Source organism: Sporosarcina pasadenensis, from assembly GCF_047228845.1.
Taxonomy (GTDB): Bacteria; Bacillota; Bacilli; order Bacillales_A; family Planococcaceae; genus Sporosarcina.
Map to the genome: position 1 here is coordinate 576,713 of NZ_JBFEGM010000001.1, position 57,521 is coordinate 634,233.

Genomic DNA, 57,521 nt, shown 5'->3' on the forward strand with positions numbered 1-57,521 from the left:
TCTGATTCTGATCCTTGACAGGCAATTCATTGCCACGCGCCACTTCAATCTGCCATTCCACTAGATCATAGCCGGTCACTTCTTCAGTGACTGGATGCTCCACTTGAAGACGGGTATTCATTTCTAGGAAATAAAAATCATCGTTTTCCGATAAGATGAATTCCACAGTTCCTGCATTACGATATTGAACAGCTTTTCCAGCAGCAACCGCCGCCTCATAAAGCCGTTCTCCCAGCTCTTCATTCAATGAAGGGGATGGAGATTCTTCAATCACTTTTTGGTTCCGCCTTTGAACGGAACAATTACGCTCGAATAGATGGACGATATTCCCTTTGTCATCCCCGAAAATCTGCACTTCGATATGCCGTGCATTTTCGACGAACTTCTCTAGAAATACGACATCATCTCCAAAATAGGCTTTCGCTCTGCTTTTGACGGATTGAAAATGCTGACTGAGCGCTTGCTCACTTTCGCATCGCACCATTCCGATGCCCCCACCGCCGGCACTCGCTTTCAGCATGATTGGATACCCAATCAATTCTGCAGCCTGTTTCGCTTCTTCCAAAGAGCCGACCCCTTGATCCGTTCCTGGAACAACCGGTACACCGGCATCTTTCATCTTCAATCTTGAAGCAATTTTATCGCCCATCAATTCGATCGTTTCCGCATCGGGACCGATAAACATCAAACCTGCGTCCCTCACCTTTCGTGCGAAAGCGGCATTTTCGGACAAAAGTCCATAGCCAGGATGAATTGCGTCCGCTCCAACTTTCGAGGCGATGCCAATAATTTCATCCGCTTTCAAATAGGACTGCACTACAGGACCCGGTCCGATACTATACGCTTCATCCGCATATTTCACGAACGGCATATGCTCATCGGCCTCCGAATGGACGGCAACCGTCTTTATGCCAAGCCGCTTGCATGTTTTCATGATTCTCAATGCAATTTCCCCACGATTCGCAATAAGTATCTTGTTCATATTCGTATCCCCCTTAGCTGTCTTGTTTGAACTTCTCCCCAATACTAGTTTATACGATGAATGAAACCGTTTTCAACTATTTGTCTGAATTTCTATGAAAATCAAACCTTCTTACTTTTTCCGCAGGAACTTATCCACAGCTTCGTGGTGGGCGTCGCTTTCCCATAGTTTTGCGCATTGGGCGGCTTCTTCCAGCATGTGGATCCCTAGCCCGCTTTGCTCCCATTTTAAGATTGCCAGCCTCTTATAAGCCCGGTGTACGGACGGGTGTATTTTCTTCATGTCTGAAATGAATTGCTCCAAGCCGGCTTGTGGATCCCCTACGTAAATATCCGTCGCCCACCCGATTGCTTGCAACTGTTCCGCAGTATGTACTTTCGCTTCTGATAATAATTTCATCATTGCATCATGATTGTGCATCTTGACAAGCAACTGCGATGCGCCACCCCATCCACTTGTTATGGCGAGCGTTCCTTGGATGAATCCCGCCTTCGCCTTTGATGATACAAGTCGGTAATCACATGCAGTGGCGATCTCACATCCCCCACCAACTGCTGCTCCATTGACGAGTCCGATGACTGGCACGGGCAAGACCGACAATCTATATAACAAGCCAGCCATCTTGCTCAGCATTGGGTATGCTTCATCCGCTGTGCGGAATCCATGGAATTCCGACAGGTCGCCTCCTGAACAAAATGCACGGTCCCCAGCACCTGTAATGACTGCAAACGCTAAGCTTTCATCTGATTCGACTAGTGACAAGAACTCTTCAAGACCTTCCATAACTGCATAGTTGACCGCATTTCTCATTTCGGGTCGATTGATTGTGAATGTAGCTATTCCATCATTGATTTCTATTTTATACGACAAGAAAACCCCTCCTTTTTAGATAAAAAAAGACCACCGGAGCCATGGCCTCACGGTGGTCTTTAAGCAGGGGAACTTATTCTCCTACTACGTCTTTTCCTTTGTAATGACCGCAAGATTTGCAAACGCGGTGCGCAAGTTTCATTTCGCCGCAATTTTCACAAGTTGTCATGCCTGGAACTTGTAGTTTGAAATGCGTACGACGAAGTCTTTTAGCTGTTTTTGAAGTTCTTCTTTTTGGTACTGCCATTTGTGGGCACCTCCTTATAATCGCCTATTCCTTGTCCGAGTTGAAAAAATCAGCTAATCCAGCTAAGCGCGGATCAACTTTCTTATCCTTATCTTCACGGAGCCGTTCCTCGTATTCTTCGTTGGAAGCAAAAGACCAGCCTTTCCCCTCTGCACTTTTCAGCTTTTCAGCTTTATCGCTAAAAACCTGTAAAGGCACTTCAAGAAGAACCAACTCTTCAAAAATCGGGGTCGGATCGATGATTTCGCCGATTACCGGGTGGATCATGTCATCCGTAGCAAGTGTCGCTTCATCCCAACTGAACTGCTCGTCCGTTTCCACTGAAAATGGAAATTCGACATCATCCCATGTTCGAGAACAAGGCAATGTCATCATACCTTCAAGGTGGAAATGGCATGTCAGTTTTTTCGAACCGATTATACAGCTTCCCGTTACATGGACAGGCTTAATATCCCGGATTTCCGGATTCCGTTTTTTAACGGAGTCAAGGTTGACCGCCTCGTCAAGCGGCAATGCTCCTTGCCTGTATTTCTGTAATTGATGAATGGACCATTTCACGTCTATATCACCTCAAGACAACACTGTTGATTATATAATGGATAAAAAGGGATGTCAAGATATTTTCTTGTCACCTAAATCGCAGCATCGTATAATGTCAATTAGATTATATCGAAAGGGTGGGCATATTGAAAGCTACAGGTATCGTCGTTGAATATAATCCATTACATAATGGACATGTCTACCATGCACAGCAGGCAAGAAAGGCCACTGATGCGGATGTTATTATCGCAGTCATGAGCGGCAATTTCTTGCAAAGAGGCGAACCCGCTTTTGTCGATAAATGGACGCGCACGAAGATGGCGCTAGCATCCGGCGTGGACATCGTCTTTGAGTTGCCATACCGCTTCGCGACAGCAAATGCCCCCTTATTTGCGCAAGGGGCAATCGAGCTGCTTGATGCAGCTGGATGCAGCGCATTCTGTTTCGGAAGCGAAGACGGCAATATAGAGCCTTTCCAAAACAGTATACGGCTCATCACAAGTCGTACCGATGAATACGAAGCGGCAGTGAAAAATGCGGTCTCAGAAGGCATGAGCTACCCGATGGCGTTGAATAGTGCATACAAAACAATCCAAGCGGGACAGCCTGCGCTTCCTCTTGCTGACTTGTCCAAGCCGAATAACATCTTGGGATTCCATTATATGCAGGCTTCGCATTCAATCGGTTCAACGATGGAAGCCGTGACGATCAAACGGATGGGGGCCGGCTACCACGATGAAACGTTGGATAATGAAAAAATCGCAAGCGCTACAGGCATCCGAAAATCCTTCTTCAGATCGGAAACACTCGATGATGTTTCAGATTTCATTCCTGCTGCTACTAGAAATTTACTTATTGAATGGCAATCGGATAGAAAGGGATTCGGCAGTTGGGAGAGCTTTTACCCATTTCTTCGATTCGTCATTTTACGTGATGGACCTTCCCAGCTACGAGACATTGCCGATGTTTCGGAAGGAATCGAGAACCTCATTTTCCGTGCTGCACAATCACATGATTCATTCCAAACATTCATGGATGCAGTGAAATCCAAACGCTATACATGGACACGGATACAAAGGATGCTTACACATATACTGACAGGTTTCACGGGAGAAACCAGAGCTGAAATGGAGAAACCCGCTTATTTGCGTTTACTCGGGATGACAAACGATGGACGCTCGTTTTTGAGCGGAAGGAAAAAGAGCCTCAACTTGCCGCTCATAAGCAAAGTCGCTTCTTTTTCCGACCCTTCACTGAAGATGGACATTGTCGCATCTGATATTTATGCACTAGCGCTCGGGAATGGTACGAGTGATTCCAAAATCGGCTTGGATTATCAAATAGCGCCGATCTTGGAAAATCACTTTTCATCCAAATCATTCAAATAATCCAGAGCATCATCTATGTTGGCAACGGGTACGATTTTCATTTTCGTACCTATTTTTTCTGCCGTTTTTACAGCTTCCTCATAGTTCGTCATAATTCCTGGATTCTTCATTCGAACTTCATCCGGCAAATAATCGTTTGGAGCGAAAAAGATTTCAACACCTTCACGATCAGCCGCCATAACTTTGAAATCTGCGCCGCCAATCCGACCGACAGTTCCATCGGACAGCATTTCCCCGGTCCCCGCAATGTTATATCCTTTCGTCAAGTCCTCGTCCATCAGCTGATTCATTATTTCCAATGTGAACATAAGCCCAGCGGAAGGACCGCCGATATCGGCAGTATGGATATCCACTTTGGGATCGGTTGCAAGTTCGCGATCCTCTTGGAATTGTACACCTAAACCGATTCGACCTTCAGATTTTGGTATTTCACTTAAAATGATTTCAACATCGTGCATCTTCCCATCCCGTTCGACGGAGACTGTAACTTTATCGCCTTCGCCTTTCCCGGAAATCGACGATGCAAATTGCCCAACTTTCTTAAGTTGCACTCCATCAACGGATCGGATTTTATCACCTGTCTCAAGCTTTCCATCCGAAGCTCCGCCTTTTAAGACAGATACGACGAAGACACCGTCATACGTCACGTTGACTGGAATTCCAGCTTTGCTGAATGCCACAGTGATCGCGTTGAACTGGGAATCAGACATGAGTTTCTTTTGACGGATATTATATTCCTTGTCATTCTCCCCTTCCCTTCTGACCTTGTTGATTGGAAGCCATTTCATACGATCGGAAAACTTTGAAACGATGTAAGAAAAAGGAGTCGCCTTTCCAATGGAAATGGTCATGAGATTGAAGGTCCCAACATCATCCTGATCCCCTCCCTCGACTTCTACAATCGGCGCCAAGTCATACGCCCCACCTGGTTTCGATATGTATGCATCGAGAGGATAAATGAATAAAAACAATAAAAAAAGCACAGCGACCGCATACAATCCAATCTTTTTCACCCTCATACCCACACACCTCCATTAATAGCCTGTACAGATGGGACATATATTACTCAGTAATTAGTAATTCGAAATTTCTAAGGCCAGCTGGTAACTAGTGTACCATCGAAAATATCCATAATAAAGCAATAACAACAGCGTTCTACACTTCACTTCTCGGAAGGAGGCATATGATTGAACACCGTCTCAGATACTATGCAACGAAACAATCTATGATCAGCATTGGAATTATATGGGCACTGATCATCCTCTTCATCTTACAGCCCGGTATTGCCCATGACGGAGCCGAAGCCGGTGCACAATTATTTGTACACGCCTTACTTCCTTATTTGCTTCCGTATATCATCTTGACGCAATGGCTATTAAAGGTTCCGGTGGAGAATCCTTCAAAAAAGAATTGGAAACGTTATATGAAGGCGTACGTTCTCGGGTCATTTGGAGGTTTTCCAGTCGGTGCGGTCACCGTAACGGAAATGGTCAAGAACGGGGAGTTGTCCCGGAGGGAAAGCGGCTATCTGCTTGCCGCCTGCCATGCGCCCGGTCCTATGTTCATATTAGGGTTCGTAGGCACTGAATTATTCGGCGATACTACATCTGGTTGGAAGCTTTTAGCCGCAATCCATATTGCCAATATCCTCTTTTTATTATTTACGCTGATAGCTATAAAGGGGAATCAGCAAGAACTGGATACATCTCAACCGCTAGTGCAAAAAAATCGTTCCAGCTCCCCTTTATTGGAGTCGCTTAGGGACAGCTCTACGGTCATCATTCTTGTCGCAACTACGGTAATCTTTTTTTCTTCCCTTGGAAATGTATTGACAACTGCTATATCCAAGGCATTCACCGTTGATTTAGGAATTACTAAAACAGTATTGCTAGCGCTATTTGAAATGACGTCCGGCGTCCAATCCGCTACAGATCATTTTTTCACTCACCCAGTATTCCCTTTTTTAGTTGCTGCAATCATTTCACTGAACGGCCTAAGCATCCACATGCAAGTATTCGTCATTGCGAAAACAACCGATACTCCCCTTTCCCCATATTTGCTCAGTAGAGTATGGAGTGTCATCACCGTACCGATCTTTTTGTATTTCCTATTATGAAAAATGGTTATGACAAACATCTTGTCATAACCATTTCATATTTATATTTATCATCTAAACTTTTCTTGCAATGCTTTCTCGACTACGGAAGGAACAAGAGCGGATATATCTCCTCCGTAACGCGCAACCTCTTTGACGATGCTAGAACTTAGAAATGAATATTGATTTTTCGTCATTACGAAGAACGTTTCTATGCTTTCATCCAACATCCGGTTCATGGATGTAATTTGCATTTCATATTCAAAGTCGGAAATAGCACGCAACCCCCGAACAATGACCGAAGCCCTAGCACTACGGGCATAATCGATTAGTAGACCTGATGAAGAGTCTATGATGACATTCGGAAATTTCGATGTGACAGCTCGTATCAATTCAATCCGTTCTTCCACTGTGAACAAAGGATTTTTGGAAGAATTGTTCATGACAGCCACTCTCACTTCGGGAAAGACTTTAGCCGCCCGCTCGATAATGTCGAGATGTCCGTTTGTAATAGGATCGAAGCTTCCCGGCACAACTGCTATTTTTGTCATAGATGCTACCTCATTTCATATAGATGGATATCGCGCTGTTTCCATAAATCGGGGTCTTGGTCTTTACATAATCACCATAAGCATCAGGAAGCGTCAATTGCTTTTCGTGCTCACAAACGATGATCGCCTCGTCGGACAACATGCCCGCTTTCACTATAGCGTCAGCCAAGTCGTAAAATTTCGTTTCGGCATAAGGCGGGTCGATGAAAAGCAAATCTATCGTTATATCGGACGGCAATGCCCGAACAGCGTTCCTTGCATCGTTTCTAATAATATGTACTTGATCGGCGAAGCGGCATTTTTCAACATTTGCACGAATGACTGAGCAGGCTTTTGGGTTTTTCTCAAAAATGTATGCTTCATCCGCTCCCCTGGACAATGATTCGATGGAAAGGGAACCACTGCCGCCAAACAGCTCTACAGCGATTCCTCCGTCAAAATATGGGCCAATCATGTTGAAGATGGATTCTTTCACCTTGTCAGAAGTCGGCCTCGTCAACTTGCCAGGTATTGATTTTAATGGTGTTCCTTTTCTTGATCCGGATACGACCCTCATTTCAGTTCCTCTCCTATCAACGACTTCACGGTTATCGTATCTTCATTTTTTTGTATAGATAGATGGAAAAGACGCCTCAGTGCATCTTCTTCAAAATAGTACTCATTATTAATGAGTACGTAAGGCTTCTCCCGTAATTCATATCTTTTTTCATTTAATACATAGAATGAGTCCCGCAACGAAAATCTGAAGTTCTCCGTTGCACTCTCAATATAAATTGAACTCTCATTCACGGAAACCGAATAGCCGTTCCTCGTCAACACCTTATTTGCGGGATATAACGTCTGCTTATCCATGATGACTACTTGAATATCTTCTTGGATTTCACCGTTCATCGTAATCGTACGTGTATCCTCCAACACGAAAGGATAGTCCCCCTCTTCGTTCTTTTCTACGAAGGAGGTTTTCCATCCACAAACTTCACCGATCAATTTATCCAGCTCTGCTGCATCGATGCGCTCACCTTGCTTCTCAGCTAAGCGGGATTTCAGCATTTCATATTGTTTCGCGGTCAATGAACTTTGAAGCGATTCATATACAGCTTTGGCTTTGTTCGTCCCGGACGGCGTATCGGTTGAGATCGAAGCGATGAGGCCGGAAACCAGCTTATCCTTTTCCGAAATGGAATACAATGAGCGGACCCCTCTATCTAACACTTCGTCAAGCAGCTCCGCGGTCTCCTTTTGTGTAATTAACATACGGGATGCTTGGAGCGGTTTCCCCTTTGGATCCGTCATAACGGAAATATGTTGAGAGTTCAATTTCAGTAAAGCGCTATTCAATTGCTCTGCAAGTTCAGCATCGACCGACTCCCCGTATATCGATATCCGATCTCCCCGAAATGCTTGCGGCAATTTCTTTCGTTGCCAATAAAGATCCGACACTTTGCCATTACCTTTGAACATCGAATAATTTATCATGTCCATTTCTTTAGCTCCGACTAACGCTAATCCACTGACCCACATTCCGCCGACTCCGCTCTCATCTGTTACATGTAAAATAGTAGAATCGGGTTTCGCATTTCTCAATGCAGCAAACGGTTCCTTAAAAAGCTTTCTACTTTCAAGCTTTTCGGATTTTGGAATTTCATAGGAGATAGATTGTCTGCTCTGCTCCCCTTCCAAAATCGCTGTAATATTTTCATTAATTCTCGTACAGGAAGATTCCGTTGCCAGAAAACAAGCACGATTCCGACTCTCAGCCGGCAATATAATTTCGTGCCGCTCCCCATCCAAGTTGTGAAAATGATGCCTGACAAAAAGAGTATCTGCCCTATTGATCACTTCAATCTCCTGGATATACCGGGATTCCTTACCCAGCGTCCCGCTTGCATCCGCCATTTGACTATAGTGTATATAGAGTAAAGCGGAATTCATGATGACTAAAAGGCCGACAATGCGGAGTATGATCTTCAATAGCTGCACCTCATTGCAAGGGATGTTATGTGTGCTTTAAAATATTCAATGATATAGTTAAGTATATTTATTGGAGAAAGGTAGTGTCATGAATGTTACAGCAGTATTTTATTGAATTAGGTGAAGGATATGGCGACATCTACGAGCTCATGGAACTGATGGAAACGAATCAACACCGTATCCATAGGACCTTCATCTTTTCTTCAAACATCAAAGGCGGACAAGCGATCTCCCTTGCAGTTGCATTCCAACCAGCCCGAAACAGCAATTTCATGCCGATATACATATGCAGGGAAGGCATAACCCAAACCGGTGAATCCAAGCCAAAGAGAAGGCTTCTCTTTGAAGAAGCTTCGATTGCATGTGGTCAGGAACCGATTTACATCGGATTGAAGCATTCAACTGAATTTGCCGATACGAAATTGTTCTATCAGTATATAACAGGAATCCTCCGTCTTAATCATCTTGTCCCGCCATTGCAATAAACGTGACGTTCATGGTTACAGGCCAATTTTATAATCGTATTCCTTCGCTTTGTCTGGTTTAGCGTTCTCATATTCCGTCTTGACAAATGGCCGATACGACGGCAACACCTTTTTAACGGACGGAAGTCGTTCAAGTTTACGAATTGTATCTTCAACGTCCACTTGATCACAATAAATGACAACATATTTCATTTTTCTAGAAATGTAATGCACATGGCCATACTTTCGCAACGATTTTGCCTGTTTCAAATGATGGAGATATACAATTATCCCTTGTCGATCAATCATGATTTTCCCCTCTTTTCCTACCCCATACAATACCATAGGAGAGAAATGGCCTGCAACCGAACGTTGCTGACATCTTCCGTTTTTTCCCCTATAATGAAGGAAGACATGTTTACGATTAACGAGGAGGATATGAAAATGGGAAGAAAAACGAAAGTGGCGCTTACTGTCGGAGCAGCCAGCGTAGCAGCATGGGCTGCATCCAAAGTAGTTGCCAAGCCCCAACCCCGCCCCCAGAAGGAAGCACTTGAATTCAAAGATCCGGTCGTCCTTTCTCTTCGCGGAGGAATGAAATACGCTCCGGAGCATACGATGGCAGCGTTCTCAAAAGCAGCAGAACTTGGAGTCCATGGATTTGCCGTCGACATCCGATTGACAAAAGACGAGGAAATCGTTCTCTTCCATGATGAAATTGCAGATCGGACGACCGATTTTTCCGGAAAGATTTCCGAATACACGATAGATGAATTGAAAAAAGCAGATGCTGGCTATATGTTTCAGGATGAGGAGGGGAACTTCCCTTTCCGTAATAAAGGCGAGAAAATTGTCAGTTTACGAGAATTATTAACTGCCTACCCTCATATGCTGATCGCTATTAATCTAAAGGACTCGCCGGATACATATGAAGGCAGCCTAATGCCGTCCAAGTTATGGCGTCTATTGGAGGAAACCGGGGCGGAGGAGCGTGTAATCGTCATGAGCGCATTTGATGAACAAACAGACCGCTTCAATCTATACGCCCAAAACAAAGTGGCTACGGGAGCCGGAAATGACGAAGTGAAAAAAGCGTATGCTTCTTTTTCAAGTAAATTCGGTCATCTGTACAACCCTCGTGCTGACCTATTCTGCATTGCTGAAAAGATAGGTCCATTTCCGATGAATATGGAAAGTTTCATAAGTTTCCTATCCAATCTGAATATCTCTGTTTACTATAATCAGGTCACTGACCGTGATGCATTTGTAAAGCTTTTGAATGCCGGGGCTGCGGGCTTTGTCACTGATGAGCCGGAAATGGCGATGGAAGTCATCCAAGAAAATTCATAAAAAAGGTTCTAAATCAAATGTTGGGGTGATGTGATCTGCACGTCACCCTTTCATTTAGGTTTCGCTATGAATAATGTTGATTTGCGCTCCAGGCAGACGCTTTCCGCGGGCACGGCTTCAGCCGCTTCCCTCGCTGCGCTCAGTCCAGGGTCTTCAGCTCGTGCTGTTCCCGCAGGAGTCGCTGCCTGACGCTCCAATCAACGAATCTCTTTTAAATCAAAAGCGCAGTAAAATAAAACATTAACCTAAATGTACTCCGATTTCTTCATATTGAATGTTTAATAATATCTTCGCTCTAAAGTGATCAAAACGCCTAAAACCATAGGCATTGCGCTTCATCACTTTTGTTTTGTTATTAATCCCCTCAAGGAAACCGTTGGAATAATTGAAGCCAAAACTATTCAAGATCTCAACTTGCCAGTTTTTGAACGTTTGAATAGCTTTTATAAACGCCGGAATACCCGCTTTCTCTACCTTACGGTAAAAGGCTTCCAGTCGGCTTTTCACTTCCGCCATATCCTCCGCGTTCTTTGCCCAGTCGAACCACTCACAGTAAGCCTCTTTAAGTTCGTATGCCCTCTTTAATTCATCAGACATGCCTAGATATCGATCTAAATACCAACGGTGATTTTCCGTTAATTTGTCGGAGCGCTTATATAACACATGCCGCATTCTTTTACATTTCTTACGGTCATAGGCATGCCATTCCTTCTGCACTTTCCGCCGAACCTCATCGAGCGCCCAGTAGATATAACGACAATAATGGAATCGGTCTGCGACAATAACGGGGCGTCCTAAAATCTTTTTCACAGCTGCCTTAAAGCTCGGATTCATATCCATGACCACCAATTCAACGTCAGTCCCGTGCTGGCGGAGATAATCTTGAATCGTTTCTTTTCTCCGATTTGGCAAGACATCCAGGGGTTTCTTTGTTTCTGCATCCGCTATGATCAGCTGGTACTTGCCGGCATCCGTATCGCCTTTGTATTCATCGATCGCAATGGATTTTGGCAATCGGACACCTTGGCTCATCTGCTCTTTCGACACTTCCTTGAAACGGCGGATCACCGTCGAGCTGGAGGTGCCTAGTACTTCTCCTGCTTCTTTGAAGGTTTTTGCTTTGATTGACCGGACACGGACAACTTTCCACTCTTTCGTGTAACGTTGATATTTATCCACGAAGGGAGAGGTCTCTGAGAAGCGCTTCCCGCATGAACAGGCATATCGGCGACGTTTATAGAAAAGAACCGTTAAGCGTTCAAACCATTTGAGGTGCTTGATTTTCTGAATGCGGTAATCATGAATCCTGGTTGTCATCGCCCTGCATGCAGGGCATTGGTGAGGCTTTCTTGGCAACGAAACATGAAGTGCAGTCCGCTCTCCAACCTCTTCTATTTTTTCGATGTTTACATCTTTTAATCCTGGAATATTCATGGTAGAATTCATGTGCACGTATCACCTTTCATTTACTTGTTTCTCGACAATTCAAGTATAAAAGAAACGGTGATTACGTGCATTTTTTTGTTGAATTTGTGTGGATACCCCAACAAATATTATAGAACCATAAAAAAAACGGTTGCCTGTTCAATAACTGGCAACCGTTTTGTTATGATATTGATGTATAATCTATCTAGTCACGCTGAGCAGGAGCAGCTCCCACCTGTACCGCATCCGCCACCGCAAGATGAATCTACAAAGAAACTATCCCCGGTAGGCACTTTGATGGAATCGGATACAGCTTTCGCAATGGTTGCACTAACCTCATTCAACAGTCTTTGCACATCGTTCTCCGCAAGACGCAATGCGGCGACATGCTCATTCATATCCAATTCCCTCTTTAGTATTCGTATATCTTTCATGACTGTCTTATAGTCAGGATGGTATCTGCCGAAACGTTGCACTTCTTCGTAACGCTCCTTCATATTGGTAAAATCATAGATCGCTTCAGCCAACGATTTGTCGGAATAAACGGCATGATTCGCTCTTCTGTACTCATGGATGATTTCGGAAGAGAGCAACATATCGGAGAGTATTTCTGATTGCTCAATGATTGACATCCATTCATCTGTCATCATCATAGGGCTTTCCCTCCATTCCAACTAATCATACCAAATAAAGTGCATCCTGTGCATGTATTCTGACCTGTTTTATTTTTTCTTTGTACGCAATGCAACCTCAGCGACTTCATAATCAGAAAATGTGAGGAGCTCCTGCCCGATCTGCTGTGTTTTCTCATGCCCCTTTCCTGCAATCAAAACGACATCTCCATTCTTCGCATAACAGATCGCTTTTTCGATTGCTGCCCTTCGATCCAGCTCCACATTTATTTTTCCGCTTTCACAATTTATGCCCATCAGGATTTCTTCAATAATCGTAGATGGCTCTTCATTTCTCGGGTTATCTGAAGTGATATATACTTTAGATGAATAAGTTGCAGCGACCTTCCCCATTTGCGGCCGCTTCCCTCTATCCCGATCACCGCCACATCCGAAAACCGTGATCAATTCGCCCGTCGATTCTTCCGTTAATGAAGCCAATACCGTTTGAAGCGCGTCAGGAGTATGAGCATAGTCGATAAAGACCGTTACATCTCCTCCATCCAACCGTTGCAGTCTTCCTTCCGGCAGCTTAAGCCTACTACAAAGCTGCAGTATTTTTAGATAATTATAACCGAGCAAGTGCATAACAGTAACAGCTGCAAGAGCGTTCAATCTATTATGTTTCCCAGGCAAAAAGATTGGATATAAATCGTAAGGTATCATCTTTCCAGCAACCATTAGTTCATTAAAAAAGTGGATTGGTCTTTCAGAACATTTGACAAGTTCCACACATTCCCTATCAGCCGCGTTGACAATTAGATCCCTCGCCATTGTCGTCAGTCTCTTTTTTGCTGCAATATAAGCTTCCTTGCTGCCATGCTCTTCATAATGATCGACTCCAATATTCAAAAAGACCCCAACATCAATTTTGCAATGGTCCAACCTTGATGTGGAAAGTCCGAGCGAAGAGGCTTCCATCACCATGTATTTCATCCCTGCATCTACGCAGTCCCTCAGCAAGGGATGAAGGAACTCTGCGGGTAAAGTGGTCATTTCCGGAATATCGAGATTGACTTTCCTCCCATTCATGAAAAGACCGGTCGTCCCGATGACTGCAGCCGGTTCACCGAGCATCGCCAATAACTGGCCAATGAAATGCGTGACAGTCGTTTTTCCGTTTGTGCCTGTCACCGCGATGATTGTCATTGATTCAGATGGATGACCCGCGAGCTTGGCGCTGGCATGGGATATAAATTTCCTTCCATCCGGAACAGTAATGAGCGTCATTTCTTTCGTCGCATTATTATCCAAACCGGTATTGCGATCGACGACGATAGCAACAGCCCCTCTTTCAATCGCTTCTTGGACATGCAAAATTCCATCGTCACGGGCACCTTTTCTCGCAACGAATATGAATCCGTCCTTCACATTTCTAGACCTCTCCGTTATACCATGAATTGGCACGCCGACACTTCCCGAAACCGTACAGGGCCAGTCTTTCAAGATCTCAGATAGTAACAGAAGCCCCCTCCCCTTCCCGAACAATTTTCATGGATACCGAATATATTGAGAGCGAACCATACTTTATCGTATGAAGGAAATGGAACGAACGACACGAAGAAAGTTGGGAGCTTGAATGATAGTTCAGAAATTTGGCGGAGTGGCCATGAAAGACAAACAATCTAGAAAAATATGCATCGGTCACATAAAATCCGGAATTGAAAAACATCAAAATGTCGTCGTGGTCGTTTCAGCAATAGGCAGAGGAGAAGATCCATACTCCACAGACAGGCTATTAAAGCTAACTGATGCATTTATCCACTCTAAAGCTGCAAGTGACCTTGCCGCATCATGCGGTGAACTTATCGCATCAGCTATACTTTCCGCCGAGCTTGAGGAGGCAGGAGTCCCGAATAGAATCCTGCATGGAATTCAAGCAGGCATATGGACTTCCGGCGATTTTGGGGATGGGACGATAAGCGACATCGATCCGACGATGATCGTAGACAGTTTAAGAGAATCTGGTTGTGTTATTGTTCCAGGCTTCCAAGGAATCAACGAATTTGGTCAAGTGATGACAATCGGCAGAGGAGGCAGCGACTTGACCGCCATAGCACTAGGTGGAGCTCTTCGCGCATCGCATGTAGAGTTTTTCAAGGACGTTCCAGGTGTCATGACAAGTGATCCACGTACCGGTGCAGACGCTAAGAAAATGGATGTCATGAACATACTTCAACTGTTGCCTCTATTGGAAACAGATCGCCCCGTCATTCAGCAGCGCGCAGCTATTTACGCAATGAAAAAAGCGATACCTCTATATGTAAGAGGCATCACTTCTGATGAGGAAGGAACTTGGATTCTACCTTGACTTATTTACGTAAAAAATTCGAGTTCGGGTTTTCCTTCTTGTCTGATTTAATCAGCACTTGTGTATAATACTTTCCATATGCCCCTGTACCAATATCGGTCACATCCGAATCCAGCAAGACACTACGATGAGCGGGAGAATTCAGCCAACCATGGACTGCTTCAATAGCATCCACGTAATTGGCGGCGATATTCTCCCCTGCTTTTTTATGTTCAATTCCTAAGCTTTTCAATCGCTGCGACAAATTCCCTGCCGATGGCGACTCATGCGAAAAGTAATTTTCAATCGCCATATCCTTGCTATGGTTTTGGGCTAGCAATGATAACCAGTAGTCATTTTCAAGCGGATTCAACCCATGATGTTCCCGATACATGTTCGTCAGTTCGATAATTTGCCTTTCCATCGAACGATCGACTTCCATTTGCACCGATGAAGATGGCCGATTGGACACGACTAAATCCCCTGCGAATTCCATGTCATACGGCTGATGGATGACAAGCGTTTTCGGATTAATGAAACGGACGCCTTCAATTACCTCATCCTCGGCATCGACATACACTTGCGCATACAAATCTTCATACTTAAGCAAAATCCTATCCTTTAAGTCCTGACTATTCAAAGTAAATGTATAAATATTTTCATCCAATATCACATTAACTTCAGACTCGATAATCGAAAAGCGGAACACTTCATTAATGTTCTGACCAATGGGGATAGGTGTTACATCCGCCTTCTGATCAGCACTGAAAACCTGATTGACAATACCGTCTTCAACACCCGCCATTAATTGAATATCCTCCAAGTACACCCACCACTCATAACCATATGCGGATGGTTCAATCCTGTCGGGTTCCCCCATCAACTCAACTAGTCGATCGGAAGACTTTCCGACAAGAGTGGAAAGCCCTGTCTCAGGCCGTTTAGGACCAGCTGTAAGTTCAACGACTTCCTTATTCGGAGCCGGAATTGCCGTGCCATGTTTGACCGGCGATTCAAGAGGTTCATTTTCCTGGACCCTGCTCCCCATGAAATAAAACAACGCGAGAAGGACACACAGTAATAATGCTATTTTCCATAGTACTTTCAAGTCTTCTCGCCCACCTTCCAATACATGTTGTATTTAATGAAGCCTTGTTAGAACACAACATAATAAGTTGACCATATATAAAAATGGCTGAGTAATAGAAAATCTTTAATTCTTGATAAATAGTATTAATTTGAGTATAAGTCAACGATTGCGAATTTCAAGCATGAAAGTCTTTCTTCAGTCATTATTTCTCGGTATAATTTGATGTTGCTAAACTGCTGAGCATATTCGTCGAAGCTTTCATGACACAATGTTGTCATTGCAACTACCACTGATTTGTTCTATGATAATTAAGTATAGGCTTACGACTGGATGAATATGAAGGAGGACTTTGAACGATGTATATCGAAAATACAGGTATTGAGGGCATTGTCGCAGAATTGTCACTACTTGACGAAATCATGCTGAAACACGATCTCGTACGAGCTGGACAATGGGACTACGAGCGTGTTACATATGACAAGAAATACGTCATCAAGGAAGGCACTTATTACTTACGCGTATTCGGTTTCACACCGGACGGAGACGTTGATACTCGGGATGCAATCATGCATCTTAAAAAACCGGTAATCGGCAAACATTATTATCCACACGGTGTTGAATACGGCGAGGACGAGCACTTCCCTGCAGGACTCGTGAAAGATTGTGAAGCAACACTTAAAGCTGTCTTGGAAGATTTGAAACCATATATTCTAACAAAATAAGCATTTTTACATTAAAGCCGCGGAACTTACTGTTCTTCGGCTTTTTTTCTATTCATTCCTCTGAATTTTGGGTATAATGAGAGCAATGAACAATTTGGAGGAATGACCGTTGTCTCGATGGCTTACAAAAAGGAATATCATGCTTTTCACTTTACTTATTATTTCCATTTTGGTTTTTGTTTTTATTCTCCCCATTTCCATACCAATCATTTTAGCCCTCTTGACAGCTCTTCTATTTGAGCCGCTCGTAAAATTAACGGAGACGAAATTTAAATGGAAACGTAAAATGGCAGTCATATCCGTCTTCATTTTCATTTTGGCGTTGCTAGCGATCACCATTTATTACACAGTCACCTCATTGATTGGTAGACTCATTCAATTTACGAAGGCCGCACCCGATTATTTAAATAAGCTTTCAGGAGTATGGATCGATTTTCAAAGTAAACTTTTTGTATATACATCAGGTTTGCCTGACGATGTTGTAAAGTCGGCACAAGACGGCTTCAATGACATTTTGGATTCGTTCCGAAAGTCGCTTTTGGAATTATTCAATTCTGAAAAGATTGTCGCTCTTGCAGCCGAAATTCCAAACTTCCTAGTAAGCCTAATCGTTTATATGATCGCACTTTTCCTCTTCATGCTTGAATTGCCTGAATTGAAGAAGATGGTGTTCCGGCATTTCACGGATGAAACCGCAAAGAAGGTTCGCTATATGACAGTTAAATTGAACTCTGTCATATTCGGTTTCATGAAAGCCCAATTGCTTGTCAGCTTTATCATTCTGGCAGCGTCATTCATCGGATTACTCATCATTGCACCTAAATATGCATTGGTCATGTCAATCGTCATCTGGGTCATTGATGTTATCCCAATTTTAGGCTCCATTATCATTCTGGCACCTTGGTCGCTATACCAGTTCGTTAGTGGAGATATCGGTATGGGGACAAAATTGGCCGTTTTGGCAGCAATCCTTCTGATTATCCGAAGAACTGTTGAACCGAAAGTGATGGGCAACCAGATTGGCTTATCTCCCCTCCCGACGCTTATCGGGATGTTCATCGGGCTGAAGCTATTCGGCGTGCTCGGTTTCTTTATTGGGCCGATGATTGTTATTCTATTCAATACAGCACGCGAAGCCGGCATCATTAAGTTAAACTTTAAATTGTAATTGTAATAAGTAAAACGCGCTCCCTCTCACGGAAGCGCGCTTTTTATATTCCTAATATGGCCTTGATCATCGAAGTGGTTTCTCCGCTCTCGTAAAAGATATACAGCAATAAATAGACAGCTACGCCTGTAATTGCCGTAAAGAACCAGACAATGCTCGTGACAGGTCCGATTCTACGATGCTTGTCCAGCTTGTTGTTAACTCCCCACTTGATTGTCAGAATGCCTAAGACAGCACCAGTTGTTGAGAGCATAATATGAAAAATAAGAAAGACCGTGTAATAGATCTTCAGGTTTTGCGGACCACCAAACGCCGTATTTCCAACGAAAATCGTTCGGGATGCGTAGATGATGAAAAATAGGACTGCCGCAACAGCTGCAGCTATCATCGTCTTCTTATGGGCTTCAATCTTGCGCTCCCGAATCAATTTCCAACCGATAGCGACTAGAATTGCCGATAAGACAATAAAAAATGTGCTCAAAGTCGGTAAAAAAGGAACATTCATCTGATAATACCCCTTTAAATCAAAAATGGATTAGCCATGTACTTTCAAGCTTTGTCTTTCTAATAAGTCTCTTTGAGTTATCTCATCTGCATTCATCTGCTCTTCCCGGTACCATTTAATGAAAATCTTACCGATAACAATGATGTAAATAAGCTCCTGGATAACCTTCATAATAATTCCGCCCAGCTGTTGGTCATACAATGTCGGCATATTCGTAAACAATTCCGGACCTGATATGGAAAGTCCCGCTAGCGTTCCTGCAGGGACACATAAAGCCATCGCCTGCATCCATGCCTCACCACTGCTATACGTTTCATAGACGGGCACGTCCACAAAGATAATCAACGAACAGGCAGGTGTGATAAGAATTGCACTCAGAATAACATAACCAATTTTCTTCAATCCATGGAGTTGCGGATGATCTTCCAACGTGTTCAATATCGGCCACCATAGGAATAATGCGGAAATGAACAAAACGATTGTGAAAATGGCATGTAGAAACACGTTCATTTTAATATAATCCAAAACCATTGGATAGTGATTTAATGAGAACATGACCGTAAACACCATGAGGCTGATGACTGGTTTCGTGAAGAGCCTAACAATTTTATCAATAATCTTCACGCTAAGTACTGTCTTCCAAATGAAATGAGGAATTCCGACAATCAAAAATGGAGCAACTGCCAATAGTAGAAGCGCCATTTGTGTCATATGGACAGAGAATAAAATGTGTCCAAGAAGGTCAAGCGGCGAACCTTTCAATATATACAGCAAAATCATCGCTGTCAGGAAGTATTTGATCTCCCTTCCGGTTACAGGTTCTGTCCCCTCAAACAAATGTCGCCACTTCTTGGTTAAGAGAAAATATAATACAACGATTAGTACGATTGATAAGAAAAAATATGGACTCCATAATGCACGAAATCCAAATATGCTTAAAGGCATCATTGCCATCGCTCCTTTAAATATGTCTTTCCCTATTATAAAACGAACACGGCGCGAACACAATGAACGAACAATGAACAATATACAAAAGCGAAGGACGCCTGCCTAGAGGCGACAGGCATAAGGAGAAGATGCGGCGTGGCGTAATTTGCCACAGAGCAACTTCGACTTATGACCCCGAGCCAATCGAACTGCGAAGGGTTCGATTTGCCGTATTTCTACGGTTTTTGCAGAAATTAAGGCATCCATCCAGTGTCCGTAGCTGGACGATATCAAAAGCGAAATAGAAAAAGCCTGTGGAAGAATCCACAGGCTTTACTAATTAATTACCACCAAACGATTGTAACGAATGTCAAAGGAATTAGGAAGCCTAAAAGAGCTCCAGTAAACATGAACATTTGAGGTATGCCATGTCCTTTTTCATTCATATGCATGAAATAATACAGTTGTAAACCGACTTGGACAGCTGCAAATAGCATTACAACCGGAATGAGGAAATACTTCGAGAATCCTGCAACGCCTGCTTCATGCGCAACAACCATGGAGAATGAAATAAGTGTCAGGAAGATCATAAGCGAAAACATCATTACCTGATCTCGCATGGATTTTTTTGCACGTCGTTGTGCGAGCTGTTGCTCAGCAGGTGTACGTTTGTAAACTTGGATGTCTGCCATCTTAACCTATCACTCCCATCAAGTAGACTACAGTGAAGATGAATACCCAGACGACGTCAATGAAGTGCCAGTACAATGAGAACGTGTAGTACTTCGTTGCGTTATATAGGTTCAGACCGCGTTTCGCATTACGGAAAATCAACAATGTAATCCACACAAGGCCTACAGCAACGTGGAAACCGTGTGTTCCGACAAGCGTATAGAACGCAGAACTGAAGGCACTGTTATTATATGTGAAGCCAAGTTGCACATAGTGCGAGAACTCATACACTTCAAGCATTAGGAAGCCAAGTCCTAGAAATGCTGTGATGGCAAGCCAAAGTTGCATTTTCTTGAAGTTGTAGTTACGCAGATGGTACATGGCGAACACACTCGTCAATGAAGATGTCAAAAGCAACATCGTCATGACAAAAACTAGCGGTAATTCATAAAGCTCTTGAGTCGAGAATCCAAAACCGCTTGGACCCGAGTTTTTCAACGCAACATATGTCGCGAAAAGCGTCGCGAACAGAATTGTCTCTCCTCCAAGGAAGAGCCAGAAGCCGACAAACTTGTTTTTCGCTTCAAGCGTCGCCTTTTCTGGATTATCGGGCCAAGTTTCAGGGGTGAATTTTTTGTTCAAATCCATTAGTTTTGACCCCCTTTACGTTTCAAATCACGGAGAATCTCATCTTTTTTGATGTAATATCCTGTGTCATCTTTCAATGAACGAGCTGCCATCGCAACAAATGTCCACAATAGACCAAAGACCAGCAAAGGCAGACCCCACGATTCTTCAGTTCGGAACATTGCACCGAATCCAGCGATGAATAGACCGAATGACATTAGAAGTGGAATGATGGAACCGTTCGGCATATGAATGTCTTTAATCGGTTCAGCTTCCGTAATACCCGATTTGTTGCCTTCCATTTTCTCGATCCATACTGTATCAAGACCACGGACAAGCGGAGTCGCAGGGAAGTTGTAATAGATCGGCGGAGATTCGATCGCCCATTCGAGCGTACGTCCGTCTCCCCACGGGTCATTTGCGACTTTTACATTCTTGATGGATGTAATGATGATGTTGTAAACGAGTACAATAACACCAATCGCCATCAATAACGCTCCAATCGTACTAATTAGGTTGGCCAAGTTCCACCCTTGATCATCCATATAAGTAAATACTCGGCGTGGCATTCCCCAGAATCCGAGCCAGTGCTGGATAAGGAACGTCATATGGAAACCGATGAAGAAGAACCAGAATGTTACTTTACCAAGTGTTTCATTAAGCATTGTACCGAACATTTTTGGCCACCAATAATGTGTTGCAGCCAATATTCCAAGTACAACCCCACCAACGATTACGTAGTGGAAGTGAGCTACGATGAAATAGGAATCGTGCAATTGATAGTCAAGCGGTGCAGCACCTTGCATGACACCCGTTACTCCACCCATTACGAATGAAGGGATGAAGCCGAGCGCGTATAGCATAGGCGTTGTAATCCTGATGCTTCCGCCCCACATTGTCAATAGCCAGTTAAAGATCTTAACCCCTGTCGGAACAGCAATCGCCATTGTTGCAACAGCGAAAATTGCGTTCGCAGTCGGTCCAAGACCAACTGTAAACATATGGTGAGCCCAAACCATGAATCCAAGGAAACCGATCAAGACAGTCGCGAAGACCATTGACGGATATCCGAAGAGGCGCTTCCGTGAGAATGTTGAGAAGATCTCAGAGAAAATACCGAAAGCAGGCAAAATTAGAATGTAAACTTCAGGGTGACCGAAAATCCAGAAAATATGCTCCCAGATGATTGTGTTACCACCCATCGTATGGTCAAAGAAGTTACCACCGAACATACGGTCAAATGTCAAGAAGAATAGACCGACAGTTAACGGAGGGAAAGCGAATAGAATCATTGCAGATGCAACAAATGTTGTCCATGTGAACAATGGCATCCGCATATACGTCATACCTGGTGCACGCATGTTGATGATTGTGACAAGGAAGTTGATCCCCGCCATCAACGTACCGCCCCCTGCAATCTGAAGACCGATTGCATAGAAGTCAATACCGTGCCCTTCCGAAGCGATGGAGAGTGACGCATATGATGTCCATCCAGCATCCGGTACTTGACCGAAGAACCAAGAGACGTTCAGGAAAAGTCCTCCGAAGAAGAACATCCAAAACCCTAATGAGTTGATGAATGGGAACGCGACGTCACGAGCACCGATTTGCAAAGGTACTATCGCGTTCATAAATCCAAATAATATAGGCATGGCCGCTAGGAAAATCATCGTCGTTCCGTGCATCGTGATCAAATCATTGAAAAGTCCTGCACTGACGAAATCGTTGTTCGGCTTATAAAGCTGCCAACGAATTAACATTGCTTCAATACCGCCGAGCACGAAGAAGAATCCGCCACCAAGGAAGTAAAGGATTCCGATCTTCTTATGGTCGACTGTTGTCAGCCAGTCCCATAGCGTTGCGCCAAAACCCTTTTTTTGAGCAACTGAACTCACTATGTTTACCTCCTCTTCAAAATCACAAAAAGATTATTTTTCAACTGATAATCCCATTAAATATTCAGCCAATGCATCCAATTCCTGATCGGAAAGCTGATCGGCGAAACCAGGCATCTTATTACCAGGTTTGTATTTCTGTGGATACTTGATCCATTCAATCAAATCTTCTTTTGTATGATCCATGAATCCTGCAACGCGGTTACGATCTCCGAATGTTGCAAGGTTCGGTCCGACTGCCCCGGTTTCACCTACACCTGAAGTTGCGTGGCATCCGATACAGCTTTGCTGGAATACTTCCTCACCAGCTGGGTTTGCAACTACTTGATTGTCACCAGATGCTTGCATCGCTGTTACCCATTTATCGAATTCTGCACGAGGCATTGTTTTCACTTTGAAGTCCATCAAAGCATGTGAAGGACCGCAAAGCTCAGCACATTTACCATAGAATACTCCGTCTTTCAAATTCTTGGAGTCTTTTTCAAATACCAAATAGAATTTGTTGACGTTCTCTACGTTCGTATCAAGTTTTCCACCAACAGCCGGAATCCAGAAGGAGTGTTTCACATCTGCGGCAATAAGGTTGAAGTAAACCTTTTCATCCATCGGAACAACTAATTCTTGAGCAGTTACAATACCGAGATCAGGATATTCAAACTCCCACCAGTATAGTTTTGCTGTAACGTCAATGACTAGATTTTCAGCATTTCCATCTTCGTCTACTGCACCCATAGCCGAAACATCCCCGAGTTTATAAGTGTAGTAAACAGTCGGGACAGCTAGTAGCAAGACTAATAGAATCGGGATGATCGTCCATACTAGCTCAAGCTTATGACTGCCCTCAACCTGTTCAGGAATATGGTCTTCACCCAATTTGGAACGTCTGAAACGCACTAACGCGATTAAGTAGATTACTACTACGACGAAAATGACGAGCAACATTATTCCTGAAGACAATAATAGCAAGTTGAATTGGTCTTGACCGACTTGTCCGGCAGGCAGAAGCGTCGAAAGTTCTTCTTGTCCACATCCTGCTAGGAAAACAGTCAGTACAGCCAATAGAGAAAAGAGACGCCATTTTTTGAGTCCTTTCATCATCGCTAACTAATACCTCTCTTTCTAAAAAATGATTTTCTTCAACGAGGACTGTTGACCTCTCTATAATGAATTCCTGTCAAAAAGAAAGAATTCCATCAGTTAGATGAATATCGAGAATATGATCATTGCGACAAAAAGGATCGTCATGTAATTCAAGGAGAAAATGAACATGGATGTCGCCCATTTCAGATCTTCTTTCGCTTTGAATCCTTTTATCGACAAGTATAACCATCCGATATTCAGGGCTGTTGCCAGCACTATGAATCCGATTCCAAGCTCCGGAAGAAGGAACGGCAATGGGAACAAAAGAAGGACCCAGCCTAAAATCGATTTTTTTGTTCTATTAAACCCTTTTACTACTGGAAGCATCGGAATGCCGGCTGCCCGGTATTCTTCAGTCCTACGCATCGCCAACGCATAAAAATGCGGTGGTTGCCATGCAAACATGATTAAGAACAGCGCCCATGCACCCATGCCGAGTGATGGTTCGACCGCCGCCCAACCGATCATTGGCGGTATGGCTCCAGAGATGCTGCCTACAACCGTATTGCTGACATGTTTTCTTTTCGACCACATTGAATAGAGTACAACATAGCTGAACACACCTGCAAGTCCCCATAGTCCTGCCGCCGGTGACGCTGCAAACAACATCACTTCGCCCAAGGCAATGAAAGTTAACGCCAGTGCCAAGACAGCCGGTGCTTTAAATCTGCCGGTGACCGTTGGACGTGACTTTGTTCTTGTCATGATAGGATCGATATCTCTATCAATGAGATTGTTCAAAGCCGCTGAGCCCGCGATGATCAACCCGGTACCGAATAGTCCATACAACAGCAAATCCAAGTTGGTAATAAAGCTTTTGCCTGTGAATTGGAATCCGAGAAACAGACCGGTGAATGTTGTAATCATGTTCGAATTCACTATGCCGATTTTAATAAGTGCTAGAAAATCCTTCAATATGGAAGTCGATCCGATATCCGGTTTAACGGATGAAGAAATCGCTCGACCGTTTGACATATGTACCCTCCTTTCAAGGACGTCGGCAAGGACCGCTATACTTTACTATATCGAATATCGGTAATGATTTCTATAAATAACTCGAATTTCCGTCGATATGTAAAGTATATTGTCTTATTTGAATTGTATCGCCTTATCTATAGTAAATCATTTCCGTATGCCTTTTGTGAAGTTAAAGGGTCTTTTTTATGAACAATTTGTGAAAACGCTTGGCACAAAGCCGATTTCGGCCATTATGCGTTGTTTTTTCGTCTTTTTTTCGCTATCATCAACAAACGGGGCCTTTTTTCATAATGGTCATCATTTCTTAAAGAAGGTGTCTTGTTTGCGATATAATAAGTATTTGAAATGGTTTGGGGTCGCCTCCACAATCGGCATGCTTTTAATCCTATTAGGCGGCGCTCTCGTTACGAAGACAGATAGTGGGATGGGATGCGGAAGGCATTGGCCGGGTTGTAATGGTCAATTGATTCCGGATGAGATTACACCAGAAGTCCTAATTGAATTTTCACACCGTCTCGTTACAGGCGCAGTCGGTATTTTAATCGTCGTACTGGCGGTTTGGTCCTGGAAAGCGATCGGGCATAAGAGGGAAACGAAGCTGCTATCCTTTTTAGCATTGTTTTTCCTGATTTTGCAGGCGTTGATCGGGGCAGCACAAGTTCTTTGGGGACAAGGCGACTTTATCCTTGCACTCCACTTCGGCATCTCCCTTATTTCTTTTGCGTCGGTATTGCTTCTCACATTACTAGTATTTGAAGTCGACCAGAAATTCGATGCCGACAAGCTTTCAATAGGCAAGACGCTCAGGTTCCATACAATTGGCGTCACAATCTACTCTTACATAGTAGTTTACACGGGGGCACTCGTCCGTCATACAGAATCCGAATTAAGCTGTACGGATTGGCCAATGTGTAAGAATGGAGACTTCTCTCTCCCATCGGACTTTTGGGAATGGGTGCAGATGAGTCATCGGACAGCTGCTGCATTGATATTCATATGGCTTGGGATTATTGCGATTCATGCAATCCGTCATTATAAGAATCAACGGGTCATCTACTGGGGATGGATCATCGCATTCGGTCTAGTTACATTGCAAGTTTTAGCGGGTGGAGCGGTCATTCTGACACGTTTGAATCTCTATTTAGCTTTGGCACATTCATTGTTTGTAATTCTTCTGTTTGGACTATTAACTTATATGGTGCTTCTCGTCTCAAGAAGCAGGCATCAGAAATAATAGAAGCACCCGCGTGGATTTCCACAGCAGGTGCTTTATTTATTTGGTGAATTAGACTGTTGATTTCCGCTACAGGCGGACGCTTTCCGGGGGGCGGGCGGTGAGCCGCTTCCTTCGCTTCGCTTCGTCCAGGGTCTCACCTGTCCCGCTAATCCCCCAGGAGTCGCCGCCTTTCACTCCAATCAACTATGCTACCTATAATCGAAAAAGAAATAATAGATAGCCCTTTTCATTAATGTTCAAGTTCGAGAAGTAGGTCGCCTGTTGAGATGGCGTCGCCTGAAGATACGTGGATTTCTTTGACGACTCCATTGAATGGTGCTTGGATCGTCGTCTCCATCTTCATTGCCTCCGTGATGAGCAAATGCTCCCCTCTTCGTACTTTCGCTCCTTTAGAAACAGCAACTTTCAACACCGTTCCCGGCATTGTCGCTGCAATATGCGAGTCGTTTGAAGGATCCGCTTTTTGCTTGCGGGCTACATCCGATTCAACATTTATATCTTGAATAATTACTTCCCTCGGCTGTCCATTCAGCTCGAAGTATATGATGCGCGTACCATCTGTCTGAGGTTCGCCAATGGAAACGAGCTTGATGATGAGCGTCTTCCCTCTTTCAATCTCCACTTCGATTTCCTGGCCCAACCTCATACCAAACAGGAATTCCGGTGTATTGATGACTGAAATATTGCCAAACTCTTTTTTCATTGTTGCATATTCTTCGAACACTTTCGGATACAACGCATATGCAAGTGCGTCTTTCATCGTCGACGGGTGCCCGAGAAGTTCTTCCGTCTTGTCGAGAAGGGCTTTAAAATCCACTTCCTCCAGAAGCTCGCCTGGACGGACAGTTATCGGCGTTCTCCCCTTCAAGACGACCTCTTGCAATTCTTTCGGGAATCCTCCGTATGGTTGGCCAATGTAGCCCTCGAAAAACTCAATGACGGATTCAGGGAAATCGATGGATTGTCCGCGTGTAATGACTGTTTCCTCATTTAATTCATTTTGCACCATGAACAATGCCATATCTCCGACGACTTTGGAAGATGGAGTCACTTTCACAACGTCTCCGAAGAGCATATTAACTCTGGAGTACATGTCTTTCACTTCTTCCCATCTCTCACCAAGCCCTACAGCTTTAGCTTGTTGTTGCAAGTTGGAATATTGGCCACCCGGCATCTCATGTACATACACTTCGGAATGCGGGCTCACCATGCCACTTTCAAAGTTTTGGTAATACTTCCTGACATCTTCCCAATAATACGATAGCGATTCCATCGCACCGACGTCCGCCTTCACTTGGCGTTTTCCATATTGCAATGCGTAATAGAGCGAGCTCGCTGAAGGTTGTGAAGTAAGGCCAGCCATCGAGCCAAGCGCCGTGTCGACGATGTCAACTCCAGCTTCAATTGCTTTCGCATACATATAAATGCCATTTCCGCTCGTGTCATGGGAATGAAGATGAATAGGTATATCAACAGTCGCCTTCAATTCGGAAATGAGTCGATAAGCGGCTTCAGGCTTCAAGAGTCCAGCCATGTCCTTCAAAGCAAGAATATGCGCTCCTGCAGCTTCAAGCTCCTTTGCCATCTCCTTGTAGTATTCCACTGTATACTTTGCTCTGGAATCATCGAGGATGTCCCCTGTATAACAAAGTGCAGCTTCTGCCACTTTTCCTGATTGACGGGTTGCATCAATCGCTACTTCCATCCCTTTGATCCAATTCAGGCTGTCGAATATACGGAACACATCAATGCCTGATTCGGCTGAAGTTTTTACGAATTCACGAATGACATTATCGGGATAATTCGAATAGCCGACCGCATTGGCACCACGGAACAACATTTGGAATAACACATTCGGGATCTGCTCCCGGAGCTTCATAAGCCTCTCCCACGGGTCTTCCTTCAAGAAGCGGTATGCGACGTCGAAAGTCGCTCCCCCCCACATCTCAAATGAGAACAGATCTGGCATGAGCCTCGCTGACTCAGCAGCGATATTCGTCATGTCGGACGTGCGGAGACGTGTTGCAAGCAATGACTGATGCGCATCCCTGAACGTCGTATCCGTAAGAAGGACATCATCCTGCTCCTTTATCCATTGGATCAACCCTTCAGGTCCTCTTTCATCTAGAATTTGCTTTGTACCCGGCGCAGGTGGTGCAAGCAAATCGACTTCAGGTTTTTTTACAGAATGAAACAATGGTTTCTGCTGTTTCCCGATGCCAGGAAATCCATTGACGGTCACATTGCCTAAATAATTTAAGATCTTCGTCCCACGGTCTTTCCTTATAGGGAACTCGAATAATTCAGGAGTCGAGTCGATGAAGCTTGTATCATAATTGCCTGTAAGGAAGTTTTCATGACGGACAACGTTTTCAAGGAACGGAATATTTGTTTTGATTCCCCTAATACGGAATTCCTGAAGATTGCGGTCCATTTTTGCAGCCGCATCCCTGAAAGATGTACCCCATGTCGACACCTTAACGAGCAGGGAATCGTAATAAGGAGTAATGACAGCCCCTTGGAAGCCGTTCCCCGCGTCAAGACGGACGCCGAAGCCTCCTCCCGATCGGTAAACCATCAGCTTGCCCGTATCCGGCATGAAGTCATTCAATGGATCTTCCGTTGTCACCCTCGATTGGATTGCATAACCAAAGAGCGGTATGTTTTCTTGGGAAGGGATGGCTGCTTCCCCTTCGTGAAGATTTCCTCCATTTGCAATATGGATTTGAGAATGGACGATATCGATCCCCGTCACCATTTCAGTAATTGTATGTTCCACTTGAATACGCGGATTCACTTCGATGAAATAGAAATTTCCATCCGCAACGAGGAATTCAACAGTCCCTGCATTGATATATGAAATGTTTTTTGCCAATTTGACAGCGCTTTCGCAAATGTCACGACGAAGCTTATCATCCAAGGAAATGGATGGGGCGATTTCTACGACTTTCTGGTGACGACGTTGAATTGAGCAATCGCGTTCATACAAGTGAACGACATTACCGTATGTATCACCTAAAATTTGGACTTCAATATGTTTTGGCTTATTGATGTACTTTTCAACATATACTTCGTCTGAACCAAAAGCGGATTTCGCTTCTGATCTAGCTCGTTCATATGCTTCAAGCACCTCGTCTGCGGAATTGACAATCCGCATTCCCCTGCCGCCTCCGCCTAGTGACGCTTTAATAATGATCGGATAACCGTACTGCTCACCGAATGAAGCAACATCCGATGCGGAAGCGACCGGTCCATCTGTACCTGGGATGACTGGAATTCCTGCTTTTATAGCTTGTTCCCTCGCCTTTACCTTATCTCCGAACATTTCGAGATGCTTGGATGTCGGTCCAATGAAAATAATACCCTCTTCTTTTAGTCTGCGAGCAAACTCTTCATTCTCGGCAAGGAAGCCGTAGCCAGGGTGTACAGCGTTCGCACCTGATGATTTTGCAATCTTAATGATTCCTTCGATATCCAAATAGGCGTCGATCGGCTTCTTGCCTTCTCCGACTAAATAGGATTCATCTGCTTTGTAACGGTGGAAAGAACCCCTATCTTCTGCGGAATAAATCCCGACAGTCGGTATCTCCAATTCGGTGCACGCTCTAAAAATACGAATAGCGATTTCACCACGGTTTGCTACTAGGATTTTTTTAATCTGACCCATTTCCACCATGTAAGCACTTCCTTTTCTATTTGTTCTTTTGATATTTTACGAACATTGATACATTCATCAATATTCCTAAAGACAAAGATAACAGAATCATCGATGTTCCGCCATAACTAATAAAAGGCAACGGAACTCCTGTAAGCGGAATAAGTCCTGTCAATCCACCAATATTAACGAAAGTTTGAATGCCGATAACACTTCCGATCCCCGCCGCCAACATTCTCGCCTGGGGATCCTTTGTCCGCATCGCGATATATAGGGCGCGCAATACGATGAATCCTAGCCCGCCGAGAACAATTACGGTGCCGAAAATACCGGTTTCTTCAGAAATGACAGCCATGATGACATCTGTTTGAGGTTCAGGCAAATAGCCCATTTTTTGAATAGAATTGCCTAAGCCTAACCCTTTCATTCCTCCTGCACCAATGGCAATATAACCATTTGCAATTTGGTATCCGGAGCCTTGTGCATAGTCGAAAGGATTCAAGAACGATAAGATCCGGCCTTTCCTCCCGTCAGTCATAATTGTATCCCAAGCAAAATAAAGGATGGTTGCAACTGGAATCATTGCCATGACGACAATTCCGCTCAACTTCGCAAACGTTTTGAATTTTATCCCGCTTGCGGCGATCACACAAAATGCAGCCATAATAATGATGAATGACGTTCCTATGTCAGTTTCCATCATTATCGAAAAAATAGCCATAATAAGGATTACAATGGGCGGACCTATCGATTTATTAATGGAATCAATTGTCCCCGCTTCATACTTTTTCGCAAAAACACTAGCGAAATAGACGATAATGACAAGCTTCGCAACTTCGGAAGGCTGGATGCTTCCCAAGCCCGGTAGCTTGATCCAACTTTGCGCACCCACATGTCCTCCCGATCCGACAAAATGGACGAGTACTAACAATATGAACATAGCAGCAATTGAAAACTTCATCAATTTCGTCCTCTTGTAATTTTGAAACGGAAAGAAAGAAGCTAGCAGAAAGACTGGAAACGAAAGTGCTAGATTCACTAATTGTTTATTATAAAAATAATCTGGTGGATAATCATATCGATTGACTGCCCAAACCATACTCGCACTGTAAATCATTACAAGTCCGAAGAGGCACAGTACCAGGTATGCAGTGAAAAGCGGATAATCAAAGTTCCGCAACATTTTTTTAAAGTATTTTCCCATCAGACTTCCCTCAACTTTTTTTAAATAAAAAACTCAAACCTGTGATGAGTTTGAGTCTTTAAATTATTTATTTGTATATAGATCATGCAAGACATTCATCTCTTTTTCAAGCAACGAAAGGATTTCCTTCCCTTTCTCACGTTCAATCAAACCAAGTTTGACAGCGAAGTCAATCTCTCTAGACAAGCCGTACATTTGCGTATCCAACACTTCCTCGTAAAGCGGGCACTGAGGCATCGTCAAATGATCCATCTGTACTTTTATGAGTTGTGCAATTTTATCCGCATCAGCTTGAAGCTGTTTCAATGCTTTTTCCTGATAGGTTTCCTGTAATTCAATATCCATGAGGACGCCCCCATTCACCTATTATCCTTGCGTGGTGATTATGAATAAATTGTATCTTTCAAGAGGGTAAATTGCAAGTGTTTCCCTTCTGAACACACGGTAAAAATTCAATGGCTTTCCACATCCAATTGGAAGCGTTATACTATGTACTATATGGAAACGCTCATTTTGGTTGTAGGAGGCTATTCACTTGGAAACAATCATTACAATAAAAGGCAATGTAAAGCATACGATCACCCTCGATCCGACAGTTTGGATCTTTGATGACCGCAAATTAGACTTGAACACTTTCTTTACGGAAGAACACATCGAAAAAGATGTAGATGAAGAGTATAAGAGAGATATGGGGAAGCATTGGTCCCGTGAAATCATGGAAGGAGCCACTTTCCCACCAACGTTGAAGACGGAAAAGAAGTTCGACAGACAAAAGATGGTGACAGGAACATTCGGTATCTCTCTCGACCACTTCGTCAAAAATGCAGAACCTGTTGAAGATGCAAAAACGATTACATTTTTGACTATGGATGGATTGAAAGAGACGTTCCCTATCTCTAATATCGGCAATTTCCTATTTAAATTCAGCCAGGACGGTAAGCCGTTGACGGAAGACGGACCAGCCCATCTATTATTCAAAGATGGCTCGAATATCGAACAGCCATTACGAAAAGTCATCGGCATCGTTATCGACTGACAAGAAAAGCGATACCTAATTTAAAGGAGTTGAGTTCATGAGAGTCAAATGTGTTCTTTGCGATGAAATCGGGCAGCTCGTGGATGATACCCCTCTCGCAAAGAAGTTGAGGAATCATCCAATCAATACGTATATGTGTGAAATTTGCAGCGAGCGGATTACGGAGCAAACTAACGTAAGGCTTTCCACCGGAAAATTCATTTTCCACCGAAGCTCCCATACCGCTGAAGAGAATTTTTAATAAAGCAGGGACTGTAGTTGATAGTCATAGAAAAACGACTTTCAGCTACAAGTCCCTTTTAAATAATTGATTTTCGCTTCAGGCGGACGCTTTCCGCGGGCGTCGCTTCAGCCTCCTCACTCCGCTTACGCTTCGCTGCGGGGTCTTCTGCTGACGCTTTTCCCGCAGGAGTCGCCGCCCTCCGCTACAATCAACCTGGCTAATTGAAGTAAAAATTTATTGTAACGAGAATGAATTTGAAATATTTAAAGTCCATTAAGAGCCAAGTCTTTTAGTTGATTCTCTGTTACTTCAGAAACTTACTACAACGACATGAAAATTCTGCGTTAGCCTAATAGGCGCAGAAAAAAAGATTTCTACTGTCCTTTTCTCTTCGCAATTTCTAAATATTTACAGGGAATCTTGGTTTGGAGAAGCGTCCGCTCGACTCCTGCGGGAAAGCGAGACAGGCGAGACCCTGCAGACGCGAAGCGGCGAAGCGGCTCGGCGCTCGCCCGCGGAAAGCGAGCGGTAAGCTTCGGAAAACCTTGTTAATGCTAATTTATTGGCAAAACAAAAGAAAAACTCCACCGTCAAACGGTGGAGTTTTCTTTATGTTCATTCATCCTGCGGACCCTATAAATGATCAAAATGAGCGCCGCAACAATCAATCCTTCTACAATCGGAAGGAATATGGCGAAAAATGTTAAGATAATGCATCCCAAAAAGAGGAAGCTATATACGACTACATTTTGCCAAAACTTAATTTTCCTAGCGAACCCTAGCTTGTAAACGATGGCTGAAAGTATGAAAACAACCGCAAACAACAAAATTCCAGTTACGGACGATGATGTCATCTCGTAAATCATTCGAACAACTGGAGACATGGCTTCAATCGTTTCTGCATCCCCGATAGTACCATTCATGTAGCACATTCCCTTCTCAACAAAGCGATTGTACGCATTCTATTTTACTGCCTACTATTATAGATCACTCACCAAGTTTTTTCTTCTTTTCAGCACGTTCCCGTTCATTTTTATCGAGGATCTTCTTCCGTAGACGAATCGACTGCGGAGTCACTTCACAATACTCATCGTCGCCGACATACTGTAAAGCCTCTTCCAATGAAAGAATCCGCGGCTTTTTCGTCGTCACAGTCTGGTCCTTGGTTGCAGATCGGACGTTAGTCGCATGTTTGACTTTCGTTAAGTTAATCGTTAAGTCCGTATCACGGTTGTTTTCACCGACTACCATACCGGCGTAAATTTCCGTGCCCGCCTCGACAAACATGACTCCTCGGTCTTCCAACTGCATTATACTATAACCGGTCACTGTACCTGTCTCCATTGACACAAGTACACCATGACGCCGGCCGCCGACTCTGCCTGACGCTACAGGCTTGTAGGAATCAAACGTATGGTTGATGATTCCGTATCCTCTAGTAAGCGAAAGGAATTCTGTAGAATAACCGATCAAACCACGTGCAGGCACAAGGAAAATCAAACGGACTTGTCCATTGCCGTTATTGATCATATCTTGCATTTCACCTTTACGCTCGCCGATCGATTCAATGATTGCACCGGTATATTCTTCCGGTATATCAATTTGTACGCGTTCGACAGGCTCTGAACGTACACCGTCAATCGTTTTGATAATAACTGCAGGTTTCGATACTTGAAGTTCGAATCCTTCACGACGCATATTCTCAATCAAGATGGAAAGATGAAGCTCCCCACGTCCCGATACGACCCATGCATCCGGTGAATCTGTCGGCTCTACACGTAATGAAACGTCAGTCTGCAATTGCTGTTCAAGCCGCTCTTCAACTTTTCTCGCTGTCACCCATTTGCCTTCTTTTCCGGCAAAAGGACTATTATTGACTAGAAATGTCATTTGCAGTGTCGGCTCATCGATATGAATTGCCGGCAACGCCTCAGGATGATCAATCGGGCAAACTGTTTCACCGACATCAATGTCTTCCATTCCAGAAACAGCTATCAAGTCTCCTGCATAAGCTTCTTGGATTTCAATTCTCTTCAACCCAAGGAATCCATACATCTTCGTCACACGGAAATTTTTTGTTGATCCGTCACGTTTTATGACCGTTACTTGCTGGCCTACTTTCATCGTTCCTCTAAACACGCGTCCAATACCAATACGACCTACATAATCACTGTAATCGAGTAGTGATACTTGGAACTGTAAAGGTTCTTCGCGGTTATCGACAGGGGCAGGAATTTGTTCAACAATCGCGTCGTATAGAACACGCAATGTGTCTTCCTGTTCTGCAGGGTCCGGTGAAAGACTTGCTGTTCCATTGAAACCAGAAGCATAGACAACCGGGAATTCAAGTTGTTCATCATTTGCATCCAATTCAATGAATAATTCGAGCACTTCGTCGACAACTTCTTCTGGACGCGCAAAATCACGGTCGATTTTATTTACAACAACAATCGGTTTCAAGTTTGTTTCCAATGCTTTTTTCAATACAAATCGGGTTTGCGGCATACATCCCTCATAGGAGTCGACGACTAACACGACACCATCAACCATTTTAAGGATCCGCTCAACTTCCCCTCCGAAATCAGCATGTCCAGGTGTATCAAGAATATTGATTTTCGTGTCTTTATATTCAATTGCTGTATTTTTTGCCAGGATGGTAATACCACGTTCACGTTCAATGTCACCCGAGTCCATGGCACGTTCTTCTACATGTTCATTTGACCGGAAAATTCCGGATTGCTTTAAAAGCTGATCGACTAACGTCGTTTTTCCGTGGTCTACGTGGGCAATGATCGCTATATTACGTAAATCATTACGATGATTTGTCATGTTTTCACTCCGTTATCTATTATCAGATGATTAACTGTGTTATTATAGCACATAAGAACAGTATTAAAAAACATTTTATTTCGGGAGATGTTTCAGATTGAAGGATATTAAATGGGTTTTCGTATTGTATTCCCTTGCTGCTGTTGCTGCAATGAGCGGTATCGGGATCGCTGTCGGCATGCGTAGTATTCCCGTTGCCATCATCGCTATCCTTGCTCTTGTTTTTATCATGGGAAATGGTTTTAAGACAAAGAAGAAAATGCGTGAACAAGGCCTTCTTTAATGAACTTATGAAAGGGACTGCATTGATGCAGCCCCTTTTTTATTTGAGTTTGATATAGTTCCGCAAAATTTCGTCATGCAGACCGGGCCTTGCTACGATAAAGGTGTCCTGTCCAAGCAAGTGAGGTTGTTCACCTTTTAAATTAGTGGTGACTGCGCCCACTTCCTGGGCAATGACCATTCCACCTGCAATGTCCCACGGGGATAATCGCAAGGATAAATATGCATCAATCCGACCGGATGAGACGTAGGCGAGCTCCATTGCTGCAGAACCGTATGACCTCGTGCCCCTACAATTACGCACCATCTCCACAATCGGTCCATTTTCAATTTTTCGATTCGGCGCAACCCAGCTGGCATTTACGCCGATGATCGCCTCCGCAAGCGGTGTGTTCTCGAGCACCGGAAGTCTTTCATCGTTGAAGTACGCACCCTCATCTTTTACTGCGTGATAGAAATCGTCATTCATCACATCATATATATATCCGAGCATGCCGATACCATCAACATAAATTCCAAGGGAAATCGCGAAATTCCTTTTTTGGTGAACGAAATTCATCGTGCCATCAATCGGATCGAGCATCCAAATGATCCCTTCAAGCGAATTAATTTCGTCACCGAAGCCCTCTTCACCGAAAATCCGGTGATTAGGGAAGTCTCTATTGATCCGGCTAATGAAAAAACGTTCGATTTCCCAATCGATATTCGTCACGAGATCGTTCGCTTCAGCTTTCGAGTCAACGTCAATCGTACTAAAAAAAGAAATCCTAATTTTATGGCCTGCTTCTTTTATTAAAGATTTTGCATACCGATCAATTGCTCCCCAATTCATTTCAACACCTCATCATTTACATGCATGTCATATGATTATAGCATACTGCCAATGTCCTAACAAAAAGGCGCCTATGCACTGTCTCCCCCGGATTGAAGAGTTTCAGTGAAGGCGCCTAAGTCGGTTCAACGTCTTTCGTTTAAGCGAAAGCATTGAAAGTCTCCAGCTCACCGTGAATTTCAGTGAGTCTCGATTTGCTTTTCTCAACTTGTTTGGAGTCATTTTCTTGTACGGCATCGTACAATGTAGCTAGTTCATAGTCCAACTCGAGATGCAGCAGCTTTACATATTCCTTTTCAATTTCAGCTTTGCGGATAATATGGACGACTTGTTTCATTACTAACACCCCTTTGACTGTAATTTTCTTCAACGATGCATTTACTTACTTCTAACTTATGCTGTTCAGGTTGCTTTGGTTAGTTATAAGCCTTCTTGTATAAGATTGTTCCCCATTTTCTGCTACTATAAACGTGGAGAATAAAATGGGGGTATTAAAAATGACGCAAGGTTTTTGGACGATTGATGATTTTAATGTTTTTTCAATTGAGGGATTAGAACATAGGATGAGCGCGCTTCAAACGAAGATTCAACCAAAGTTCGGGATGATTGGCGAACAAGTTTCTACGTATTTGTCTGCCCATGGGACGGGTGAGTTTTTCCCGCATGTAGCAAAACATGCAAGAAGGACGGTCAATCCGCCAAACGATAGTTGGGTCGCTTTCGCTCCTGCGAAGCGCGGATATAAGGCGTTGCCTCATTTCCAAATCGGATTATGGGGGACGCATCTCTTCATCATTTTGGCTGTCATTTACGAAAATCCCGATAAGAAGGGCATCGCGGAAAGACTTGGGGAAAATGTGCCTGTGATCACTTCCCTACCTGAAGATTTTGTTGTATCCGGCGACCATATGAAGCCAGAGGCATTTCAGGTGAGTGAAATCGGGGCTGACGGAGTCGAGGATTTATTGGAAAGGTTAAAGTCCGTTAAAAAAGCGGAGTTCATCATTGGCAGACACGTTTCACGAGATAGAGCTTCGGAACTTTCTGAAAAGGAGTTCTTTGACCTAGCGGAAGAAACGATCGATCAACTCTTTCCTATTTACGATATCATCATCGGCACACACGAAAAATGAAGGGACGCATAATTATGCGCCCCCCTTTTTCATTTGCCCGTAATAGAATCTCCGTCGCTGCCTTCCTTTGCCTTTTTAACAACACGGTAACTATTAAAGCCGCTCACCTCTTCGAACTCCTTGAAGATCGTTTTCTCTTCCGCCATGGAAGGGACGACTTTTTTGAAAGCCTTGTAGGCCTCCATTAACTTGTCCCTCGCGATTTGTGCTTCATAAGCTTGTTCCACCGCTTGAAAAAATGATACAACGTCAATAATTTCTTCGGTCGTCCAATGATGACTGAGAGGATAATTATATTCCACTTTCTTCCGCACCTTTCCTTATGCCCATTTTCTTCTGATCTCTTCAGCTTGTTTTACCATGCGACCGAACAACTCCCCAACAGTCGGGATATCTCCGATCATTCCTGCTACTTGTCCAGCCCACCCAAAACCGCTTTGCTCATCTCCATTATGGATGAACCGGCGATTTGCGTTACCACTAATATAGTCCTTCAGTTTATCATAATCAGCATGTTCTTCTTCCATACGTAAAATCTTTTCTGTCCAAATTCCCGCAAGCGCCCTTGCCGGTGCACCTAGGGTTCGTTTAATGACAACAGTACCCGTTTCCTCTGTTTGAAGGAGTGCCTGTTTGTATTCCATCGAAGCATGTACACATTCTTTCGTCGCAATGAAACGAGTGCCCATTTCAATCCCCTCCGCTCCCAACGCATGCGCCGCCATCCAACCACGGCCATCTCCAATGCCGCCGGACGCGATAACAGGTATTTTCACAGCACCGACCACTTGGGGAACTAGTACCATTGTGCCGATATCATCACGCCCTAAATGGCCACCTCCTTCGTGCCCTACGACCATTACCGCATCCGCGCCTAGCGACTCAGCTTTGACCGCTTGTCTTTTTGCAGCAACTAATACTAATACTCTCACATCTGCCCCCTTCACGTATTCGAAGAAAGGTGCAGGATTACCCCCTGTTACCGAAAGGACTTTTACATTCTCCTCCAAAGCGACATCAAGCATATGCTCATATGGCCGCCCGTGTTGACCAATGGCAAAGTTGACCCCGAAAGGTTTCATCGTCAATTCCCTAACCTTTCTTATTTCAGCACGCAACGCTTCGGGCGATTCCAAGCTCATCGCCGTAATTTGTCCGAGGCCGCCCGCCTCTGATACCGCAGCAGCCAAATCCGCATAGGCGAGATAGGCCAATCCCCCTTGGATGATCGGATATTCAATCCCCAATAATTCCGTGACTCTCGTTTTCCATTCCACAACAATCTCCCCCTTATTCTCCCTCTTCTTGATCCACCAAACCTTTAATAAGTTTTGGATCGACAATTTCGTATCCTTTATCCCTTAATCCGTTCACGATTTCTTGTAATGCATCGGCGGTCCAATCCCTGTCGTGCATAAGCAAATTGGAACCGTTCCGAAGTAATTCCGTATTTACCATAATGTCCGCAATTTTTTCCTTTGTCATATACTCTTTTTCAAAATCATAGCCATATGACCAGTTCATTAATTGCATTCCTTCTTCAATTGCAAGAGCTCTGCTGAAATCAGTATTCGCCCCGAATGGAGCACGGAAAAATACAGGACGCTCACCAGTCACTTCTTCAACAATATCATTAACCGCAATAATTTCCTCGCGCTGCTCTTCATCAGACAATGTTTTTAAATTCGGATGTGTCATCGTATGATTCCCGATCATGAATCCCATTTCGTGAATTTCTTTTAGGATCGCCTTCTCTTCATCCGTTGCGATGAAGTGGCCATTGACGAAGAAAATGGCAGGTGCATCTAGACTTTTTAATGTTTTCGCCATATCAAGGGCCCTTTTATCAGGTGCATCATCAATTGTCAGGAGAACGACTTTAGGGTTCGCTTCCCCGATTGGCTGAATGGAGTACGTATTCGGATTCAGTTCGTAAAGAGTGGCTTGTTCAATTGTTTCCGCTTCCTCTTGTGATTCCGCATCCACGTCGTTTTTTTGCTTATTTTCATCCGATATGACTTCTTTCGCATCCTCTTCCACTTGTGCGGGTTGTTTATCCTGTTCCTTTTCTGCCGGTTTTGCTTCTTCGTTGCATGATGCTAAAAGCAGCATGGAGAGAAGCGGTATGTATAGTAAACTCTTTTTCATCGAACTCTCTCCTTTAATCGGATTTTCACTTCAGACGGACGCTTTCGGCGGGAGTCGCCGTCTTCCGCTTCAATCCTTATAAAATAGAATCAATAAATTCATCCTACCATGACTAGGAATAGACCTTCAAACGAACCGAGGTGCAAGAATGAGAAAAGCGTCCGAAAGGCTTTTCATGCCTTCGGACGCTAGCTTTCTATGAATAATTATTTTGAAATCATATGGATCGGTTTACCAAGCGCCACTTCAGCAGCTTCCATGGAGATTTCACCAAGTGTCGGGTGAGCGTGAATTGTCATTGCAATGTCTTCCAATGTCATTCCCGCCTCGATTGCGAGACCAAGTTCCGCAATCATATCGGATGCATTTTCTCCGACAATTTGTGCGCCCAATAGAAGTCCATCTTCTTTGCGCGATACAAGTTTGACGAATCCATCTGTTTTGTTAAGCGCAAGCGCCCGACCATTTGCAGCAAACGGGAATTTACCTGCAACTACTTCATAGCCTTCATCTTTTGCTTGTTTTTCGTTCAATCCGACTGTAGCAAGCTCAGGGTCTGTGAAGCAGACTGCCGGGATCGCCATATAGTCAACTTCGGATTTCTCGCCGGAAATCGCTTCTGCAGCCACTTTCGCTTCATAGGAAGCTTTGTGCGCAAGCTGCGGCCCGGAGACGATGTCACCGATTGCATAGATGTTCGGAATGCTCGTACGGCATTGCTTATCCACATCGATCAGACCGCGGTCAAGGAACTTGACGCCCATTTCTTCAAGACCGATTTCATCTGTGTTCGGACGGCGTCCAACAGTTACTAGAACATAGTCCGCCTCGATTTTCTTCTCTTCGCCTTTTGCTTCGTACGTAACGACGACGCCTGTGTCTGATTCTTCAACACCTTTAGCAGATGCTTTCACGACGACCTCGACGCCTTTTTTCTTTAAGCCTTTTTTAACGATTTGAGTCATCTGTTTTTCGAAGCCGGCAAGAATATCATCTGCCCCTTCGATAATTGTCACTTTAGAACCAAGGTTCGCATAAGCGGAACCAAGCTCGGTACCGATATAACCGCCACCAATAACAACTAGATGCGCTGGAACTTCTTCCAAATTAAGCGCTCCAGTTGAATTGATAACGCGTTTCGAATATTTGAATGATGGGATTTCAACCGGGCGTGAACCTGTTGCAATAATGGCGTTTTTAAACTTATACGTCTGGGACGAAGTCTCATCCATCACCTTTGCAGTGTTCGCGTCTACGAAGTATGCCTCGCCTTTGACAATATCCACTTTGTTCCCTTTTAGAAGTCCTTCAACGCCGCCTGTCAACTTCTTGACTACGCCGTCTTTGAATGCTTGTGCTTTTGAAAAGTCAAGCTTTACATCAGTCGCCGTGATTCCCATGTCATCGGAATCTTTTGCGGATGCGTAACGATGCCCTACTGAAATAAGGGCTTTTGAAGGAATGCAACCTACGTTTAGACAAACTCCGCCGAGATTCTCTTTCTCAACGATCGTAACTTTCTGTCCTAACTGAGCTGCACGGATTGCAGCAACATATCCCCCAGGGCCGGATCCTACAACAAGTGTATCCACTTCGATTGGAAAGTCTCCTACTACCATATGCTTACGCCTCCATTAATAAAAGTTCTGGATTACCGAGCAATTTCTTAATGTGGTTCAGAGCCTGTTGTCCTGTAACACCATCAATTACCCGATGATCGAATACCAATGATAATGCTAACATAGGTGCGGCAACAATTTCACCATTTTTTACTATCGGCTTTTCAGAAATGCGGCCGATTCCGAGAATTGCAACTTCCGGATGGTTGATGATCGGTGTGAACCATTGTCCGCCTGCAGAGCCGATGTTCGTAATAGAACAAGATGCACCTTTCATTTCAGCAGGGCTTAATTTGCCATCCCGAGCTTTTTCGGCAAGTTTGCTGATTTCCTCTGAAATCGCAAACACCGATTTACGATCTGCGTGCTTAATGACAGGCACAAGCAATCCGCGATCCGTATCTGCCGCGATGCCGATGTTGTAATAATGCTTTTGGATAATTTCCTCTTTCTCATCATCAAGAGATGTGTTCAATTGAGGGAATTCACGCAGCGTAGATACGAGCGCCTTCACAACATATGGAAGGTACGTAAGCTTGATATCTTTTTCCGCTGCAATATCCTTGAATTTCTTGCGATGCGCAACGAGTTCCGTCACATCGATTTCATCCAAAAGCGTCACGTGAGGTGCAGTATGTTTGGAGTTGACCATCGCTTTGGCAATCGCCTTCCTGATTCCAGACATTTTTTCGCGAGTTTCAGGGAAGTCGCCTTCCAATACGACTGGAGCTGCAGGTTTCGCGACTTTTTCTTGCGTGTCAGCTTCAACAGCCGCTTGAGTCTCTTCAACCGATTGAGCAGGCTGCTCTTGTCCACCGCTTAGGAAAGCTTCGATGTCCTCTTTAAGAACACGACCATTTTTTCCTGTCCCATGCACTTGACGGATATCGACTTCCTTCTCGCGTGCGAATTTACGGACGGATGGCATAGCAATGACGCGGTTCGTTGATGCATCGCCAGCTTGACTTTGTGTTGCAGGAGCAGCTTGTTTCGGTTCAGGCTGGTCCTTCTTCACTTCTTCTTTATCGATGTCCTGACCCGCTTCCGCAGTTGCCTGGACTTGAGCTTCAGTTTCTTCCTTGCCCTCTTCCTCTACGCTTTGACTTTCATACCCCGGAGCGTCAAAACGGATTAAAACGTCACCTACTACAGCGACTTTACCTTCTTCAACGACAATCTCTTCTACGGTACCCGTTACAGGGGATGGTATCTCCACAACTGCTTTATCGTTCTGGATTTCAAGAAGCGTGTCGTCTTCATTGACTTTATCGCCTTTGGCAACAAACCACTTTACGACTTCACCTTCGTGAATCCCTTCCCCGATATCCGGTAAACGGAATTCAAATGCCACAAGATTCACCCTTTCTTATTGTCAGAGAGTAATTGTATCTCCGAATTAGAATGTCAATACTTTTTTAGCTGTTTCAATAATATCGTTTGCATCCGGCAACCAAGCATTCTCGCCTTGGGCAAATGGATAGACTGTATCAGGAGCCGCTACACGCAACACTGGCGCTTCTAGACTCAAGATTGCACGTTCTGTTATTTCCGAAACGACATTTGCTGCAATTCCTGCTTGTTTTTGCGCTTCTTGAACTACGATTGCACGGTTTGTCTTCTCAACGGAAGCGATGATTGTTTCAATGTCCAACGGCTGAACAGTACGCAAGTCGACCACTTCAACAGAGTAGCCTTCCTTTTCAAGCGCTTCTGCCGCTTTCAAGCTTTCGTGGACCATTGCGCCGTACGTAATAATAGAAAGATCATTACCTTCCCGTTTCACATCCGCTTTTCCTAAAGGAATCGTATATGCTTCTTCAGGAACTTCCTGCCTGAATGAACGGTAAAGCTTCATATGCTCCAAGAATACGACGGGGTTCTCATCGCGGATCGCCGAGATTAAAAGCCCTTTTGCGTCATATGGTGTAGAAGGGATGACTACAGTCAAACCTGGTTGAGATGCAACCAATCCTTCGAAGCTGTCTGCATGCATTTCAGGTGTTGCAACGCCTCCGCCGAATGGCGAACGGATCGTCACAGGAGCATTGAATCTTCCACCTGTACGGAAAGATTGACGTGCCAACTGTCCGCTGACAGAGTCGATCACTTCATATAGGAAACCGAAGAACTGGATTTCCATAACCGGACGGAAACCAGTTAGCGACAATCCGACTGCAAGTCCGCCGATTCCTGATTCCGCCAATGGCGTATCAAAGACACGCTCTTCTCCGAATTCTTTTTGCAACCCTTCAGTTGCGCGGAAAACACCGCCGTTCACCCCAACGTCTTCACCGAAGACGAGGACGTTTTCATCATTTTTAAGCTCCGAGCGCATTGCATCGGTAATCGCTTGAATCATCGTCATTTGTGCCATCGGTTACTTCGACTCCTTCTCTGTATACAAATCAAATTGCTCTTGCAAATTGAATGGCATATCGCCTTTGTACATGATTTTCATGAAATCTGTCACTTTTTGTTTTGGTGCTGCATCTGCCTTTTTGATCGCTTCTTTAATTTCTTCTTTTGCACGCTCGATTACTTCATTTTCCTTCTCTTCGTTCCAAATGCCCTTGCTTTCTAGGTATTTGCGGAAACGAATTAAAGGATCACGTTTTTCCCATTCGCTATCTGTATCAGATGTACGGTAACGAGTCGGATCATCTCCAGCCATCGTATGCGGACCGTAGCGGTAGCACATTGTTTCGATCAACGTTGGACCTTCTCCGTTGATGGCACGTTCCCTTGCGTCGCGTGTTGCAACGTAAACGGCAAGAGCGTCCATCCCATCGACAAGAATGCTTGGAATTCCAGCCGCCACACCTTTTTGCGCAAGTGTTTTTGCAGCCGTCTGCAACTCTCGAGGAGTCGAGATTGCATATTGGTTGTTTTGCACAACGAAAATCGCAGGCGAACGGTATGCTCCAGCAAAGTTGATCCCTTCATAGAAATCCCCTTGCGAAGTACCGCCGTCACCCGTATACGTCATGGCAACAGCTTTAATTCCGCGTTTCTGGAATCCGAGCGCTACGCCAGCGGCTTGGATATACTGGGCGCCGATGATGATTTGTGGAAACAGAACATTCAAACCTTCAGGAAAAGCGCTTCCTAAATAATGTCCGCGGGACCATAAAAACGCCATATGTAATGGTAAACCGTGGAATATGAGTTGCGGAACATCACGATATCCCGGGAGAATAAAGTCTTCCTTTTCAAGCGCAAAATGGGATGCAAGCTGTGATGCTTCTTGACCTGCAGTCGGTGCATAGAATCCAAGTCTACCTTGGCGGTTCAATGAGATTGACCGCTGATCCAAAATTCTTGTATAGACCATACGTGTCATTAATTCCGTCAATTGTTCATCAGATAGATTCGGATCCGCTTCTTTGTTGACAATCTCGCCCTCTTCATTCAAAATCTGGAACATTTCAAACTGTTCTTCAATAGAATGAAGCGTTTTCACCGGATCGAACTGCTTTTCTTTTTTTGCAGCCATGTCGGCACCTCTCCTTTATATCTGTATTATTTTTTATTGTTTCTAATAGTGATACAACAATCTTCCTTAATCAGTATACTGAAAGGTGGCAAATAGGTCAATCATTGTTATTACTGGCATAGCGGCACTGATCTCTACTCTGAATTATATCAAAATAATATTCTGTACTACTACAATAACCAATCTGTATTATAATAGATTCACAAAAAAGAAAAGTGGAGCCGTATTTGTCTCCACTTTACCCAATTCCTCTATTCTTCTTGTTCTAAACTTGAAAACACATCTTCTTTTATGGAATTTACTTCTTTCGTCGCTTCATTAAACTCTGAGATGGAGCTTTGGACGTTAGCATTTTGTCCATTTACTTTTTCCACCTTCTTTTTCAAGTCTTCGAGCTCGACATCTTCGGAAGATAGCATGCCATAAAATTCTTTCTGGATTGTAGCAAGCTTCCTATATTCATCAATAAAAGAAGAATGAAGATCATAACGCTTTAACGCCGCTTCTTTCAGTTTCAAAATTTGGCCACTCTCTGAATCGGATGCCTTCTCTGCGATTGCATCAAGCTCCTTGACAAATTCTTCCGCTTTATCCATTGCCGATTCCTCTTTGTCTAAATGAGCAAGTCTATCATCTAACAGACTTTCCAATTCATCGATTTTGGAACGCAGTTTGTCTACATCTTCTTTCGTTAACTCCATCGTTTCATTGAATGTCTTCTGTTCTGTCTTTTCAAGTTCAGTCAATTTACTTTGCGTGTCACGGTATTCTGATTCCGACTCATTCATTTTGGTCAATGTTTCAGAGAGTTGCTTTTCTGTTGACTGTCCGATACTACAGCCGGATAATGCCAACATGCCGATTGCAAATAAGGTTACAACTTTTTTCTTCATAGAATTTCCTCCAATCTGTGTTTCACTATAACTGTATACCCATTCCAATTCAAGCATGCACAAAAACCTTTACCCTCTTTTCCCCGTTAGCTTATAATAGAAGTACAGCATGGGTATCGAAAGGAAGAATACGTAATGATTTTAATGAAAGATATTGTGCGCGAGGGCCATCCAGCACTCCGTAAAGTTGCTGAGGAAGTGTCATTTCCTTTGGCAGCGGATGAAAAAAAACTATGTAACGACTTACTTGAATACGTTATAAATAGCCAGAACGATGAAGTATGTGAACGATACGGCTTGCGTCCTGGCATCGGCCTTGCAGCGCCCCAAGTGAATGTATCAAAGAGAATCTTCGCTTTGCATATTGAAGAAGAAGGGAAAAAAACGCTCAGCATCGTGGCGGTCAATCCTAAAATTATAAGCCACTCCGTCGAGAGAACATATTTGACTTCAGGTGAAGGCTGCCTTTCCGTCGATCGGGATGTCAACGGATTTGTGCCGCGCTATGCGAGAATCACTGTAAAAGCTTTCGATCCGGAGGGACAGGAATTTAAAATGAGGCTGAAAGGACTTCCCGCCATTGCTTACCAGCATGAGCTGGATCATTTGAATGGCGTCATGTTCTATGATCATATCGACCCTGCCGCACCATTCAAAGTCATTCCGGATGCCACTCCTTTTGAAAGGGACTGAAAAAAGGAATTCAAACTTGACAGAAATTTCGAATTCCTTTATAATGTCCTTAAGGAGTGATATGCCCATGTACAAGCGCCTCAAACGTAAACTGTTAAAACGGCTCAATGGCATACTCGGCAAAAAGACGATCGCATAGATAACGCCCGCCAACACAATTGGCGGGCTTTTCTTTTAATAAAACATTCCCCATTTGTACAGGTTTGGTGGAAGCGAAAGGCGGCGACTCCTGTGCAAGCCGTTTTGAAGAACGACTTTTGCGAGTAGGATGCCTCGTCCGTGGAAAGTGTCCGCCTGAAGCGATTTTGCTATTTGATAGTTGTACCCATTAGATGAAGAGAATCATCATAGTTTATTTTAAACAACTGTCGTGCTAAGATGAAGAGAAAGATTCAAACGAACGTAAAAAAGGAGAGCTTACCATGATTTACAAAGTGTATTATCAAGAAAACGCTACACAAGTACCAATCCGTGAAAACACAAAACATTTATATGTTGAAGCAGATTCAGAAAGATCCGTCCGCGAAAAGTTAAAGAACCGGGATTACAACATTGAACTGATCCAGCTGCTCGAAGGCAACCACCTCGAATATGAGCAAGCATCCCCTCATTTTGAGCTAGAGCAGGTCTAAGCAACATGAAAATAATAAAAAATAACGAAACGGCCGTTTTCGCCTTAGGCGGACTTGGAGAAATCGGCAAAAACACATATTGTGTACAATTCCAGGATGAAATCATCCTCATCGACGCAGGCATCAAATTCCCCGAGGATGATTTACTCGGAATCGATTACGTAATTCCTGACTACACGTACTTGGAACGGAATGTCGAAAAGATCAAAGGCCTGTTCATCACGCACGGTCATGAGGATCATATCGGAGGCATCCCCTATTTGCTGCGGAAGATCAACATCCCAGTTTACGGCAGCAAATTGGCACTCGGCTTGCTACGCAATAAGCTCGATGAACATGGACTACTTAGAACGACGAAAATGATCGAGTTCAAGGAAGATGACGTATTTAAATTCAGAAAGACATCCGTCTCTTTCTTCCGGACAACCCATAGTATTCCCGATGCTTTCGGTGTCGTCGTCAAAACACCATCGGGCAATATCGTACACACTGGTGACTTCAAATTCGATTTTACTCCGGTCGGAGAACCGGCAAACCTTGCGAAGATGGCGAAATTCGGAAGTGATGGAGTGCTCTGTCTCCTATCTGATAGTACGAATGCTGAAGTACCGAACTTTACGATGTCGGAAAGGAAAGTCGGCGATAGCTTGAATGAAATCTTCCGAAAAGTCGATGGAAGAATCATCTTTGCTACTTTCGCCTCCAACATTCACAGACTTCAGCAAGTTATCGAAGCGGCTGAACGCTACGGCCGGAAAATCGCCGTATTCGGCAGAAGCATGGACAATGCAATTACGATCGGCCGGGAACTTGGGTACATCAACGCACCAAAAGAATTGTTCGTAGACACCCAATCGCTCAACAGGTTGCCTGCCAACGAAGTGATGATCCTCTGTACGGGAAGCCAGGGCGAACCGATGGCTGCATTGTCCCGGATTGCTAACGGAACACACCGTCAAGTGCAAATCCAACCTGGCGATACGGTCATTTTTTCGTCTTCGCCAATTCCTGGAAATACGCTTAGCGTCAATAAAACGATCAACGCACTCTTCCGTGCCGGCGCTGAAGTCATTCATGGTGCTTTGAATAACATTCATACATCAGGCCACGGCTCACAAGAAGAACAAAAACTTATGCTTAGGTTGATCAAACCAAAATACTTCATGCCTATTCACGGAGAATATCGCATGTTGACAATGCACAAAGAACTTGCCATCGGTTGTGATGTCGAACCGGACAACGTCTTCATCATGAGTAACGGTGATGTGCTCGCTTTGACGGAGGATTCGGCAAGGATTGCAGGGAAAATCCCTTCCGGCGACGTATATATCGACGGAAGCGGCATTGGCGATATCGGAAGCGTCGTCTTGCGAGATCGTAAAATCCTTTCAGAAGACGGCTTGGTCATTGTCGTTGCTACAGTTGATAAAAAACGTAACAAAGTCGTTTCCGGACCGGACATCATCTCACGTGGCTTCGTCTATATGAGAGAATCCGGAATGATGATCAGCGAAGCTCAGCATCTATTATCGAAGGAATTGAACAAGAAACTCGCAAACTCCCCTGCTGAGGCAGGCTCATTGAAAAGCGACATCATTGATATTCTTTCACCATATTTATACGATCAGACAAAACGCAGACCAATGGTACTCCCTGTCGTAATGGAAGTCTAATAATGTAATTACATGCCCTTATGTCTCCATGAGACATAAGGGCATTTTTTACGCAAAAAAAGACCATTCATCAATGAAGGGCCTTCTTCTCAAATCTATGGATATCCAGATCAGATCCGATAACAATTAGGATATCATTCAACTGGATTTCCTCAATTGCTTGCGGCGACACCAAAATTTGTGCATCGCGCTTAATCGCCACGATGTTTACGCCGTATTTCGCTCGGATATCGAGATCGATCAGTGTAAATCCGGCAAGCTTCTCGTTTGCGCGAATTTCCGCAATCGAATACTCATCGGACAGCTCCAAGTAATCCAAAATATTATTGGAAACTAAATTGTTTGCGATCCGTTTCCCCATATCCCTTTCCGGGTGAACGACTTGGTCTGCGCCGATTTTCCGCAGCACTTTTGCATGATAGTCATTCTGTGCTTTTACGGTAATTTTTTTCACGCCGATCTCTTTCAAGATGAGCGTTGTCAAAATACTCGCTTGTATATTTTCACCGATCGCCACGACGACATGCTCAAAATTCCGGATCCCTAATGACCGGAGTGCAGATTCATCGGTCGTATCAGCCGCGACTGCTGTTGTCGCAATCTGTGCAAATTCATCGACACGATCAGGTGAAATATCGATTGCCATGACATCTGCATCCAATTCCACTAATTCATTGACGATGCTTCCTCCGAATCGTCCCAGTCCTATTACGACAAATTCCTTTTTCATTTAATCCGCTCCAATCCGATTGATGGATGAAGTTAGTGTATCATATTATTTTCCAAGGAAAAAGAAAAGACGACCTCATACGGGCCGTCACTATCATGATCACCTTTCTACATTTCATCCAGAACACGTTTCACACGCTTTATCAGCATTTTCATGCCGCTTCCCCCCGCTTGATAATGGCGCAATCGGCCATCTCTATCAAATACATAATAGGAGGGTACGTATTGATTGTCGAACGCATCGCTCAGTTTCAAATCGTTATCAACGAATATCGGCTGTATAATGTCATGCGCTCTTGCAGCCTTTTTGATTTCCTCCAAGTCCAAATCATCTTTTGAACGCGGCATATGCACGGCAATGACATTCAATTCTCCTCTATATCTGTCTCGGAAGTTATTCATATATGGCATCATTTCCTTGCATAAGCTGCAACTGATAGACCAAAAATGGATGAGTGTCGGTTTTTTCCCGATGTGATTCGCTCTATCAAACCGTCCATTCAACCAAGTCGTCGCTCCAACCAATTCAGGCATTTGTTCGTGCAATTTCATAATCCATCTCCTCCGCATTAAAAAATCCCACTGCTTATTCTATGCGCGAAGAACCGTAATCGGAATGAAATGTTTAGCCGCACTTTACCAAAGGGAATGATAGACGTAGGTGGCTTGCCCACCCAATAAGAAAAGATAAAGGAAGGCAATGCTATGCCAGTAAAAAATAGCTTAGAAAAATTGAATATGACTCGCTCCCATATGACATTTCTCCTTCCCTTCGGCTTCGATCAGACGAAAAGACGGGAAACAATCGATAGCTTGGAAGCGAGCGGATATACCTATTTCAAAATAGACGAAACTGCAATGAACGAAGATTCTATTTATGGACACGGAATTGAAGTGACCGGCAAGGAGCTGGAACAATACTTCTATCCATATATTGAACATAAACTCTTCCCCGGCTCTCTTGAATTAAAAGGTTTCCATCGATTTACCGCACTTATCCAAGAAGAGCATTCGATGCAGTTAAGGGATGAACTGCATAACTTCGTCATTCGAAGCATCGATATCATTCTTGCTCCTTTCGGAATCGCTTTCCTAGCATTGCGAGTTGATTTGGAAGACACTTCTGCTGATTTAAGTGACACACTCGATTTTGCACAACATTTTCGAGCAATTGAACCGAATCTGAAAGAAAACAAAGGTGCAATGATCGTCATCCCGGAAACAGGACAAACCCTTTCCATGCATGATTACATATTCGACCACCTATGCCCCTTCTTAAAAAAGTCCGTTTTACACGACAAGAAATTGAAAGGCCATTTTGGATCCCTGCCGTATTTTGAAGATGAAAGGATGTTTGTTTCCTCCTTCTTAATTACGGAGAGTGATGCACCCATTTCAGAGGAGCATCTTTATCGTATCGGCAATTTGAATGGGAAGAGTCCTGACGGAATCCCCTTCATATCTTCAACGAACCCGCAATATATTCGACGTTCCTTGTCGAAGTCTTTGCATGACCGTTGGGCGCCTAATTTGTTCATGATAGCTACGGAACATGGTTTTTCCGTTATTTCAAATCGTCCAGCAGAGGAATTGACGAACGAATTATCCCAATACATGGGGACGCATTATTATAATTTGCTTCTCCATTATTTCTACAAAGTTATGCTTTTGCGCGTTTCCTTCGAATACAGTGAAATCGAATGGAAGAAGGACGAGTATTACGTCAGATCACTTATACAACTCATCAATGTCTTTTCCTCGTGGTACTATTTCAAAGAAATTAGCACCCGGTCGGAAGGCAAGGAATTGTCGGAGATGTTCAGGGAAACCTTTATTATCGATCCCCTATTCGACGAAGTGAACAACACGTTGCAAGAATTGTATAAAAGCCAGGAAAATAGCCAGGCAGGCAGATTGAACATGCTTCTTTTTATTTTAACGATATTCACTGTTATATCCGGCATTTACGGCATGAACCTCGTTATTCCGGATTGGGAGGCCCCTTCCGGCTGGAAGCAGTATTCCTCCTACACGATCTTCGAATGGATATCATTGATAACCGCCGTCACAGGAATCGGATTGTCGGCTTATTTGATCATCTCCACTTTCAGCAGGATGTTCATACAAAGACGACGAGGAAACAAGCTTAATATGTATGACAAATAGCATTTGTCTTCGGCCGGAGTCCTTTAAAAGGATTCCGGTTTTTTTCTCAAAACATCTTGATTTTTAAGCGTGGTTTTGTATAATAAGGTAGGTTTATAGTAAACAGAAAGTACAGTAATACTAAACTCCATGATTTCTAAGGAAGGAATTGTCAACCATGCATATCGGGAGTAAAATCAAAAGTCTTCGATTGAAAAAAGGACTGACCCAGGAAGAATTGGGAGAGAGGACCGACCTAACGAAAGGTTATATTTCTCAATTGGAGCGGGAACTCACTTCCCCATCCATTGAAACGCTCTTTTCCCTTTTGGAAGTGCTTGGGACTACGCCGAAGGAATTTTTTGATGAACCGAAGAAAAATATGAAAGTGGTCTACTCGCCAGCCGATCAAACAACCTATGTCAATGATGAGTTGAAATATAGCATCCGTTGGCTCGTTCCCCGTTCGAATGAAAATGAAATGGAGCCAATCCATATTACATTCGAGAAAAATGGTGAATTTAAGCAATTTGAGCCATCGTTATCCGAAACGTTCATTTACGTCCTTTCAGGAAAAGTTGAAATTGAACTTGGGGAGAGGATTTTCATGGCCAAAACGGGCGATTCGGTCTATTATGACGCATCCGATCATCATCGAATAATGAATGCCAATGACGGCCCGAGTGAATTGCTTTTAGTAGCAACAGAATCTTATTTATGAAGGGGGAAATACAAAATTGACAAATCAGCCGATCATCCGTTTTGAGAATGTCATGAAGAAATACGGCGATGGTACGACCGTATTGGATAATGTCTCATTTGAATTGGAGCGCGGAAAGTTTTATACATTATTAGGCCCATCCGGTTGCGGAAAGACGACAATCCTACGATTAATAGCAGGGTTTATCGAGCCGACTGAAGGTTCGATTTATTTTAATGGGAAAAAGATTAACAATGTCCCGGCGAATGAACGTCAAGTGAATACAGTTTTCCAAGATTATGCGCTTTTCCCCCATTTGAATGTATATGAAAATATCGCATTCGGGTTACGCATTAAAAAGGTGAAAAAAGACGAAATCGATACGCGAGTAAAAGAAGCGTTGAAATTCGTCAACTTGGCCGGCTATGAAAACCGGGAAATTACGGAAATGTCCGGTGGGCAACGGCAACGGGTCGCAATCGCTCGCGCCATCGTCAATGATCCTGAAGTGATATTGCTGGATGAGCCGTTATCTGCACTCGATTTGAAGTTACGTTCTGAAATGCAATACGAACTTAGGGAGTTGCAACAACGCCTTGGCAAGACGTTCGTCTTCGTCACACATGACCAAGAGGAAGCTCTCGCCATGTCCGATGAAATTTTCGTCATGAATATGGGCGCGATCCAACAATCAGGCACACCTCTTGATATTTATGACGAACCGATCAATCGATTCGTAGCCGACTTCATCGGTGAATCAAATATCGTATCCGGCCGGATGATTGAGGATTATGTCGTTGAATTTACAGGAAAACGATTCAACTGCGCGGACGCCGGTCTTCAACCGAATGAAAAAGTTGATATCGTCCTTCGACCAGAAGACTTGGAAATTACGACAGTCGATAAAGGGAAATTGAATGTTACGGTCGATACACAATTGTTCCGCGGTGTCCATTATGAACTGTCGACATACGATCAGGACGGAAATGAATGGCTCGTCCATTCCACGAAGAAAGCGGAAGTTGGAGCGAAGATAGGTCTTGATTTCGATCCTGAAGACATTCACGTCATGCGATTGAACGAATCGGAAGAGGATTACGATGCTAGGCTCGAAGCCTATGGAGCGATTGCCAATGAATAATAATCGCCTGCGTTCAATCTATTCGGTCCCCTATGCAGCGTGGGTCCTATTGTTCGTCCTGGCACCGATTGCATTAGTCGTCTATTATTCGTTTTTCGACTTAGCAGGCAACTTCACGCTCATGAATTACCAAAACTTTTTTTCGTCCGTCTATCTCAAATTGACGATCAGCTCCTTCTGGTATGCATTCCTTATCACATTCTTTTCTTTGCTGATCGCCTACCCGACGGCGTATTTACTAACGAAGACGAAGCACAAGCATCTCTGGCTTCTGCTTATCATCATCCCTTCGTGGATCAACCTTCTGCTAAAAACATATGCCTTCATCGGATTAATGGGGCTATACGGTCCGCTGAATGCGTTATTGGAGACTGTCGGTATCGGCAAGCAGCAAATTTTGTTTACGGACTTTAGTTTCGTTTTCGTTTCCGTGTATATTTTCATTCCGTTCATGATTTTGCCGATTTTTAACGCACTCGACAAATTGAACCCCGCATTGATTGATGCATCGCGAGATCTCGGTGCAAATTCATGGACGACCTTCAGTAGAGTCATTTGGCCATTGACGACACACGGAGTGAAATCAGGAATTCAAGTCGTTTTCATTCCAGCATTGTCGTTGTTCATGATTACAAGGCTCATTGCGGGAAATAAAATCATTACGCTTGGAACAGCCATTGAACAGCAGTTCCTAGTGACGCAAAACTGGGGAATGGGCTCAACAATCGCCGTCTTCCTCATTGTTTTCATGTTCATCATCATGTTAGTTACGAATGGAAAAGAAAAGGGGGCGGCGGACGATGGAAAGAATAGGTAAACTCCCTAAGCTGTATTTAGCGATCGTATTCATTATCTTGTACGCCCCTATTTTCTATTTGATCTTTTACTCGTTCAATTCGGGCGGTGGAATGTCTAATTTTGAAGATTTCACTTGGGAGCATTACGCGGCGGTTTTTGAAGACAAGCGATTGATCATCATCGTTCTCAATACAATCATCATCGCTCTGCTCTCTGCTCTATTAGCAACGACAATCGGAGTAATGGGAGCGTTGGCCATCTATTTCATGCGTAATAAAAAAATGAGGAATGCAGTGCTTTCATTAAATAATATTTTGATTGTAAGCCCTGATGTAATCATCGGAGCATCATTCCTTATTTTGTTTACGATGATCGGTGTGAAGCTCGGATTTGCTTCTGTGCTAATTTCCCATATTGCATTCAGCATACCGATTGTTGTCATTATGGTATTGCCGAAGCTAGCGGAGATGAATACTTCATTGATAGATGCCGCACTGGACCTCGGAGCGTCACGGAGAGATGTGATGACGAGGGTCATCCTGCCTTTTATTAAACCGGGGATATTCGCTGGATTCTTCCTCGCATTGACATATTCGCTCGATGACTTTGCCGTAACCTTCTTCGTTACAGGAAACGGATTCTCGACATTATCTGTTGAAATTTATTCGATGGCAAGAACGGGCATCAGTTTGACGATCAATGCCCTTTCAGGATTGATCTTCATAGTCACGGTCGCTTTAGTCCTCGGTTACTATGCGCTTAGCCGAAAAACGAAGACTCCTCTAGCGGGGGTGAAAAAATGAAATCCATTATTCAATCAGCAATCCTGATCCTCATCGTTTCCGGCATTTTGCTCTTCATTAACGCAGAGTTGAATAAAGGGAGCAAGTCCGGTAAAGGGATGATCACAGTATACAACTGGGGAGAATATATAGACCCCGATCTAATCAAGCAGTTTGAAGAAGAAACAGGCATCAAAGTCATCTATGAAACATTCGATACGAACGAAGGAATGATGAGTAAAATCGAACAAGGCGGCACATCGTATGATATATCCGTCCCTTCGGAATACATGATTGAAATGATGAAGGAAAAGGATCTCCTGTTGCCGATCGACTATAGTAAAATCCCGAACATAAAGCATATCGATCCTTACTTCTTGAATTTGGCATTTGATCCTAACAACAAATACTCTGTCCCCTATTTCTGGGGTACAGTAGGGATTGCATTCAATCCAACGTTGCTTGAAGGACAAACATTCGAAAACTGGGACGATCTTTGGAACCCTTCTTTGAAGCAGCGTGTCATCCTTGTCGATAGTGCACGGGAAACAATTGGCATGGGGCTGAACTCGTTAGGCTACTCTTTGAATTCGACCGACCTCGGTGAGCTTCGAGAAGCGACAGATAAATTGAAGGCATTAAGCCCGAATGTGAAAGCTGTCATCGGGGATGAAGTTACCCAGCTGATGGTCAATAATGAAGCAGCCGTCTCGCTCACTTGGTCAGGACAGGCAGCTGATATGATGTATGAGAATGAAGATATCGATTATGTCGTTCCGGAGGAAGGGTCGAACTTATGGTTCGATAATCTCGTCATTCCAAAAACCGCGAAAAACATTGACGGAGCGCATGCTTTCATCAATTTCATGCTCGATCCTGAAGTGGCGGCACAAAATGCCGATTACGTTGGTTATTCTACTCCAAATCTATCAGCACTTGACTTGATGGACCCCGAAGTTGTCGAGGATAAACGTTTCTATCCGGACGAAGAGATGAGAAGCCACTTGGAAGTGTATAAAAATTTAGGTCTTGAATTATTAGGCGTCTATAATGAACTTTTCTTAGAATTCAAGATGGATATGAAAAAGTGATGACTAGCGCCCTTAAACCGTTTACACGGTTTAAGGGCGTTTAAATGTATAAGTGCTTTTATACGGAGGTCTTTCCGTTAAGTGTTGTCGTGCTTCTATGGTAAAATGTTTCAATAACACGAAATAATAGTAAGGGGGCGGATTGCCTATGGCGGAGAAACAATCGAATAATTTGGCTTTATACATACTGATGTTCAATATGTTCATCGCTATGGCGGGCATCGGTCTAATTATCCCGATCATGCCAGAATTTTTAGGGACGTTCGGTGTTGCCGGAAGAGTGCTCGGATTCCTGATCGCAATCTTCTCATTCGCACAATTCATCTTCTCGCCATTATCCGCCGATTTATCCGACCGGCACGGAAGAAAGAAAATCATCATTATCGGTTTATTCATTTTCGGATCTTCACAGCTTGCGTTCAGTTTATCGACAGAGATTTGGATGCTCTTCGTCGCCCGATTCTTTTCAGGCATGGGAGCGGCATTCATCGTTCCTCCTATGATGGCGTTCGTCGCAGACATTACAACATTGGAAGGCAGAGGAAGAGGGATGGGGCTGTTAGGGGCATCTATGTCACTTGGCTTCATGATCGGTCCCGGAATCGGCGGGTTCCTATCTAAAATTAGTCTGCTCTTTCCATTTTATTTTGCCACGGGGGCTGCCGTATTTGCAGCAATTCTTTCTATTTTTATTTTGCCAAATCCAACACCGACCATGTCGACAGGTGAAATCCTGAAAAAGCCAGAAAACCTATTTAAGCAATTGAAACGGTCAACGACAACCCCTTATTTTGTCATGTTGATCGTCATGTTCGTCTTTTCCTTTGGACTCGCGAATTTCCAATCGACGATCTCTTTGTATGTTGACCATAAGTATGGATATACCCCTTCTCAAATTGCGGTGTTGATAACGGTCGGCGGCTTTGTCGGCGTTATTGTACAGACATTCGTCATCAACCCGTTGTTTAAAAAGTTCGGAGAAATGCGTGTCATCCTTTTCAATTTGGTCGTTGCAGCCGTTTCAATGTTAGCCATTCTGTTCGTAGATATTTTTTGGACGATTCTTCTCGTCGCGACAATTTTCTCAACGGCGACTTCCTTGTTGCGTCCAGCGGTCAATACGCTCGTATCGAAGCTTGCGGGCGAGGAGCAAGGGTATGCGGCCGGGATGATGAATGCTTATATGAGTTTAGGAAATATGATCGGCCCAGCCCTCGCCGGATCCATTTTCGATATTAATATTACATTCCCGTATTTCTTAGGCACTGCCATTCTCCTCATCTGTTTCGTAATAGCAGGGGTCTGGTCCAGAAAACACGCACTCCTTCTCGCCTCGACAAGGACATGAAGAAAACCCTTATCTCCGTAAACAGTGGAGATAAGGGTTTTCCTATCGCTTCCTTTTGGCTTTCAATAATTCGGCGACGTGGTCTTCTGTTTTAACTGCCGGTGTCGGTTGTTCGTCTACCTTCTTTTTTCGATCGAGCAAACTTGAAAACATGCCGAAGCGGCGTAACGTAATATCGATGAAAAACAGAATCATCGCCATTAGAATGAGCCAATCCGCAATCGGCTTCCGATCACCGCTTTTATATGGGTGTGGACGGAATACTTGCGCAGGATTCTCTATATGCTCGCCGCCTGTCCGCTCAGCAATCTTCTCAAGCATTGCGACATTTGGTTCAGACGGCTTGTATTCCATACTATAAGGGACTGATACACCCGCTTCGAACAATCCACTTTTATCGTCGGAAACTCCGAAGAAAACAAGGCCTGGATCAGCTTCCAACGTGACCCTCACTTTTCCTGGCGCCAATGGTTCCGACTGGTATGGCACTTCATTCCCTTGCTCATCCACAATTGCAATTTCCAAAAACGCCGACTTCCTGGAACTGTCGGTAATCGTATACGTTCCGCCGCGATCATGTGTGATCAGATATGGAACGTCTTCAAAAGACGGGAGCAATCTTGCAACCGCTGTGTTC

The 57,521-nt window shown here is 43.9% G+C and carries 61 protein-coding genes (2 of these 61 running past the window's edge); 22 read left to right on the forward strand and 39 right to left on the reverse strand.

The window, feature by feature from the left end; genetic code table 11:
• From AB1K89_RS02935 to AB1K89_RS02950, 4 genes are all read right to left on the reverse strand, one after another.
• Positions 1-982 carry the 5' portion of an acetyl-CoA carboxylase biotin carboxylase subunit gene (locus tag AB1K89_RS02935; protein ID WP_413053280.1) on the reverse strand. It extends 380 nt beyond the left edge of the window, so only the first 982 of its 1,362 coding nucleotides appear in the window; it begins with the start codon at positions 980-982; its stop codon lies off the left edge, out of view.
• 111 nt (positions 983-1,093) lie between these two features.
• Positions 1,094-1,852 (reverse strand): enoyl-CoA hydratase/isomerase family protein, encoded by a 759-nt coding sequence (locus tag AB1K89_RS02940; RefSeq protein ID WP_413053281.1) that lies wholly within the window; start codon positions 1,850-1,852, stop codon positions 1,094-1,096.
• Between the two features lie 73 nt (positions 1,853-1,925).
• Entirely contained in the window at positions 1,926-2,099 is a 174-nt protein-coding gene (rpmF, locus tag AB1K89_RS02945) for a 50S ribosomal protein L32 (RefSeq protein ID WP_252503694.1), read from the reverse strand.
• 24 nt (positions 2,100-2,123) lie between these two features.
• Positions 2,124-2,657 (reverse strand): YceD family protein, encoded by a 534-nt coding sequence (locus tag AB1K89_RS02950; RefSeq protein ID WP_413053282.1) that lies wholly within the window; start codon positions 2,655-2,657, stop codon positions 2,124-2,126.
• A gap of 128 nt (positions 2,658-2,785) precedes the next feature.
• Here AB1K89_RS02950 and AB1K89_RS02955 point away from each other — a divergent pair, with 128 nt between their 5' ends.
• Positions 2,786-4,027 (forward strand): nucleotidyltransferase, encoded by a 1,242-nt coding sequence (locus AB1K89_RS02955; RefSeq protein ID WP_413053283.1) that lies wholly within the window; start codon positions 2,786-2,788, stop codon positions 4,025-4,027.
• Here the strand turns inward: AB1K89_RS02955 and AB1K89_RS02960 are convergent.
• Entirely contained in the window at positions 4,000-5,046 is a 1,047-nt protein-coding gene (locus AB1K89_RS02960; protein ID WP_413053284.1) for a SepM family pheromone-processing serine protease, read from the reverse strand. The genes AB1K89_RS02955 and AB1K89_RS02960 overlap by 28 nt on opposite strands.
• A gap of 164 nt (positions 5,047-5,210) precedes the next feature.
• Between AB1K89_RS02960 and AB1K89_RS02965 the strand changes: the two genes are divergently transcribed.
• Positions 5,211-6,143 (forward strand): hypothetical protein, encoded by a 933-nt coding sequence (locus AB1K89_RS02965; RefSeq protein ID WP_413053285.1) that lies wholly within the window; start codon positions 5,211-5,213, stop codon positions 6,141-6,143.
• A gap of 50 nt (positions 6,144-6,193) precedes the next feature.
• Here the strand turns inward: AB1K89_RS02965 and coaD are convergent, their stop codons facing one another.
• From coaD to AB1K89_RS02980, 3 genes are read right to left on the reverse strand one after another with little or no spacing between them, the layout of a single operon-like run.
• Positions 6,194-6,673 (reverse strand): pantetheine-phosphate adenylyltransferase, encoded by a 480-nt coding sequence (gene coaD / locus AB1K89_RS02970; RefSeq protein WP_413053286.1) that lies wholly within the window; start codon positions 6,671-6,673, stop codon positions 6,194-6,196.
• Positions 6,674-6,683: 10 nt separating this feature from the next.
• Positions 6,684-7,229, reverse strand: a complete 546-nt coding sequence (rsmD, locus tag AB1K89_RS02975; RefSeq protein ID WP_413053287.1) for a 16S rRNA (guanine(966)-N(2))-methyltransferase RsmD — start codon at positions 7,227-7,229, stop codon at positions 6,684-6,686.
• A complete protein-coding gene (locus AB1K89_RS02980) occupies positions 7,226-8,644 on the reverse strand; it encodes a hypothetical protein (RefSeq protein WP_413053288.1) in 1,419 nt (472 codons plus the stop codon). Before AB1K89_RS02980 ends, rsmD begins: the two co-directional genes overlap by 4 nt.
• Before the next feature lie 92 nt (positions 8,645-8,736).
• Between AB1K89_RS02980 and AB1K89_RS02985 the strand changes: the two genes are divergently transcribed.
• Complete coding sequence (locus tag AB1K89_RS02985) at positions 8,737-9,129, forward strand: DUF7147 family protein (protein ID WP_413053289.1); 393 nt, start codon at positions 8,737-8,739, stop codon at positions 9,127-9,129.
• A 15-nt stretch (positions 9,130-9,144) separates the two neighbouring features.
• Here the strand turns inward: AB1K89_RS02985 and AB1K89_RS02990 are convergent, their stop codons facing one another.
• The gene (locus AB1K89_RS02990; protein WP_413053290.1) at positions 9,145-9,417 is read right to left on the reverse strand and encodes a YlbG family protein; all 273 of its coding nucleotides are present in this window, start codon (positions 9,415-9,417) and stop codon (positions 9,145-9,147) included.
• Positions 9,418-9,552: 135 nt separating this feature from the next.
• On the opposite strand from AB1K89_RS02990, the gene AB1K89_RS02995 reads away from it, so the two are divergent.
• Positions 9,553-10,458 carry a glycerophosphodiester phosphodiesterase family protein gene (locus AB1K89_RS02995; RefSeq protein ID WP_413053291.1) on the forward strand — a complete coding sequence of 302 codons (906 nt, stop codon included), beginning with the start codon at positions 9,553-9,555 and terminating at the stop codon, positions 10,456-10,458.
• Between the two features lie 50 nt (positions 10,459-10,508).
• On the opposite strand, the gene AB1K89_RS03000 is transcribed toward AB1K89_RS02995, so the two are convergent.
• The 4 genes from AB1K89_RS03000 to AB1K89_RS03015 all read right to left on the reverse strand — a co-directional run bounded on the left by AB1K89_RS03000 (position 10,509) and on the right by AB1K89_RS03015 (position 13,961).
• Positions 10,509-10,655 (reverse strand): hypothetical protein, encoded by a 147-nt coding sequence (locus AB1K89_RS03000; RefSeq protein WP_413053292.1) that lies wholly within the window; start codon positions 10,653-10,655, stop codon positions 10,509-10,511.
• Between the two features lie 43 nt (positions 10,656-10,698).
• The gene (locus AB1K89_RS03005; protein WP_413053293.1) at positions 10,699-11,910 is read right to left on the reverse strand and encodes an ISL3 family transposase; all 1,212 of its coding nucleotides are present in this window, start codon (positions 11,908-11,910) and stop codon (positions 10,699-10,701) included.
• A gap of 182 nt (positions 11,911-12,092) precedes the next feature.
• On the reverse strand, positions 12,093-12,536 hold the full coding sequence (locus AB1K89_RS03010) for a YlbF/YmcA family competence regulator (RefSeq protein ID WP_413053294.1): 444 nt from the start codon (positions 12,534-12,536) through the stop codon (positions 12,093-12,095).
• Positions 12,537-12,605: 69 nt separating this feature from the next.
• Complete coding sequence (locus tag AB1K89_RS03015) at positions 12,606-13,961, reverse strand: Mur ligase family protein (RefSeq protein WP_413053295.1); 1,356 nt, start codon at positions 13,959-13,961, stop codon at positions 12,606-12,608.
• Positions 13,962-14,133: 172 nt separating this feature from the next.
• On the opposite strand from AB1K89_RS03015, the gene AB1K89_RS03020 reads away from it, so the two are divergent.
• Positions 14,134-14,865: an amino acid kinase family protein gene (locus AB1K89_RS03020; RefSeq protein ID WP_413053296.1), complete on the forward strand. Its 732-nt coding sequence runs from the start codon at positions 14,134-14,136 to the stop codon at positions 14,863-14,865.
• 1 nt (position 14,866) lies between these two features.
• On the opposite strand, the gene AB1K89_RS03025 is transcribed toward AB1K89_RS03020, so the two are convergent.
• Positions 14,867-15,952 (reverse strand): CAP domain-containing protein, encoded by a 1,086-nt coding sequence (locus AB1K89_RS03025; RefSeq protein ID WP_413053297.1) that lies wholly within the window; start codon positions 15,950-15,952, stop codon positions 14,867-14,869.
• Positions 15,953-16,290: 338 nt separating this feature from the next.
• Between AB1K89_RS03025 and AB1K89_RS03030 the strand changes: the two genes are divergently transcribed.
• Positions 16,291-16,656, forward strand: a complete 366-nt coding sequence (locus tag AB1K89_RS03030; RefSeq protein ID WP_413053298.1) for a YugN family protein — start codon at positions 16,291-16,293, stop codon at positions 16,654-16,656.
• A gap of 109 nt (positions 16,657-16,765) precedes the next feature.
• Positions 16,766-17,824 (forward strand): sporulation integral membrane protein YtvI, encoded by a 1,059-nt coding sequence (gene ytvI / locus AB1K89_RS03035; protein ID WP_413053299.1) that lies wholly within the window; start codon positions 16,766-16,768, stop codon positions 17,822-17,824.
• Between the two features lie 43 nt (positions 17,825-17,867).
• Here ytvI and AB1K89_RS03040 read toward each other — a convergent pair whose 3' ends face one another.
• From AB1K89_RS03040 to cyoE, 7 genes are all read right to left on the reverse strand, one after another.
• Positions 17,868-18,329, reverse strand: a complete 462-nt coding sequence (locus tag AB1K89_RS03040; protein WP_413053300.1) for a DUF420 domain-containing protein — start codon at positions 18,327-18,329, stop codon at positions 17,868-17,870.
• Positions 18,330-18,359: 30 nt separating this feature from the next.
• Positions 18,360-19,274 (reverse strand): cytochrome c oxidase assembly factor CtaG, encoded by a 915-nt coding sequence (ctaG, locus tag AB1K89_RS03045; protein WP_413053448.1) that lies wholly within the window; start codon positions 19,272-19,274, stop codon positions 18,360-18,362.
• Between the two features lie 326 nt (positions 19,275-19,600).
• The gene (locus tag AB1K89_RS03050; protein ID WP_413053301.1) at positions 19,601-19,948 is read right to left on the reverse strand and encodes a cytochrome C oxidase subunit IV family protein; all 348 of its coding nucleotides are present in this window, start codon (positions 19,946-19,948) and stop codon (positions 19,601-19,603) included.
• Between the two features lies 1 nt (position 19,949).
• Positions 19,950-20,576 (reverse strand): cytochrome (ubi)quinol oxidase subunit III, encoded by a 627-nt coding sequence (locus AB1K89_RS03055; RefSeq protein ID WP_252503712.1) that lies wholly within the window; start codon positions 20,574-20,576, stop codon positions 19,950-19,952.
• Positions 20,576-22,450: a cytochrome c oxidase subunit I gene (gene ctaD / locus AB1K89_RS03060; RefSeq protein WP_413053302.1), complete on the reverse strand. Its 1,875-nt coding sequence runs from the start codon at positions 22,448-22,450 to the stop codon at positions 20,576-20,578. The genes AB1K89_RS03055 and ctaD overlap by 1 nt, the downstream gene beginning before the upstream one ends.
• 33 nt (positions 22,451-22,483) lie before the next feature.
• Entirely contained in the window at positions 22,484-23,548 is a 1,065-nt protein-coding gene (coxB, locus tag AB1K89_RS03065) for a cytochrome c oxidase subunit II (RefSeq protein ID WP_413053303.1), read from the reverse strand.
• Between the two features lie 99 nt (positions 23,549-23,647).
• The gene (gene cyoE / locus AB1K89_RS03070) at positions 23,648-24,565 is read right to left on the reverse strand and encodes a heme o synthase (RefSeq protein WP_413053304.1); all 918 of its coding nucleotides are present in this window, start codon (positions 24,563-24,565) and stop codon (positions 23,648-23,650) included.
• Positions 24,566-24,890: 325 nt separating this feature from the next.
• On the opposite strand from cyoE, the gene AB1K89_RS03075 reads away from it, so the two are divergent.
• Positions 24,891-25,802, forward strand: coding sequence for a COX15/CtaA family protein (locus tag AB1K89_RS03075; protein ID WP_413053305.1), 912 nt, complete (start codon positions 24,891-24,893; stop codon positions 25,800-25,802).
• A gap of 232 nt (positions 25,803-26,034) precedes the next feature.
• Here the strand turns inward: AB1K89_RS03075 and pyc are convergent, their stop codons facing one another.
• From pyc to AB1K89_RS03090, 3 genes are all read right to left on the reverse strand, one after another.
• Positions 26,035-29,472, reverse strand: a complete 3,438-nt coding sequence (gene pyc, locus AB1K89_RS03080; RefSeq protein ID WP_413053449.1) for a pyruvate carboxylase — start codon at positions 29,470-29,472, stop codon at positions 26,035-26,037.
• 25 nt (positions 29,473-29,497) lie between these two features.
• Positions 29,498-30,664: an FtsW/RodA/SpoVE family cell cycle protein gene (locus AB1K89_RS03085; RefSeq protein ID WP_413053306.1), complete on the reverse strand. Its 1,167-nt coding sequence runs from the start codon at positions 30,662-30,664 to the stop codon at positions 29,498-29,500.
• Between the two features lie 63 nt (positions 30,665-30,727).
• On the reverse strand, positions 30,728-31,009 hold the full coding sequence (locus AB1K89_RS03090; protein ID WP_413053307.1) for an Fpa/YlaN family protein: 282 nt from the start codon (positions 31,007-31,009) through the stop codon (positions 30,728-30,730).
• A gap of 190 nt (positions 31,010-31,199) precedes the next feature.
• Here AB1K89_RS03090 and AB1K89_RS03095 point away from each other — a divergent pair, with 190 nt between their 5' ends.
• Both AB1K89_RS03095 and AB1K89_RS03100 read left to right on the forward strand, forming a co-directional pair.
• A complete protein-coding gene (locus AB1K89_RS03095; protein WP_413053308.1) occupies positions 31,200-31,700 on the forward strand; it encodes a peptidyl-prolyl cis-trans isomerase in 501 nt (166 codons plus the stop codon).
• Positions 31,701-31,737: 37 nt separating this feature from the next.
• A complete protein-coding gene (locus AB1K89_RS03100) occupies positions 31,738-31,941 on the forward strand; it encodes a YlaI family protein (protein WP_252503719.1) in 204 nt (67 codons plus the stop codon).
• Positions 31,942-32,513: 572 nt separating this feature from the next.
• Here AB1K89_RS03100 and AB1K89_RS03105 read toward each other — a convergent pair.
• Positions 32,514-32,846, reverse strand: coding sequence for a YlaH-like family protein (locus tag AB1K89_RS03105; protein WP_060205161.1), 333 nt, complete (start codon positions 32,844-32,846; stop codon positions 32,514-32,516).
• A 64-nt stretch (positions 32,847-32,910) separates the two neighbouring features.
• On the reverse strand, positions 32,911-34,752 hold the full coding sequence (typA, locus tag AB1K89_RS03110) for a translational GTPase TypA (protein WP_251623810.1): 1,842 nt from the start codon (positions 34,750-34,752) through the stop codon (positions 32,911-32,913).
• Positions 34,753-34,849: 97 nt separating this feature from the next.
• Between typA and AB1K89_RS03115 the strand changes: the two genes are divergently transcribed.
• Positions 34,850-35,035 (forward strand): YlaF family protein, encoded by a 186-nt coding sequence (locus AB1K89_RS03115; RefSeq protein ID WP_413053309.1) that lies wholly within the window; start codon positions 34,850-34,852, stop codon positions 35,033-35,035.
• A gap of 39 nt (positions 35,036-35,074) precedes the next feature.
• Here the strand turns inward: AB1K89_RS03115 and AB1K89_RS03120 are convergent, their stop codons facing one another.
• The gene (locus AB1K89_RS03120; RefSeq protein WP_413053310.1) at positions 35,075-35,866 is read right to left on the reverse strand and encodes an inositol monophosphatase family protein; all 792 of its coding nucleotides are present in this window, start codon (positions 35,864-35,866) and stop codon (positions 35,075-35,077) included.
• A 139-nt stretch (positions 35,867-36,005) separates the two neighbouring features.
• Positions 36,006-36,203 (reverse strand): hypothetical protein, encoded by a 198-nt coding sequence (locus AB1K89_RS03125; protein WP_252503724.1) that lies wholly within the window; start codon positions 36,201-36,203, stop codon positions 36,006-36,008.
• Positions 36,204-36,363: 160 nt separating this feature from the next.
• On the opposite strand from AB1K89_RS03125, the gene AB1K89_RS03130 reads away from it, so the two are divergent.
• The gene (locus AB1K89_RS03130; protein WP_413053311.1) at positions 36,364-36,999 is read left to right on the forward strand and encodes a YktB family protein; all 636 of its coding nucleotides are present in this window, start codon (positions 36,364-36,366) and stop codon (positions 36,997-36,999) included.
• A gap of 29 nt (positions 37,000-37,028) precedes the next feature.
• On the opposite strand, the gene AB1K89_RS03135 is transcribed toward AB1K89_RS03130, so the two are convergent.
• The 8 genes from AB1K89_RS03135 to AB1K89_RS03170 all read right to left on the reverse strand — a co-directional run bounded on the left by AB1K89_RS03135 (position 37,029) and on the right by AB1K89_RS03170 (position 45,152).
• The gene (locus AB1K89_RS03135) at positions 37,029-37,301 is read right to left on the reverse strand and encodes a UPF0223 family protein (protein ID WP_413053312.1); all 273 of its coding nucleotides are present in this window, start codon (positions 37,299-37,301) and stop codon (positions 37,029-37,031) included.
• Between the two features lie 18 nt (positions 37,302-37,319).
• Positions 37,320-38,276 carry an NAD(P)H-dependent flavin oxidoreductase gene (locus tag AB1K89_RS03140; RefSeq protein ID WP_413053313.1) on the reverse strand — a complete coding sequence of 319 codons (957 nt, stop codon included), beginning with the start codon at positions 38,274-38,276 and terminating at the stop codon, positions 37,320-37,322.
• Between the two features lie 13 nt (positions 38,277-38,289).
• Positions 38,290-39,147, reverse strand: a complete 858-nt coding sequence (locus AB1K89_RS03145) for a polysaccharide deacetylase family protein (protein ID WP_413053314.1) — start codon at positions 39,145-39,147, stop codon at positions 38,290-38,292.
• Positions 39,148-39,353: 206 nt separating this feature from the next.
• Positions 39,354-40,766 (reverse strand): dihydrolipoyl dehydrogenase, encoded by a 1,413-nt coding sequence (gene lpdA, locus AB1K89_RS03150; RefSeq protein ID WP_252503729.1) that lies wholly within the window; start codon positions 40,764-40,766, stop codon positions 39,354-39,356.
• A gap of 4 nt (positions 40,767-40,770) precedes the next feature.
• Entirely contained in the window at positions 40,771-42,117 is a 1,347-nt protein-coding gene (locus AB1K89_RS03155) for a dihydrolipoamide acetyltransferase family protein (RefSeq protein ID WP_413053315.1), read from the reverse strand.
• A 45-nt stretch (positions 42,118-42,162) separates the two neighbouring features.
• Positions 42,163-43,140, reverse strand: a complete 978-nt coding sequence (locus tag AB1K89_RS03160; protein ID WP_413053316.1) for an alpha-ketoacid dehydrogenase subunit beta — start codon at positions 43,138-43,140, stop codon at positions 42,163-42,165.
• A 3-nt stretch (positions 43,141-43,143) separates the two neighbouring features.
• Positions 43,144-44,259, reverse strand: coding sequence for a pyruvate dehydrogenase (acetyl-transferring) E1 component subunit alpha (gene pdhA, locus AB1K89_RS03165; RefSeq protein ID WP_413053317.1), 1,116 nt, complete (start codon positions 44,257-44,259; stop codon positions 43,144-43,146).
• A gap of 251 nt (positions 44,260-44,510) precedes the next feature.
• The gene (locus tag AB1K89_RS03170; RefSeq protein ID WP_413053318.1) at positions 44,511-45,152 is read right to left on the reverse strand and encodes a YkyA family protein; all 642 of its coding nucleotides are present in this window, start codon (positions 45,150-45,152) and stop codon (positions 44,511-44,513) included.
• 135 nt (positions 45,153-45,287) lie between these two features.
• Here AB1K89_RS03170 and def point away from each other — a divergent pair, with 135 nt between their 5' ends.
• The 3 genes from def (at position 45,288) to rnjA (ending at position 48,150) form a co-directional block, all read left to right on the forward strand.
• A complete protein-coding gene (gene def / locus AB1K89_RS03175; RefSeq protein ID WP_413053319.1) occupies positions 45,288-45,845 on the forward strand; it encodes a peptide deformylase in 558 nt (185 codons plus the stop codon).
• A gap of 422 nt (positions 45,846-46,267) precedes the next feature.
• Positions 46,268-46,477: a DNA-dependent RNA polymerase subunit epsilon gene (locus AB1K89_RS03180; protein ID WP_413053320.1), complete on the forward strand. Its 210-nt coding sequence runs from the start codon at positions 46,268-46,270 to the stop codon at positions 46,475-46,477.
• 5 nt (positions 46,478-46,482) lie between these two features.
• Positions 46,483-48,150 (forward strand): ribonuclease J1, encoded by a 1,668-nt coding sequence (gene rnjA / locus AB1K89_RS03185; RefSeq protein ID WP_252503736.1) that lies wholly within the window; start codon positions 46,483-46,485, stop codon positions 48,148-48,150.
• Between the two features lie 70 nt (positions 48,151-48,220).
• Here rnjA and AB1K89_RS03190 read toward each other — a convergent pair whose 3' ends face one another.
• Together AB1K89_RS03190 and AB1K89_RS03195 are read right to left on the reverse strand one after the other, a co-directional pair.
• Entirely contained in the window at positions 48,221-48,880 is a 660-nt protein-coding gene (locus AB1K89_RS03190; protein WP_252503737.1) for a potassium channel family protein, read from the reverse strand.
• Positions 48,881-48,987: 107 nt separating this feature from the next.
• Complete coding sequence (locus tag AB1K89_RS03195) at positions 48,988-49,431, reverse strand: TlpA family protein disulfide reductase (RefSeq protein ID WP_413053321.1); 444 nt, start codon at positions 49,429-49,431, stop codon at positions 48,988-48,990.
• A gap of 153 nt (positions 49,432-49,584) precedes the next feature.
• Here AB1K89_RS03195 and AB1K89_RS03200 point away from each other — a divergent pair, with 153 nt between their 5' ends.
• The 7 genes from AB1K89_RS03200 to AB1K89_RS03230 all read left to right on the forward strand — a co-directional run bounded on the left by AB1K89_RS03200 (position 49,585) and on the right by AB1K89_RS03230 (position 56,884).
• The gene (locus AB1K89_RS03200; protein WP_413053322.1) at positions 49,585-51,045 is read left to right on the forward strand and encodes a hypothetical protein; all 1,461 of its coding nucleotides are present in this window, start codon (positions 49,585-49,587) and stop codon (positions 51,043-51,045) included.
• A gap of 157 nt (positions 51,046-51,202) precedes the next feature.
• Positions 51,203-51,745: a helix-turn-helix domain-containing protein gene (locus AB1K89_RS03205; RefSeq protein WP_413053323.1), complete on the forward strand. Its 543-nt coding sequence runs from the start codon at positions 51,203-51,205 to the stop codon at positions 51,743-51,745.
• 16 nt (positions 51,746-51,761) lie between these two features.
• The gene (locus AB1K89_RS03210) at positions 51,762-52,865 is read left to right on the forward strand and encodes an ABC transporter ATP-binding protein (protein ID WP_413053324.1); all 1,104 of its coding nucleotides are present in this window, start codon (positions 51,762-51,764) and stop codon (positions 52,863-52,865) included.
• Positions 52,858-53,682 carry an ABC transporter permease gene (locus AB1K89_RS03215; RefSeq protein ID WP_413053325.1) on the forward strand — a complete coding sequence of 275 codons (825 nt, stop codon included), beginning with the start codon at positions 52,858-52,860 and terminating at the stop codon, positions 53,680-53,682. The genes AB1K89_RS03210 and AB1K89_RS03215 overlap by 8 nt, the downstream gene beginning before the upstream one ends.
• Complete coding sequence (locus AB1K89_RS03220) at positions 53,666-54,466, forward strand: ABC transporter permease (protein WP_413053326.1); 801 nt, start codon at positions 53,666-53,668, stop codon at positions 54,464-54,466. Before AB1K89_RS03215 ends, AB1K89_RS03220 begins: the two co-directional genes overlap by 17 nt.
• Positions 54,463-55,536 carry an ABC transporter substrate-binding protein gene (locus tag AB1K89_RS03225; RefSeq protein WP_413053327.1) on the forward strand — a complete coding sequence of 358 codons (1,074 nt, stop codon included), beginning with the start codon at positions 54,463-54,465 and terminating at the stop codon, positions 55,534-55,536. Before AB1K89_RS03220 ends, AB1K89_RS03225 begins: the two co-directional genes overlap by 4 nt.
• A 148-nt stretch (positions 55,537-55,684) precedes the next feature.
• A complete protein-coding gene (locus tag AB1K89_RS03230; protein WP_413053328.1) occupies positions 55,685-56,884 on the forward strand; it encodes an MFS transporter in 1,200 nt (399 codons plus the stop codon).
• Between the two features lie 42 nt (positions 56,885-56,926).
• Here AB1K89_RS03230 and AB1K89_RS03235 read toward each other — a convergent pair whose 3' ends face one another.
• Positions 56,927-57,521 carry the 3' end of a VWA domain-containing protein gene (locus tag AB1K89_RS03235; protein ID WP_413053329.1) on the reverse strand. 2,003 nt of this gene lie beyond the right edge of the window, so the window shows 595 of its 2,598 coding nt (coding positions 2,004-2,598); its start codon lies beyond the right edge, outside the window — the gene reads right to left on this strand; its stop codon occupies positions 56,927-56,929.

What these genes read in the sequence shown, in the direction of transcription:
- rnjA (WP_252503736.1), top strand. Translation starts at nt 46,483, where the DNA reads ATGAAAATAATAAAAAATAACGAAACGGCCGTTTTCGCCTTAGGCGGA.
- AB1K89_RS03125 (WP_252503724.1), bottom strand. Translation starts at nt 36,203, where the DNA reads ATGAAACAAGTCGTCCATATTATCCGCAAAGCTGAAATTGAAAAGGAA.
- AB1K89_RS03090 (WP_413053307.1), bottom strand. Translation starts at nt 31,009, where the DNA reads ATGGATATTGAATTACAGGAAACCTATCAGGAAAAAGCATTGAAACAG.
- ctaG (WP_413053448.1), bottom strand. Translation starts at nt 19,274, where the DNA reads ATGCCTTTAAGCATATTTGGATTTCGTGCATTATGGAGTCCATATTTT.
- AB1K89_RS02990 (WP_413053290.1), bottom strand. Translation starts at nt 9,417, where the DNA reads ATGATTGATCGACAAGGGATAATTGTATATCTCCATCATTTGAAACAG.
- typA (WP_251623810.1), bottom strand. Translation starts at nt 34,752, where the DNA reads ATGACAAATCATCGTAATGATTTACGTAATATAGCGATCATTGCCCAC.
- AB1K89_RS03145 (WP_413053314.1), bottom strand. Translation starts at nt 39,147, where the DNA reads ATGAAAAAGAGTTTACTATACATACCGCTTCTCTCCATGCTGCTTTTA.
- def (WP_413053319.1), top strand. Translation starts at nt 45,288, where the DNA reads ATGATTTTAATGAAAGATATTGTGCGCGAGGGCCATCCAGCACTCCGT.
- AB1K89_RS03220 (WP_413053326.1), top strand. Translation starts at nt 53,666, where the DNA reads ATGGAAAGAATAGGTAAACTCCCTAAGCTGTATTTAGCGATCGTATTC.
- AB1K89_RS03010 (WP_413053294.1), bottom strand. Translation starts at nt 12,536, where the DNA reads ATGATGATGACAGATGAATGGATGTCAATCATTGAGCAATCAGAAATA.
- AB1K89_RS03085 (WP_413053306.1), bottom strand. Translation starts at nt 30,664, where the DNA reads ATGGGAAAATACTTTAAAAAAATGTTGCGGAACTTTGATTATCCGCTT.
- AB1K89_RS02960 (WP_413053284.1), bottom strand. Translation starts at nt 5,046, where the DNA reads ATGAGGGTGAAAAAGATTGGATTGTATGCGGTCGCTGTGCTTTTTTTA.
- AB1K89_RS03130 (WP_413053311.1), top strand. Translation starts at nt 36,364, where the DNA reads ATGACGCAAGGTTTTTGGACGATTGATGATTTTAATGTTTTTTCAATT.
- AB1K89_RS03205 (WP_413053323.1), top strand. Translation starts at nt 51,203, where the DNA reads ATGCATATCGGGAGTAAAATCAAAAGTCTTCGATTGAAAAAAGGACTG.
- AB1K89_RS03120 (WP_413053310.1), bottom strand. Translation starts at nt 35,866, where the DNA reads ATGAATTGGGGAGCAATTGATCGGTATGCAAAATCTTTAATAAAAGAA.
- AB1K89_RS02995 (WP_413053291.1), top strand. Translation starts at nt 9,553, where the DNA reads ATGGGAAGAAAAACGAAAGTGGCGCTTACTGTCGGAGCAGCCAGCGTA.
- AB1K89_RS03160 (WP_413053316.1), bottom strand. Translation starts at nt 43,140, where the DNA reads ATGGCACAAATGACGATGATTCAAGCGATTACCGATGCAATGCGCTCG.
- cyoE (WP_413053304.1), bottom strand. Translation starts at nt 24,565, where the DNA reads ATGTCAAACGGTCGAGCGATTTCTTCATCCGTTAAACCGGATATCGGA.
- coaD (WP_413053286.1), bottom strand. Translation starts at nt 6,673, where the DNA reads ATGACAAAAATAGCAGTTGTGCCGGGAAGCTTCGATCCTATTACAAAC.
- AB1K89_RS03105 (WP_060205161.1), bottom strand. Translation starts at nt 32,846, where the DNA reads ATGAATGGTACTATCGGGGATGCAGAAACGATTGAAGCCATGTCTCCA.
- AB1K89_RS03050 (WP_413053301.1), bottom strand. Translation starts at nt 19,948, where the DNA reads ATGGCAGACATCCAAGTTTACAAACGTACACCTGCTGAGCAACAGCTC.
- AB1K89_RS03030 (WP_413053298.1), top strand. Translation starts at nt 16,291, where the DNA reads ATGTATATCGAAAATACAGGTATTGAGGGCATTGTCGCAGAATTGTCA.
- rpmF (WP_252503694.1), bottom strand. Translation starts at nt 2,099, where the DNA reads ATGGCAGTACCAAAAAGAAGAACTTCAAAAACAGCTAAAAGACTTCGT.
- AB1K89_RS03040 (WP_413053300.1), bottom strand. Translation starts at nt 18,329, where the DNA reads ATGAATGTTCCTTTTTTACCGACTTTGAGCACATTTTTTATTGTCTTA.
- pyc (WP_413053449.1), bottom strand. Translation starts at nt 29,472, where the DNA reads ATGGGTCAGATTAAAAAAATCCTAGTAGCAAACCGTGGTGAAATCGCT.
- AB1K89_RS03180 (WP_413053320.1), top strand. Translation starts at nt 46,268, where the DNA reads ATGATTTACAAAGTGTATTATCAAGAAAACGCTACACAAGTACCAATC.
- AB1K89_RS03215 (WP_413053325.1), top strand. Translation starts at nt 52,858, where the DNA reads ATGAATAATAATCGCCTGCGTTCAATCTATTCGGTCCCCTATGCAGCG.
- AB1K89_RS03225 (WP_413053327.1), top strand. Translation starts at nt 54,463, where the DNA reads ATGAAATCCATTATTCAATCAGCAATCCTGATCCTCATCGTTTCCGGC.
- AB1K89_RS03230 (WP_413053328.1), top strand. Translation starts at nt 55,685, where the DNA reads ATGGCGGAGAAACAATCGAATAATTTGGCTTTATACATACTGATGTTC.
- AB1K89_RS03200 (WP_413053322.1), top strand. Translation starts at nt 49,585, where the DNA reads ATGCCAGTAAAAAATAGCTTAGAAAAATTGAATATGACTCGCTCCCAT.
- AB1K89_RS03170 (WP_413053318.1), bottom strand. Translation starts at nt 45,152, where the DNA reads ATGAAGAAAAAAGTTGTAACCTTATTTGCAATCGGCATGTTGGCATTA.
- AB1K89_RS02965 (WP_413053285.1), top strand. Translation starts at nt 5,211, where the DNA reads ATGATTGAACACCGTCTCAGATACTATGCAACGAAACAATCTATGATC.
- AB1K89_RS03020 (WP_413053296.1), top strand. Translation starts at nt 14,134, where the DNA reads ATGATAGTTCAGAAATTTGGCGGAGTGGCCATGAAAGACAAACAATCT.
- lpdA (WP_252503729.1), bottom strand. Translation starts at nt 40,766, where the DNA reads ATGGTAGTAGGAGACTTTCCAATCGAAGTGGATACACTTGTTGTAGGA.
- AB1K89_RS03055 (WP_252503712.1), bottom strand. Translation starts at nt 20,576, where the DNA reads ATGGATTTGAACAAAAAATTCACCCCTGAAACTTGGCCCGATAATCCA.
- rsmD (WP_413053287.1), bottom strand. Translation starts at nt 7,229, where the DNA reads ATGAGGGTCGTATCCGGATCAAGAAAAGGAACACCATTAAAATCAATA.
- AB1K89_RS03195 (WP_413053321.1), bottom strand. Translation starts at nt 49,431, where the DNA reads ATGAAATTGCACGAACAAATGCCTGAATTGGTTGGAGCGACGACTTGG.
- coxB (WP_413053303.1), bottom strand. Translation starts at nt 23,548, where the DNA reads ATGATGAAAGGACTCAAAAAATGGCGTCTCTTTTCTCTATTGGCTGTA.
- AB1K89_RS03100 (WP_252503719.1), top strand. Translation starts at nt 31,738, where the DNA reads ATGAGAGTCAAATGTGTTCTTTGCGATGAAATCGGGCAGCTCGTGGAT.
- AB1K89_RS02985 (WP_413053289.1), top strand. Translation starts at nt 8,737, where the DNA reads ATGTTACAGCAGTATTTTATTGAATTAGGTGAAGGATATGGCGACATC.
- AB1K89_RS03190 (WP_252503737.1), bottom strand. Translation starts at nt 48,880, where the DNA reads ATGAAAAAGGAATTTGTCGTAATAGGACTGGGACGATTCGGAGGAAGC.
- pdhA (WP_413053317.1), bottom strand. Translation starts at nt 44,259, where the DNA reads ATGGCTGCAAAAAAAGAAAAGCAGTTCGATCCGGTGAAAACGCTTCAT.